The 54,102-nt window shown below is 69.0% G+C and carries 56 protein-coding genes (1 of these 56 only partly in view); 33 read left to right on the top strand and 23 right to left on the bottom strand.

Annotated features, from left to right (window positions below; all coding sequences use genetic code 11):
- Positions 1–237, top strand: the 3' portion of a protein-coding gene (gene pelF, locus MMF98_RS19620) for a GT4 family glycosyltransferase PelF (protein ID WP_243308810.1). It extends 1,311 nt beyond the left edge of the window; the window shows 237 of its 1,548 coding nt (coding positions 1,312–1,548); its start codon lies off the left edge, out of view; it ends in the stop codon at positions 235–237.
- Entirely contained in the window at positions 237–1,607 is a 1,371-nt protein-coding gene (gene pelG / locus MMF98_RS19615; protein WP_243308808.1) for an exopolysaccharide Pel transporter PelG, read from the top strand. The genes pelF and pelG overlap by 1 nt, the downstream gene beginning before the upstream one ends.
- 50 nt (positions 1,608–1,657) lie before the next feature.
- On the opposite strand, the gene MMF98_RS19610 is transcribed toward pelG, so the two are convergent.
- Positions 1,658–2,977: an AmpG family muropeptide MFS transporter gene (locus MMF98_RS19610; RefSeq protein ID WP_243308807.1), complete on the bottom strand. Its 1,320-nt coding sequence runs from the start codon at positions 2,975–2,977 to the stop codon at positions 1,658–1,660.
- Between the two features lie 31 nt (positions 2,978–3,008).
- On the opposite strand from MMF98_RS19610, the gene MMF98_RS19605 reads away from it, so the two are divergent.
- Positions 3,009–3,815, top strand: coding sequence for a M48 family metallopeptidase (locus tag MMF98_RS19605; RefSeq protein WP_243308806.1), 807 nt, complete (start codon positions 3,009–3,011; stop codon positions 3,813–3,815).
- 38 nt (positions 3,816–3,853) lie between these two features.
- Here the strand turns inward: MMF98_RS19605 and MMF98_RS19600 are convergent, their stop codons facing one another.
- The 3 genes from MMF98_RS19600 to MMF98_RS19590 all read right to left on the bottom strand — a co-directional run bounded on the left by MMF98_RS19600 (position 3,854) and on the right by MMF98_RS19590 (position 6,501).
- Positions 3,854–4,492 (bottom strand): MBL fold metallo-hydrolase, encoded by a 639-nt coding sequence (locus MMF98_RS19600; RefSeq protein ID WP_243308804.1) that lies wholly within the window; start codon positions 4,490–4,492, stop codon positions 3,854–3,856.
- 71 nt (positions 4,493–4,563) lie between these two features.
- Entirely contained in the window at positions 4,564–5,544 is a 981-nt protein-coding gene (locus MMF98_RS19595) for a tripartite tricarboxylate transporter substrate binding protein (RefSeq protein ID WP_243308802.1), read from the bottom strand.
- A gap of 30 nt (positions 5,545–5,574) precedes the next feature.
- Positions 5,575–6,501 (bottom strand): amidohydrolase family protein, encoded by a 927-nt coding sequence (locus MMF98_RS19590; protein WP_243308801.1) that lies wholly within the window; start codon positions 6,499–6,501, stop codon positions 5,575–5,577.
- Between the two features lie 139 nt (positions 6,502–6,640).
- Between MMF98_RS19590 and MMF98_RS19585 the strand changes: the two genes are divergently transcribed.
- The gene (locus MMF98_RS19585; RefSeq protein ID WP_243308799.1) at positions 6,641–7,108 is read left to right on the top strand and encodes a MarR family winged helix-turn-helix transcriptional regulator; all 468 of its coding nucleotides are present in this window, start codon (positions 6,641–6,643) and stop codon (positions 7,106–7,108) included.
- 33 nt (positions 7,109–7,141) lie between these two features.
- Here the strand turns inward: MMF98_RS19585 and MMF98_RS19580 are convergent, their stop codons facing one another.
- Entirely contained in the window at positions 7,142–7,933 is a 792-nt protein-coding gene (locus MMF98_RS19580; RefSeq protein ID WP_243308797.1) for an exodeoxyribonuclease III, read from the bottom strand.
- 10 nt (positions 7,934–7,943) lie between these two features.
- Between MMF98_RS19580 and pyrE the strand changes: the two genes are divergently transcribed.
- Together pyrE and MMF98_RS19570 are read left to right on the top strand one after the other, a co-directional pair.
- Entirely contained in the window at positions 7,944–8,648 is a 705-nt protein-coding gene (gene pyrE, locus MMF98_RS19575; RefSeq protein WP_243309673.1) for an orotate phosphoribosyltransferase, read from the top strand.
- Positions 8,649–8,656: 8 nt separating this feature from the next.
- Positions 8,657–9,331: a DUF4124 domain-containing protein gene (locus tag MMF98_RS19570; RefSeq protein WP_341481323.1), complete on the top strand. Its 675-nt coding sequence runs from the start codon at positions 8,657–8,659 to the stop codon at positions 9,329–9,331.
- Between the two features lie 70 nt (positions 9,332–9,401).
- Here MMF98_RS19570 and gatB read toward each other — a convergent pair whose 3' ends face one another.
- From gatB to gatC, 3 genes are read right to left on the bottom strand one after another with little or no spacing between them, the layout of a single operon-like run.
- On the bottom strand, positions 9,402–10,877 hold the full coding sequence (gene gatB, locus MMF98_RS19565) for an Asp-tRNA(Asn)/Glu-tRNA(Gln) amidotransferase subunit GatB (RefSeq protein WP_243308796.1): 1,476 nt from the start codon (positions 10,875–10,877) through the stop codon (positions 9,402–9,404).
- A 4-nt stretch (positions 10,878–10,881) separates the two neighbouring features.
- Positions 10,882–12,354 carry an Asp-tRNA(Asn)/Glu-tRNA(Gln) amidotransferase subunit GatA gene (gene gatA, locus MMF98_RS19560; protein ID WP_243308794.1) on the bottom strand — a complete coding sequence of 491 codons (1,473 nt, stop codon included), beginning with the start codon at positions 12,352–12,354 and terminating at the stop codon, positions 10,882–10,884.
- Positions 12,351–12,650 (bottom strand): Asp-tRNA(Asn)/Glu-tRNA(Gln) amidotransferase subunit GatC, encoded by a 300-nt coding sequence (gene gatC / locus MMF98_RS19555; protein WP_243308792.1) that lies wholly within the window; start codon positions 12,648–12,650, stop codon positions 12,351–12,353. The genes gatA and gatC overlap by 4 nt, the downstream gene beginning before the upstream one ends.
- Before the next feature lie 212 nt (positions 12,651–12,862).
- Between gatC and MMF98_RS19550 the strand changes: the two genes are divergently transcribed.
- The 4 genes from MMF98_RS19550 to mrdA all read left to right on the top strand — a co-directional run bounded on the left by MMF98_RS19550 (position 12,863) and on the right by mrdA (position 17,581).
- Positions 12,863–13,906, top strand: a complete 1,044-nt coding sequence (locus MMF98_RS19550; protein WP_243308784.1) for a rod shape-determining protein — start codon at positions 12,863–12,865, stop codon at positions 13,904–13,906.
- An 82-nt stretch (positions 13,907–13,988) separates the two neighbouring features.
- Positions 13,989–14,912 carry a rod shape-determining protein MreC gene (gene mreC / locus MMF98_RS19545; RefSeq protein ID WP_243308782.1) on the top strand — a complete coding sequence of 308 codons (924 nt, stop codon included), beginning with the start codon at positions 13,989–13,991 and terminating at the stop codon, positions 14,910–14,912.
- Between the two features lie 19 nt (positions 14,913–14,931).
- Positions 14,932–15,450 (top strand): rod shape-determining protein MreD, encoded by a 519-nt coding sequence (gene mreD / locus MMF98_RS19540; protein WP_243308780.1) that lies wholly within the window; start codon positions 14,932–14,934, stop codon positions 15,448–15,450.
- A gap of 70 nt (positions 15,451–15,520) precedes the next feature.
- Complete coding sequence (gene mrdA / locus MMF98_RS19535) at positions 15,521–17,581, top strand: penicillin-binding protein 2 (RefSeq protein WP_243308778.1); 2,061 nt, start codon at positions 15,521–15,523, stop codon at positions 17,579–17,581.
- Between the two features lie 110 nt (positions 17,582–17,691).
- Here the strand turns inward: mrdA and MMF98_RS19530 are convergent, their stop codons facing one another.
- The gene (locus MMF98_RS19530; RefSeq protein ID WP_243308776.1) at positions 17,692–18,450 is read right to left on the bottom strand and encodes a sulfite exporter TauE/SafE family protein; all 759 of its coding nucleotides are present in this window, start codon (positions 18,448–18,450) and stop codon (positions 17,692–17,694) included.
- A gap of 387 nt (positions 18,451–18,837) precedes the next feature.
- Between MMF98_RS19530 and MMF98_RS19525 the strand changes: the two genes are divergently transcribed.
- Complete coding sequence (locus tag MMF98_RS19525; RefSeq protein WP_423837655.1) at positions 18,838–20,268, top strand: ammonium transporter; 1,431 nt, start codon at positions 18,838–18,840, stop codon at positions 20,266–20,268.
- Between the two features lie 12 nt (positions 20,269–20,280).
- Entirely contained in the window at positions 20,281–20,709 is a 429-nt protein-coding gene (locus tag MMF98_RS19520) for a hypothetical protein (protein WP_243309702.1), read from the top strand.
- Positions 20,710–20,774: 65 nt separating this feature from the next.
- Here the strand turns inward: MMF98_RS19520 and MMF98_RS19515 are convergent, their stop codons facing one another.
- The 6 genes from MMF98_RS19515 to MMF98_RS19490 form a co-directional block, all read right to left on the bottom strand.
- Entirely contained in the window at positions 20,775–21,098 is a 324-nt protein-coding gene (locus MMF98_RS19515; protein WP_243308774.1) for a hypothetical protein, read from the bottom strand.
- 35 nt (positions 21,099–21,133) lie between these two features.
- The gene (locus MMF98_RS19510) at positions 21,134–21,766 is read right to left on the bottom strand and encodes a ricin-type beta-trefoil lectin domain protein (protein ID WP_243308773.1); all 633 of its coding nucleotides are present in this window, start codon (positions 21,764–21,766) and stop codon (positions 21,134–21,136) included.
- 79 nt (positions 21,767–21,845) lie between these two features.
- A complete protein-coding gene (locus MMF98_RS19505; protein WP_243308772.1) occupies positions 21,846–23,756 on the bottom strand; it encodes a sensor histidine kinase in 1,911 nt (636 codons plus the stop codon).
- A complete protein-coding gene (locus MMF98_RS19500) occupies positions 23,753–24,424 on the bottom strand; it encodes a response regulator (RefSeq protein ID WP_243308771.1) in 672 nt (223 codons plus the stop codon). Before MMF98_RS19500 ends, MMF98_RS19505 begins: the two co-directional genes overlap by 4 nt.
- Before the next feature lie 67 nt (positions 24,425–24,491).
- A complete protein-coding gene (locus MMF98_RS19495) occupies positions 24,492–26,189 on the bottom strand; it encodes a GMC family oxidoreductase (protein WP_243308770.1) in 1,698 nt (565 codons plus the stop codon).
- Positions 26,190–26,251: 62 nt separating this feature from the next.
- Positions 26,252–27,796 (bottom strand): CoA-acylating methylmalonate-semialdehyde dehydrogenase, encoded by a 1,545-nt coding sequence (locus MMF98_RS19490; protein ID WP_243308769.1) that lies wholly within the window; start codon positions 27,794–27,796, stop codon positions 26,252–26,254.
- Between the two features lie 118 nt (positions 27,797–27,914).
- On the opposite strand from MMF98_RS19490, the gene MMF98_RS19485 reads away from it, so the two are divergent.
- Positions 27,915–28,853 carry a LysR family transcriptional regulator gene (locus MMF98_RS19485; protein WP_243308768.1) on the top strand — a complete coding sequence of 313 codons (939 nt, stop codon included), beginning with the start codon at positions 27,915–27,917 and terminating at the stop codon, positions 28,851–28,853.
- 112 nt (positions 28,854–28,965) lie between these two features.
- Here MMF98_RS19485 and MMF98_RS19480 read toward each other — a convergent pair whose 3' ends face one another.
- Genes MMF98_RS19480 through MMF98_RS19470 form a run of 3 tightly spaced genes read right to left on the bottom strand, consistent with a single transcriptional unit; the run spans position 28,966 to position 32,835 of the window.
- Entirely contained in the window at positions 28,966–30,213 is a 1,248-nt protein-coding gene (locus tag MMF98_RS19480) for an MFS transporter (RefSeq protein WP_243308767.1), read from the bottom strand.
- A gap of 49 nt (positions 30,214–30,262) precedes the next feature.
- Positions 30,263–32,041, bottom strand: coding sequence for an acyclic terpene utilization AtuA family protein (locus tag MMF98_RS19475; RefSeq protein ID WP_243308766.1), 1,779 nt, complete (start codon positions 32,039–32,041; stop codon positions 30,263–30,265).
- A complete protein-coding gene (locus tag MMF98_RS19470; protein ID WP_243308765.1) occupies positions 32,041–32,835 on the bottom strand; it encodes an enoyl-CoA hydratase/isomerase family protein in 795 nt (264 codons plus the stop codon). The genes MMF98_RS19475 and MMF98_RS19470 overlap by 1 nt, the downstream gene beginning before the upstream one ends.
- Before the next feature lie 191 nt (positions 32,836–33,026).
- On the opposite strand from MMF98_RS19470, the gene MMF98_RS19465 reads away from it, so the two are divergent.
- The 5 genes from MMF98_RS19465 to MMF98_RS19445 all read left to right on the top strand — a co-directional run bounded on the left by MMF98_RS19465 (position 33,027) and on the right by MMF98_RS19445 (position 37,281).
- Positions 33,027–34,145 carry an MlaE family ABC transporter permease gene (locus tag MMF98_RS19465; protein WP_243308763.1) on the top strand — a complete coding sequence of 373 codons (1,119 nt, stop codon included), beginning with the start codon at positions 33,027–33,029 and terminating at the stop codon, positions 34,143–34,145.
- The gene (locus MMF98_RS19460; protein WP_243308761.1) at positions 34,142–35,020 is read left to right on the top strand and encodes an ABC transporter ATP-binding protein; all 879 of its coding nucleotides are present in this window, start codon (positions 34,142–34,144) and stop codon (positions 35,018–35,020) included. The genes MMF98_RS19465 and MMF98_RS19460 overlap by 4 nt, the downstream gene beginning before the upstream one ends.
- Positions 35,021–35,091: 71 nt before the next feature.
- Positions 35,092–36,048, top strand: coding sequence for an MlaD family protein (locus tag MMF98_RS19455; protein ID WP_243308758.1), 957 nt, complete (start codon positions 35,092–35,094; stop codon positions 36,046–36,048).
- Positions 36,045–36,722: an ABC-type transport auxiliary lipoprotein family protein gene (locus MMF98_RS19450; RefSeq protein ID WP_423837654.1), complete on the top strand. Its 678-nt coding sequence runs from the start codon at positions 36,045–36,047 to the stop codon at positions 36,720–36,722. Before MMF98_RS19455 ends, MMF98_RS19450 begins: the two co-directional genes overlap by 4 nt.
- A gap of 16 nt (positions 36,723–36,738) precedes the next feature.
- Positions 36,739–37,281, top strand: coding sequence for a cyclic nucleotide-binding domain-containing protein (locus tag MMF98_RS19445; RefSeq protein WP_243308757.1), 543 nt, complete (start codon positions 36,739–36,741; stop codon positions 37,279–37,281).
- Between the two features lie 48 nt (positions 37,282–37,329).
- Here the strand turns inward: MMF98_RS19445 and MMF98_RS19440 are convergent, their stop codons facing one another.
- Together MMF98_RS19440 and MMF98_RS19435 are read right to left on the bottom strand one after the other, a co-directional pair.
- The gene (locus MMF98_RS19440; protein WP_243308756.1) at positions 37,330–37,962 is read right to left on the bottom strand and encodes a MarC family protein; all 633 of its coding nucleotides are present in this window, start codon (positions 37,960–37,962) and stop codon (positions 37,330–37,332) included.
- Positions 37,962–38,735, bottom strand: a complete 774-nt coding sequence (locus tag MMF98_RS19435) for an SDR family oxidoreductase (protein ID WP_243308754.1) — start codon at positions 38,733–38,735, stop codon at positions 37,962–37,964. The genes MMF98_RS19440 and MMF98_RS19435 overlap by 1 nt, the downstream gene beginning before the upstream one ends.
- Before the next feature lie 77 nt (positions 38,736–38,812).
- Between MMF98_RS19435 and MMF98_RS19430 the strand changes: the two genes are divergently transcribed.
- From MMF98_RS19430 to MMF98_RS19415, 4 genes are read left to right on the top strand one after another with little or no spacing between them, the layout of a single operon-like run.
- Positions 38,813–39,415 carry a 2-hydroxychromene-2-carboxylate isomerase gene (locus MMF98_RS19430; protein ID WP_243308751.1) on the top strand — a complete coding sequence of 201 codons (603 nt, stop codon included), beginning with the start codon at positions 38,813–38,815 and terminating at the stop codon, positions 39,413–39,415.
- Positions 39,416–39,434: 19 nt separating this feature from the next.
- Positions 39,435–40,118, top strand: coding sequence for a dienelactone hydrolase family protein (locus MMF98_RS19425; RefSeq protein WP_243308750.1), 684 nt, complete (start codon positions 39,435–39,437; stop codon positions 40,116–40,118).
- Between the two features lie 3 nt (positions 40,119–40,121).
- Positions 40,122–41,093, top strand: coding sequence for an amidohydrolase family protein (locus MMF98_RS19420; RefSeq protein WP_423837653.1), 972 nt, complete (start codon positions 40,122–40,124; stop codon positions 41,091–41,093).
- 23 nt (positions 41,094–41,116) lie between these two features.
- The gene (locus MMF98_RS19415) at positions 41,117–41,770 is read left to right on the top strand and encodes a glutathione S-transferase family protein (RefSeq protein WP_243308744.1); all 654 of its coding nucleotides are present in this window, start codon (positions 41,117–41,119) and stop codon (positions 41,768–41,770) included.
- On the opposite strand, the gene MMF98_RS19410 is transcribed toward MMF98_RS19415, so the two are convergent.
- Entirely contained in the window at positions 41,767–42,657 is an 891-nt protein-coding gene (locus tag MMF98_RS19410) for a LysR family transcriptional regulator (protein ID WP_243308742.1), read from the bottom strand. The two genes, MMF98_RS19415 and MMF98_RS19410, sit on opposite strands and share 4 nt — an antisense overlap.
- 216 nt (positions 42,658–42,873) lie before the next feature.
- Between MMF98_RS19410 and MMF98_RS19405 the strand changes: the two genes are divergently transcribed.
- A complete protein-coding gene (locus MMF98_RS19405; RefSeq protein ID WP_279343763.1) occupies positions 42,874–43,164 on the top strand; it encodes a DUF4148 domain-containing protein in 291 nt (96 codons plus the stop codon).
- Positions 43,165–43,365: 201 nt separating this feature from the next.
- Positions 43,366–43,794, top strand: coding sequence for a PaaI family thioesterase (locus MMF98_RS19400; RefSeq protein ID WP_243308741.1), 429 nt, complete (start codon positions 43,366–43,368; stop codon positions 43,792–43,794).
- 22 nt (positions 43,795–43,816) lie between these two features.
- Here MMF98_RS19400 and MMF98_RS19395 read toward each other — a convergent pair whose 3' ends face one another.
- Together MMF98_RS19395 and hemB are read right to left on the bottom strand one after the other, a co-directional pair.
- Positions 43,817–44,926 carry a magnesium transporter CorA family protein gene (locus tag MMF98_RS19395; RefSeq protein WP_243308739.1) on the bottom strand — a complete coding sequence of 370 codons (1,110 nt, stop codon included), beginning with the start codon at positions 44,924–44,926 and terminating at the stop codon, positions 43,817–43,819.
- 80 nt (positions 44,927–45,006) lie between these two features.
- A complete protein-coding gene (hemB, locus tag MMF98_RS19390) occupies positions 45,007–46,011 on the bottom strand; it encodes a porphobilinogen synthase (RefSeq protein ID WP_243308737.1) in 1,005 nt (334 codons plus the stop codon).
- Positions 46,012–46,352: 341 nt separating this feature from the next.
- Between hemB and MMF98_RS19385 the strand changes: the two genes are divergently transcribed.
- The 9 genes from MMF98_RS19385 to MMF98_RS19345 all read left to right on the top strand — a co-directional run.
- A complete protein-coding gene (locus MMF98_RS19385) occupies positions 46,353–46,781 on the top strand; it encodes a CopD family protein (RefSeq protein ID WP_243308735.1) in 429 nt (142 codons plus the stop codon).
- An 18-nt stretch (positions 46,782–46,799) separates the two neighbouring features.
- Positions 46,800–47,921, top strand: a complete 1,122-nt coding sequence (locus MMF98_RS19380; protein ID WP_243308733.1) for a VanZ family protein — start codon at positions 46,800–46,802, stop codon at positions 47,919–47,921.
- Complete coding sequence (locus MMF98_RS19375; protein ID WP_243308731.1) at positions 47,918–48,256, top strand: (2Fe-2S) ferredoxin domain-containing protein; 339 nt, start codon at positions 47,918–47,920, stop codon at positions 48,254–48,256. The genes MMF98_RS19380 and MMF98_RS19375 overlap by 4 nt, the downstream gene beginning before the upstream one ends.
- 83 nt (positions 48,257–48,339) lie before the next feature.
- Positions 48,340–48,963 (top strand): alpha/beta hydrolase, encoded by a 624-nt coding sequence (locus MMF98_RS19370; RefSeq protein ID WP_243308729.1) that lies wholly within the window; start codon positions 48,340–48,342, stop codon positions 48,961–48,963.
- A 66-nt stretch (positions 48,964–49,029) separates the two neighbouring features.
- Entirely contained in the window at positions 49,030–50,187 is a 1,158-nt protein-coding gene (locus MMF98_RS19365; protein ID WP_243308727.1) for a D-alanyl-D-alanine carboxypeptidase family protein, read from the top strand.
- A 173-nt stretch (positions 50,188–50,360) separates the two neighbouring features.
- Entirely contained in the window at positions 50,361–50,738 is a 378-nt protein-coding gene (rpsL, locus tag MMF98_RS19360; RefSeq protein WP_066122869.1) for a 30S ribosomal protein S12, read from the top strand.
- Positions 50,739–50,884: 146 nt separating this feature from the next.
- Complete coding sequence (gene rpsG, locus MMF98_RS19355; RefSeq protein ID WP_005798541.1) at positions 50,885–51,358, top strand: 30S ribosomal protein S7; 474 nt, start codon at positions 50,885–50,887, stop codon at positions 51,356–51,358.
- A 78-nt stretch (positions 51,359–51,436) separates the two neighbouring features.
- Positions 51,437–53,539, top strand: a complete 2,103-nt coding sequence (gene fusA, locus MMF98_RS19350) for an elongation factor G (RefSeq protein WP_243308725.1) — start codon at positions 51,437–51,439, stop codon at positions 53,537–53,539.
- Positions 53,540–53,732: 193 nt separating this feature from the next.
- Positions 53,733–54,102 (top strand): GTP-binding protein (locus MMF98_RS19345; protein ID WP_243308722.1); only part of this gene is annotated, 370 nt, incomplete at its 3' end.

Genomic DNA, 54,102 nt, shown 5'->3' with positions numbered 1-54,102 from the left:
CTGGACGAGGAGGACCGCGCCCTCGGCGCCTCGGGCGCGGTGGTCGGCATTGCCGATCCGCAGGCGCTGGCCGAGGCCGTGCTGGCGCTGCTGACCGATGCCGACGCCTGGCACGCCGCGGCGCGCGCCGGCATCGCGCGCGTGGAGCGCTACTACACGCACCCGGTGATGTTCGCGCGCTACCGCGCCGTCTACGAGCGCGCGCTGGGCACGGCTCTGCCGCAGGAGCCGGGCTGATGGCCGGCATCGGTTTCGAGCTGCGCAAGCTGATCAACCGCGACAGCTATTTCTCGCTGGTGCGCGCCTATGCCTACGCCGGGCTGATCAGCTCCGGCCCCTGGGTGCTGTCCATCCTCGGGCTGGTGGCGATCGGGCTGCTGTCGATCAACGTCGTGGTGCCCAGCGTGCTGATCAGCCAGTTCCAGGTGTCGGTGACCTACCTGATCATGGCCTCGCTGATCTTCACCGGGCTGGTGCAGCTCGGCTTCACGCGCTGGGTGTCCGATCGGCTGTTCGCGCGCGAGAGCGAGAAGGTGGTGCCCAACTTCGCGGGCGTGCTGCTCGTGACCAACCTGGTGGGCGGCACGCTGGCGGTGATCCTGGTGTTCACCAGCTTTCGCGGCGAGAGCGTGATCTACCGCACGCTGATGGTGGCCGGCTTCGTGACCATGTGCGACATCTGGGTGGCGACGACCTTTATGAGCGGCCTCAAGTTCTACAAGGTCATCGTGGCGCTGTTCGCGGGCGGCTATTCGCTCTCGGTGCTGCTGGCCATGCTGCTGCGCGGCGCCGGCCTGGAGGGGCTGCTCGCGGGCTACGTGGTCGGCCAGTTCATGATGCTGTGCGGCATGGTGTTCATCGTGCTGCGCAGCTTTCCGACGCCGCGCCTGATCGCGTTCGACTGCTTCGCGCCCGGCGCCATGTACCCGAGCCTGGTGGCCGTGGGCCTGCTCTACAACTTCGCGATCTGGGCCGACAAGATCGTGTTCTGGCTCGCGCCCGACACCAGCAACAACGTGATCGGCCCGCTGCGCGCGAGCCTGATCTACGACATGCCGGTGTTCCTGGCCTACCTGGGCATCATCCCGGGCATGGCGGTGTTCCTGGTGCGCTTCGAGACCGATTTCGTCGAATGGTACGACAAGTTCTACAACGCGGTGCGCCAGGGCGGCTCGCTCGAGGAGATCGCGCGCATGCGCGACGAGATGGTGTTCGCGATCCGCCAGGGCTTGCTCGACATCGTGAAGATCCAGACGCTGTCGGTGCTGGTGATGGTGGTGTTCGCGCCCGCCATCTTCGAGAAGCTCCACATCAGCACGCTGTACCTGCCGCTGTTCTACGTGGACGCGGTGGCGGCCAGCCTGCAGGTGGCGCTGCTGGCGGTGATGAACGTGTTCTTCTACCTGGACAAGCGCCGCGAGGTGCTGGCCGTGGTGAGCCTGCTGGCCGTGCTCAACGTGGCGCTGTCGGCCGTCACGCTGCGCCTGGGCGCGGTGTTCTACGGCTATGGCTTCGCGCTGGCGCTGCTGGTCACGCTGGTGTTCGCGCTGCGGGTGCTCGAGCGCAAGATCGGGCGCCTGGAGTACGAGACCTTCATGTTGCAGTGATTCAGGTTGCTATGAAAAGCATAGCAATCAATGACCGCTGTACCTGGACCTCAGGCCTTTTTGACCCTTGAAGCAAGCCAGACCAGCAGCAGCACCGGCAAACCGAGCAGGGCGGTGGCGGTGAAGAAGTGGCTGTAGCCGAAGCTGTCCACGTACTTGCCCGAGAAGCCGGCCAGCCATTTCGGGAACAGCAGCATCATCGAGCTGAACAGCGCGTACTGCGTGGCCGAGTAGTTGACGTTGGTCAGGCCCGACAGGTAGGCGATGAAGGCGGCCGAGGCAATGCCGCTGGACAGGTTGTCGGCCGAGATCACGAACACCAGCGCGCCCACGTCGTGGCCGCGCGTGCCGAGCCAGGCGAACAGCAGGTTGCTGCCCGCGCTCAGCACGGCGCCCAGCATCAGCACGCGCATCACGCCCAGGCGCATCGACAGCGCTCCGCCGACGAAGGCGCCGGCCAGCGTCATGATCACGCCGTAGACCTTGGTGACGGTGGCCACCTCGGTCTTGGTGTAGCCCATGTCCACGTAGAACGGGTTGGCCATGATGCCCATCACCACGTCGCTGATGCGGTAGACCGCGATCAGCGCCAGGATCAGCGCGGCCTGCCAGCGGTAGCGGCGCAGGAAGTCGGCGAACGGCTCCACCAGCGCGCCGCGCAGCCACTCGCCGGCGCTCTTGGGCGGCGCCAGCTCGCGCCGCACTGGTTCGGGCGACAGCAGCACCGTCAGCACGCCCAGCAGCATCGAGCCGGCCATCACGAGGTAGGCGGCCTGCCAGGCGCCGTGCTGGTAGTCCCCGGCGTTGCTCACCTCGGCGCGCGCGGCCACCCACAGCACGCCGGCGCCGGCCCAGATCATGGCCAGCCGGTAGCCGGTCTGGTAGGTCGCGGCGAGGGCGGCCTGCCGGTCGGTGTTGGCCGATTCGATGCGAAAGGCGTCCAGCGCGATGTCCTGCGTGGCCGAGCCGAAGGCCACCACCAGCGCGCACCACACCACCGGCCCCAGCGCCTGCTGGGGGTCGTTCAGCGCCATACCGGCCAGGCCCGCCATGACGGCCAGCTGCGCCAGCAGCAGCCAGCTGCGGCGCTGGCCCAGCCAGCGCGTGAGCAGCGGCAGCGGCAGCCGGTCCACCAGCGGCGCCCAGCACCACTTGAAGCCGTAGGCCAGGCCGACCCAGCTCAGGTAGCCGATGGTGGTGCGGTCGATGCCGGCCTCGCGCAGCCGGAAGCTCAGCGTGCCCAGCACCAGCAGCAGCGGCAGCCCGGCCGAAAACCCCAGCAGCAGCATGCGCAGCGTGGGGGCTTCGAGATAGACCTTGAGCGTGTCGGCCCAGGAAGGCCGGCCCGCGTTCTGGGGGGATGCTTTCATGATTCAATCATACTGTCGAGAGGTGTGATGCATGCGTTTTGCTATCAGTTTCATAGTGAGTTGTGGCCTGCTGGCGGGGACCTCCAGCGGTTTTGCCCGCGAGGGCGTGGAGGTGGGCGGCAACTCGACCTTCAGCAAGCTGGTGCCGGCCGGCGACGTGGAGCGCTCGGCCGTCCAGCAGTATGCGCAGATGCTGCAGCAGGCCGCCGCGCAGAACGCGCTGGGCCGCGACGACCACCCGCAGGTGCAGCGCCTGCGCGCCATCGCGCGCCGGATCATCCCGTTCAGCTATGAATGGAACCCGCGCGCCCGCGACTGGAAGTGGGAGGTCAACCTGATCGGCTCCCGGCAGATCAACGCCTTCTGCATGCCGGGCGGCAAGATCGCGTTCTACAGCGGCATCCTCGACCAGCTCAAGCTCAGCGACGACGAGGTGGCCATGGTGATGGGCCACGAGATCGCGCATGCGCTGCGCGAGCACGCGCGCGAACGCATGGGCAAGAACGCCGCCACCAGCATCGGCGCCAGCGTGCTGAGCCAGGTGCTGGGCCTGGGCCAGACCGGGCAGGCGCTCACCAACTACGGCGCCCAGCTGCTGACGCTGCAGTTCAGCCGCCAGGACGAGTCCGAGGCCGACCTGGTGGGCATGGAGCTGGCCGCGCGCGCCGGCTACAACCCGCAGGCCGGCGTGACGCTGTGGCAGAAGATGGGCGCGGCCAGCGGGGGGGCGCCGCCGCAGTGGCTGTCCACGCACCCGTCGGGCAGCACGCGCATCGCCGACATCCAGAAGAACCTGCCCAAGGTGATGCCGCTGTACGAGCGGGCGCGCAAGGGCTGAGCCCGCGGGAGACCCCTTTTCCCCCGGCGGCGCGAGGGTCACGTCCCGCCGACGTAGGGGTTGGTTTTGCGCTCGCGCCCGAAGCTGCTTTCCGGGCCGTGGCCCGGGATGAACACCGTCTCGTCGCCCATCGGCCACAGGCGCTGCGTGATGCTGGCGATCAGCTGATCGTGGTTGCCCTGCGGGAAATCGGTGCGGCCGATGCTGCCCGCGAACAGCACGTCGCCGACGAAGGCGCGCTGCAGCTCGGGTGAAAAGAACACCACATGCCCCGGCGTGTGGCCTGGGCAATGGCGCACCTGCAGCGTGTGGCCGGCCAGCGCGACGGTGTCGCCGTCCTCCAGCCAGCGCGTGGGCGTGAAGGCCTCGGCCGGCGGAAAGCCGAACATCGCGCCCTGCTGCGGCAGCGCGTCGATCCAGAACTGGTCGCCGCGGTGCGGGCCGACGATGGGCAGGCCGAGCCGGCGTGCCAGCTCGGCGGTGCCGCCCGCGTGGTCGATGTGGGCGTGGGTGAGCCAGATCTGCTCGAGCGCGAGGCCGCGGCGCGCCACCTCGGCCAGCAGGCGGTCGAGGTCGCCGCCGGGGTCGATCACGGCGGTTTTGAGGGTCTCGCCGCACCAGACGAGCGAGCAGTTCTGCTGGAAGGGGGTGACGGGGAGGGTGTGGTACTGGAGCATGGAGCGGGCGGGAGCGGGATGACAACGGTGGCAACCGTCATCTTCTCACGCTTGAAACGCCTGCCCGCGGTTCACTGCACTTCGAGCTTCACGAGCTTGAACACCGAGCGCAGGCGGTCCACCTCGGACTGGTAGAACTGGGCCGCCTCGGGCAGCGACTGGGCGCCGTCGCGTGCGATGCCGCCGGTGTCGCGGATGAAGGCGCGGTACTCGGGGCCCTTGAGCACGGCGTCCAGCGCGCCGTGGAGTTTCTGCACGACCGGCTCGGGCGTGGCGCGCGGCACGAAGACGCCGGTCCACACCGTGTAGACGAAGTTCTTGAGCGCCGGGCCTTCGTTGAGCGAGGGCAGATCCTTGGCCTGCGGCACGCGCGCCGCGCTGGTGGTGCCCAGCGCGCGCACCTTGCCGGCCTCGATGAGGCCTGGCACGTTGCCGGCCAGCGGCACGAAGGCCACGTCCACCTGGTTGCCCATCAGGTCATTGAACGCCGGCGCCAGGCCCTTGTAGGGCACGTGCACCATGCGCGCGCCGGTCTGCTGCTTGAAGTGCTCGCTCACCAGGTGGAACAGCGTGCCGTTGCCCGGCGTGGCGTAGCTCAGCTCCTTGTTGGCGGGGTTGCGGGCGTAGGCCAGCAGCTCGTTGACGTCCTTGAACTTAAGCCCGGGGCGTGTGATGAGCGCCAGGTAGGTGTACGAGAGCTGCGATACCAGCCGCAAGTCCTCGGCCACATACTTGACCGAGGGCAGGGTGAGCGGCGGCAGGATGGGCTCGCTCACGGTGGCCATCAGCAGCGAGTGGCCGTCGGCCGGCAGGCCCAGCACGCGGGCCACGCCGATGGAGCCGCCGGCGCCGGCGTAGTTCTCCACGATCACGTTCTGGCCGAGCTGCCGTTGCAGCAGCGGCTGCGCGGCGCGTGCGTCGGCATCGGCCGGGCCGCCGGCCGTGAACGGCACGACCATCGAGATCAGCTTGCTCGGGTAGGTCTGCGCCGTGGCGGCCAGGCTGCACAGCGCGAGCGCGGCGACGGCCGCCTTGAGGGTCAGTTTCTGCATGGTGTGTCTCCTGGAGTGTTGTCGAGGGGCTCAGGCGGCGCTGCGGCGCTGGCGCGTCTGGTCGATGCGGTACAGGCGCGTGGCATTGCCGCCCAGGATCAGTTCGATCGCCTCCTGCGGCAGCGGCGGCATGCCGATCTCGCGCGCCACGTCGTTGATGCCCATGATGGTCTTGTGGAAGGTCCACATGAAGGGGTTCTCCGAGCCGTAGAGCAGGCGCTCCCACGAGTTGACGCAGCCGAAGTCGTGGATCAGCTGGTACACCTTGCGCGGGTGGTAGAAGCCCAGCGCGCTCAGGTCGGCGTGGAAGTTGGGGTTGCGCGCCACCACGCCCATGGCTTCTTCCGCATAGGGGTAGCCCATGTGGCAGATCACGACCTTGAGCTTGGGAAAGCGCTGGCCGACCTCGTCGAGCAGCCAGGGCTGCTGCATCTTCATGTCGGCCCCGCACACGGGGGTGAAGCCCATGTGGAAATGGATCGGCACGCCGAGTGCCGAGGCGGCCTCGTACAGCGGGTCGCAGGCCTTGTCGCGCGGGTCGAAGTGCGCATAGGTGGGATAGAGCTTGCAGCCGCGGAAGTCGAGGTCGCGCACGCAGCGCTCCAGCTCCTCGGCCGCGCCCCAGGGGTCGATGATGGGGTCGACGCTGCAGATGCCGATCAGGCGGCCGTTGGAGGCGCGCACCTGATCCGCCACGAAGGCGTTGGGCACGTTGTAGGGGCGCTGCTCGGGTGGCAGCACGCGGTTCCAGTTGCCGGCCAGCACGCAGCAGACGTCGATGCCCACGTCGTCCATGACCTCGACCAGCAGCGCGCCGTCGCGCCGCTCGGTGGCCACTTCGGCGCTGTGGTAGCGGAAGCCGCGCTCCGTCCAGTTCTTGCGCAACTGCTTGTAGATGTAGTCCGAGACGTGCACGCCGGGCTGGCCCAGGTGGATGTGGTTGTCGACGACGAACATGCTTGAAAAACTCCGGTGAAGCCGTGGATGCCCTGAAGTCTAGGAGCAATGTAATTTGATGTCAAACAATTTGATGTCGAACAAAAAGAGAATGGGCCGGAGCGGCTTCTGCCCGGCCGTTATGCACTAAGCTAGCGCCATGATCACCGCCAAGCCCTCGAAGAATTCCGCACTGTCGCTTGGCGAACTGCCCACCATGGTGGGCTTCCACCTGCGGCGCGCGCATTCGGCGGCGCTGCGCGAGCTGGACCAGAAGCTCGGGCGCATGCAGCTGACCACGGCGATGCACGGCGCGCTGGAGATCCTGAGCTGCAACGCCGCGGTGTCGCAGAGCGTGCTGGCGCAGGCCCTGGGGCTGACGCGGTCGTCGATGGTGCCCATCGTGGACAAGCTGGAAGACCGCGGCTACGTCGAGCGCGTGCGCCTGGAAGAGGACCGCCGGGCCGTGCTGGTGAAGCTCACGCCCGAAGGCCGCAAGCAGAACGCGCGCCTGCGCCGCATCGTGCGCGAACACGAGGAGCGGCTCAACGCCGCGCTGGCGGGCTGCGACATGGCGCAGCTGACGGCCGCGCTGGAGCGGCTGACGGCGCTCGGCCCCAGCGCCTAGCCTGGGGCCTCGTAGCCATGGGGTGGTTCAGACTCAGAGCTTGAGTTCGTACTCCACCGTGATCGGCGCGTGGTCCGAGAATTTCTCAGTCTTGTAGATGTGCTCGCTGCGCGCCAGCGCGGCCAGCGCCGGCGTGGCCAGGTGGTAGTCCAGGCGCCATCCCACGTTGTTGGCGTAGGCCTGGCCGCGGTTGCTCCACCAGGTGTAGGCGGTGTCGGTGGCGGTGGGCTGGAGCTGGCGGTACACGTCCACCATGCCGGTCTCATTGAGCAGCCGGGTCATCCAGGCGCGCTCCTCGGGCAGGAAGCCGCTGTTCTTCTGGTTGCTGCGCCAGTTCTTGAGGTCGATCTGCTGGTGCGCGATGTTGACGTCGCCGCACAGGATGAAGTCGCGCTTCTTCTTGAGCTTGGCAAGGTGCGGATCGAACTCGTCGAGGAAGCGGAACTTGGCCTGCTGCCGCTCCTCGCCCGACGAGCCGCTGGGAAAGTAGCAGCTGATGATGGAGCGCTTGGCGCCCGGCGTGTCGAAGCGCAGCTCGACGTAGCGGCCCTCGGCGTCGAACTCGCTGGAGCCGTAGCCGATGATCACGTCGCTGGGTTCGTGCCGGGTGTAGACCGCCACGCCCGAGTAGCCCTTCTTTTCGGCAAAATGGAAGTGCCCCTTGAGTCCGGCCAATTCCTCGAAGCGGCCGCTCACATCGGCGGCCTGGGCTTTGACTTCTTGCACGCAAATACAATCCGGCTTGGTTTTGGCAATCCAGGCTTCAACCCCCTTGGTGGCGGCAGAGCGGATCCCGTTGAGGTTGAGGCTGGTTAATTTGAACAAGGAACTCTCCATGTCGGTTGGTGTTGCGGGCGCGTCGGATCAGGATCGGCTGGCCCAGGATTTTGTGCAATTCTCGGTCGATTCGGGCGTGCTGCGTTTTGGCGAGTTCAAGACCAAGGCCGGGCGCATGAGTCCGTACTTCTTCAATTCCGGCCTGTTCGACGATGGTGTCAAGCTCGGGCGGCTGGCCGAATTCTATGCACGCCGCCTGCTGGGCAGCGGCATCGAGTTCGACATGATCTTCGGCCCGGCCTACAAGGGCATTCCGCTGGGCGCGGCGGTGGCCGTCGAGCTGGCCCGCCTCGGGCGCAACGTGCCCTTTGCCTACAACCGCAAGGAGGCCAAGGACCATGGCGAAGGCGGCTCGCTGGTGGGGGCGCCGCTTCAGGGCCGGGTGCTGATCGTGGACGACGTGATGTCGGCCGGCACGGCGGCGCGCGAGTCGATCGCCCTGATCAAGGCGGCCGGCGCCGTGCCGCATGCGGTGGCGCTGGCGCTGGACCGGCAGGAAAAGGCCACCGAGAACGGTGTGGACGTAAACCACAGTGCTGTGCAATATGTCCGCAATCAACTCGGACTGCAGGTTTGCGCCATTGCGAGGCTGGAGGATTTACTCCAGTATCTGGCGACTCATGACAGCGGTGGCCTCGGCGCCCACCATGAACGGGTGCTGGCCTACCGCCAGCGTTACGGTGTCGACGAGGGCGCCGAATAAGGAGCAACGTGGCAGTACGCGCGTGGATGGCGACGGCAGGGCTGGCAATCGGCCCATTGCTGGCCGGCGGGTGGGGCCTGGCCCATGCGCAGGCCATCTATAGCTGCGTTGACGGCAAGGGCCGCAAGATCACGGCCGACCGCCCGATCGCCGAATGCGTGGACCGCGAGCAGAAAGAGCTCAATCCCAGCGGCACCGTGCGCCGCAGCGTCGGCCCGACGCTGACCGCGCAGGAGCGCGCCCAGCAGGAAGAAAAAGACAAGAAGCTGGCCGAGGAGCGGGCCCGCCAGGCCGAGGAAAAGCGGCGCGACCGCGCCCTGCTGATCCGCTACCCGAGCAAGGCGGTGCACGACAAGGAGCGCGCCGAGGCGCTGCACCAGGTCGATCAGGTCATCCAGGCCGCGAACAAGCGCATCGGCGAGCTGGTGCAGCAGCGCCAGTCCATCGACACCGAGTTCGAGTTCTACAAGAAAGACCCCGGCAAGGCGCCGGCCTCGCTCAAGCGCCAGGTCGACGAGAACGACCACAGCATGGCGGTGCAGAAGCGCTTCATCGCCGACCAGCAGAGCGAGAAGCAGCGCGTGAACGCGCGCTTCGACGAGGAGCTGGTCAAGCTGCGCCAGCTCTGGGCGCTGCAGGGCGCGCCCGCGGCCGCCGCGGCGCCCGCTTCCGAGAAAAAATAGCCAAACAGGCCCGATGTCCAGGTCGGGCGGTCATCGGTTGCTATGAAAATCAGAGCGACCGGCGCGCCCGTCAACCCAGTTTCTTTTTCAGCAACTCGTTCACCTGGGCGGGGTTGCCCTTGCCCTTGGTGGCTTTCATGGCCTGACCCACCAGCGCGTTGAACGCCTTGTCCTTGCCGGCCTTGTACTGGGCCACGTTGTCGGCATTGGCGGCGATCACGGCGTCGATGATCTTCTCCAGTTCGCCGGAGTCGTTCATCTGCCCCAGGTCCTTGTCGCGGATCAGCCGCTCGATCTGGGCCGGCGCATCACTGGCCTGGCCGGCGCGTTCCTGTTCGTTACTCCAGATTTCCTTGAACAGCGCCTTGGCGCCCGCACCGTTGATCCGGCCCTGGTGGAGCGCGGCAATGATGGCGGCCAGTTGCAGCGAATCGACGAGGGCGTGGCCGATTTCCAGGCCGGCCGCATTGAGGCTGGCGCTCAGTTCGCCGAGGATCCAGTTCGCCGACAGCTTGGCCTGCCCGCTGGCCCGGGCGCAGGCTTCGAAATACTTCGCCATCTCCTGGCTCTGCGTCAGCGTGGTGGCGTCATAGTCGGACAGCCCGTAGTCGCTTGCGAAGCGCTGCGCCATCACGCGCGGCAGCTCGGGCATCCCGGCCTTCACGCGCGCCACCCACTCGGACGCAATCACCAGCGGCGGCAGATCAGGATCGGGAAAGTAGCGGTAATCGGCAGCGTCTTCCTTGGTGCGCATGGCGCGGGTCTCGCCAGTGTCGGGGTCGAACAGCACGGTGGCCTGCTCGATCGCATGGCCATCCTCGATCTGCTCGATCTGCCAGCGCACCTCGTAATCGATGGCCTGCTGCATGAACTTGAAGCTGTTCAGGTTCTTGATCTCGCGCCGCGTGCCCAGCTCGCCGCCGGGCTTGCGCACCGAGACGTTGGCGTCGCAGCGGAAGCTGCCTTCCTGCATGTTGCCGTCGCAGATGCCGATCCAGGTGACGATCTTGTGCAGCTCCTTGGCGTAGGCCACGGCCTCGTCGGAGGAGCGCATGTCGGGCTCGGTCACGATCTCCAAGAGCGGCGTGCCGGCGCGGTTCAGGTCGATGCCGCTCTGGCCGATGAAGTCTTCGTGCAGCGACTTGCCCGCGTCTTCCTCGAGGTGGGCACGCACCAGGCGCACGCTCTTCTTCTCGTCGCCGAGGTAGAACTCGACCGAGCCGCCCTGCACCACGGGAATCTCGAACTGGCTGATCTGGTAGCCCTTGGGCAGGTCGGGGTAGAAGTAGTTCTTGCGCGCGAAGATGCTGCGCGGCGCGATGTGCGCGCCGATGGCCAGGCCGAACTGGATCGCGCGCTCGACGGCGCCCCGGTTCATCACCGGCAGCGTGCCGGGCAGCGCGAGGTCCACCGCGCAGGCCTGCGTGTTGGGCTCGGCGCCGAAGGCGGTGGAGGCGCGGCTGAAGATCTTGCTGTGCGTGGAGAGCTGCGTGTGCGTCTCGAAGCCGATCACGACTTCATAGCCCTGGATGAGTTTGGCGGTCATGGTCTCACACACCTTCCGGTTGGCGAAGGTGGAAATCGGTGGCCTGCTGCAGGCGGTGCGCGGCGTTCAGCAGCTTTGCTTCGGCAAAGTAGTTGCCGATGAGCTGCAGGCCCACCGGCATGGCGCCTTCGCCGAAGCCCGCGGGCACGCTCATGCCGGGCAGGCCGGCCAGCGAGGCGGGCAGGGTGAAGATGTCGGCCAGGTAGTCGGCCAGCGGGTCGTTGCCATGTTCGCCGAGTTTCCAGGCCACGCTGGGCGCCACCGGGCCGGCGATCAGGTCGCATTGTTTGAAGGCCTGCTGGAAGTCGTCGGCGATCATGCGGCGGATCTTCTGCGCCTGCAGGTAGTAGGCGTCGTAGTAGCCGTGCGAGAGCACGTAGGCGCCGATCATGATGCGGCGCTTGACCTCGTCGCCGAAGCCTTCGGCGCGCGTCTTCTTGTACATGTCGAGCAGGTCGGTGTAGTCCCTGGCGCGGTGCCCGAACTTCACGCCGTCGAAGCGGCTCAGGTTGGAGCTGGCCTCGGCCGGCGCGATGATGTAGTACACGGGAATCGACAGCTCGGTGCGCGGCAGCGAGATCTCCACGAGCCTGGCGCCGAGCTTCTCGTACTCCTTGAGCGCGGCGTCCACCGCGGCGCGCACGCCCGGGGCGAGGCCCTCGCCGAAGAACTCCTTCGGGATGCCGATGCGCAGGCCGTCGAGTGAGTCGTTCAGCGAGCGCGTGAAGTCCTCGGCCGGCACATCGAGCGAGGTCGAGTCGCGGTCGGGATCGGGGCCGCACAGAGCCGACAGCAGCAGCGCGCAGTCTTCGGCGCTGCGCGCCATCGGGCCGGCCTGGTCGAGGCTGGAGGCGAAGGCGATCATGCCGTAGCGCGAGGCGCGGCCGTAGGTCGGCTTGATGCCGGTGATGCCGCAGAAGCTCGCGGGCTGGCGGATCGAGCCGCCGGTGTCGGTGCCGGTGGCCGCGGGCGCGAGGCGCGCCGCCACGGCCACGGCGCTGCCGCCCGAGGAGCCGCCGGGAATGCGCGTCGGGTCCCACGGGTTGCGCACCGGCTTGAAGGCCGAGTTCTCGTTGGCCGAGCCCATCGCGAACTCGTCGCAGTTGAGCTTTCCGAGCGTGACCATGCCGGCCTCCGCCAGCTTGCGCACCACCGTGCTGTCGAACGGCGAGCGGTAGCCCTCCAGCATCTTCGAGCCGGCGGTGGTGGGAAAGTCGGTGGTGACGAAGATGTCCTTGTGCGCCAGCGGCACGCCCTCGAGCGCGCCGGCCGTGCCCGCGGCGATGCGCGCATCGGCCGCACGCGCCTGCGCCAGCGTGGCGTCTTCGTTCGTCGCGAGAAAGGCGCCCAGCGCCTCGTGCGTCTTCATGCGCGCGAGAAAGTGCTGCGCCGTCTCGACGGCGGAGACCTCGCGCCCGCGCAGCTTCGCGGCGAGCTGCGCCACGCCCAGTTCATGCAGTGCCCGGCCGGTGCTCATTCGATCACCTTCGGCACGAGGAACAGGCCGCGTTCGACCGCGGGCGCGCTTCGCTGGTTGGCTTCGCGCTGGTCGGGCTCGCTTGCCACATCGTCCCGCAGGCGCAGCGCGATGTCCTGGATGGCGGCCACCGGATGCGCCAGCGGCTCGATGCCGGTGGTATCCACAGCGCGCATCTGCTCCACGATGTCGAAGAAGCCGTTGATTTGCGTGAGCATGCGCTCGCTTTCGCTGGGGCTCAGCTCCAGCCGCGCCAGATGGGCGATGCGCCCGATATCGGAAGAAGTCAGTGACATGACGGGTGATGAGTCGAAACCGGGTGTAACCAGCGCCTTTTAGAGTGCTGCCCGACAAGTTATTCACAGGGGATGGGGTATTATCCCGCCTTTGACGCAACGGCTGCAAAACAGCCGGTATTTGCACCAAAAATGACGATTTCGCCCCCCTGCTGACCCATTTCACATGGCGACGGCCCGCCGAAGCGCAGGCCGTGCCCGAGAGGACTGTAATGTTTGGAGCATTCCGTCGGTACTTCTCCACCGACCTTGCCATCGACCTTGGTACTGCCAACACCCTGATTTTCGTCCGCGACAAAGGCATCGTTCTCGATGAGCCTTCGGTCGTCGCCATCCGCCACGAAGGCGGCCCCCAGGGCAAGAAAACCATCCAGGCCGTCGGCCACGAGGCCAAGGCCATGCTCGGCAAGGTGCCGGGCAACATCGAGGCGATCCGCCCGATGAAGGACGGCGTGATCGCCGACTTCACCGTCACCGAGCAGATGCTCAAGCAATTCATCAAGATGGTGCATCCGCGCGGCGTGCTCAAGCCCAGCCCGCGCATCATCATCTGCGTGCCCTGCGGCTCGACCCAGGTCGAGCGCCGCGCGATCCGCGAATCCGCCCTGGGCGCGGGCGCTTCCGAGGTCTACCTGATCGAGGAGCCGATGGCCGCCGCGATCGGCGCCGGCCTGCCGGTGAGCGAGGCCAGCGGCTCGATGGTGGTGGACATCGGCGGCGGCACCACCGAGGTCGGCGTGATCTCGCTCGGCGGCATGGTCTACAAGGGCAGCGTGCGGGTGGGCGGCGACCGCTTCGACGACGCCATCATCAACTACATCCGCCGCAACTACGGCATGCTGATCGGCGAGCCCACGGCCGAGGCCATCAAGAAGAACATCGGCTCCGCCTTTCCCGGCTCCGAGGTCAAGGAGATGGAAGTCAAGGGCCGCAACCTCAGCGAGGGTGTGCCGCGCTCCTTCACGATCTCCAGCAACGAGATCCTCGAGGCGCTGACCGACCCGCTCAACAACATCGTCTCGGCCGTCAAGAACGCGCTGGAGCAGACCCCGCCCGAGCTCGGTGCCGACATCGCCGAACGCGGCATGATGCTCACCGGCGGCGGTGCGCTGCTGCGCGACCTCGACCGCCTGCTGGCCGAGGAAACTGGCCTGCCGGTGCTGGTGGCCGAGGACCCGCTAACCTGCGTGGTGCGCGGCTGCGGCATTGCACTCGAGCGCATGGAGCGCATGGGCAGCATCTTTACCTCGGAGTGACGTGAAGCCAGTCCACCGGCCGCGGCCCCGCCACTTCGTGGCGATGCCCGGCCCGGCCGCCGGTTGACTGGAGAGGACCACCATGCCATTGGGCACCCTGGACCGCACGCCCCCGCCCTTCTTCAAGCAGGGCCCGTCGGCCCTGTCCAAACTGATGTTCTTCAGCGCGCTGGCGCTGCTGCTGATGGTGGCCGATGCGCGCTTTCGCGTCACGCAGCCGCTGCGCGCGGCGGTGGCCACCGTGCTCTATCCGATTCAATGGCTGGCCCTGCGCCCGGTGCAACTCGCGCGCCAGGGCGGCAGCTATTTCGAGGCGCTGCAAAGCGCCCAGGGCGAGGAACAGGCGGCGCGCCGCAAGCTGGCCCTGCAGTCGCAGCGCGCCAACCAGGTCGAGCAGCTGGCGCAGGAGAACGAGCGCCTGCGCAAGCTGCTGGCCCTGCGCGAGCAGGTGACCACGCCGGCCCAGGCCGCCGAGGTGCTGTACGACGCGGCCGACCCCTACACCCGCAAGGTGATCATCGACAAGGGGCTGGCCCAGGGCATCGAGGCCGGCTCGCCGGTGCTCGACGAGTCCGGCGTGCTGGGGCAGGTCACGCGCGTGCATCCGCTGGTCAGCGAGGTCACGCTGGTGATCGACCGCGACCAGGCCATCCCCGTGCTGAACACCCGCACCGGCGCGCGCAGCGTGGCCTACGGCGACCCGACCGGCCTGGCCGGCGGCGGGCTGGAGCTGCGCTTCATGGCCGGCAATGCCGACGTGCAGTCGGGCGACCTGCTCACCACCAGCGGCGTGGACGGCGTCTACCCGCCGGGCCTGCCGGTGGCCAAGGTGGACAAGGTGGAGCGCCGCGCCGACTCGGCCTTTGCCCGCATCCACTGCGTGCCGCAGGCGCTGGTGCAGGGCGCGCGCTACGTCATGGTGCTGAGCCCGGTGTCGGCGCAGATTCCCGAGCGCCCGCCGGGCGATGCCGCGCGCGAAACGGCGCGCAAGGGCCCGCGCAAATGAACCGCACCGGAGGCACGCCATGATCATGCGACCGGGCCAGCAGCTGCTGCTGCCGGCCAACCCGGTGTTCATCTGGGGCAGCCTGGTGATGGCCCTGCTGGTCAACCTGGTGCCGCTCGGGCGGGTGGCCTGGATGCCCGACGTGCTGGCGCTGGTGCTGGTGTTCTGGAGCGTGCACCAGCCGCTGCGCGTGGGCATCGGCGCCGCCTTCGTGTTCGGCCTGTGCATGGACGTGCACCAGGCCGCGCTGCTGGGCCAGCATGCCTGGGCCTACACCGCGCTGAGCTTCTTCGCCATCACCATCCACCGCCGCCTGCTGTGGTTCAGCGTGCCCTCGCAGGCGCTGCAGGTGCTGCCGCTGTTCGTCGCGGCCCATGCGATCGAGCTGACCATCCGCATGATCGGCGGCGGCGTGTTTCCCGGCCTGAGCCTGCTGCTGGCGCCGCTGTTCGAGGCCCTGCTGTGGCCGGTGGTGAGCGTGCTGCTGCTGGCGCCGCAGCGCCGGGCGCCCGATCCCGACGAGAACAGACCGCTATGAACGCCCGCACGGCCGCAGCGCAGGGCCGCTTCAAGCAAGGCCAGCGCCCTCGGGGAGCGTGGGGGCTCCAATGACCGAGCTGCCCAACGTCGAAGCCGACCTGTCCCGCTTCCGGCGCCGGGTGCTGGTGGCCAGCGCCGTGGTGCTGCTGGCGTTCCTGCTGCTGGTGCTGCGGCTGGCCTACCTGCAGGTCATCCGCCACGAGGACCTCGACGAGCAGGCCGAGAGCAACCGCACCGCGGTGGTGCCGATCGTGCCCAACCGCGGGCTGATCCTGGACCGCAACGGCGTGGTGCTGGCCACCAACTACTCGGCCTACACGCTGGAGATCACGCCGTCCAAGGCCGGCAACCTCGAGCAGACGCTGGATGCGCTGGCGCAGGTGGTGGACATCCAGCCGCGCGACCGGCGCCGCTTCAAGAAGCTGCTGGAGGAGTCCAAGAGCTTCGAGTCGCTGCCCGTGCGCACGCGGCTGAGCGACGAGGAGGTGGCGCGCTTCGCGGCGCAGCGCTACCGCTTTCCGGGCGTGGACATCAAGGCCCGGCTGTTCCGCAACTACCCCTACGGCGAGCTGGCGAGCCACGTGATCGGCTACATCGGCCGCATCAACCAGGCCGAGAAGGAGCGCATCGAGGACTCCGAGGACGACAGCAACTACCGCGGCACCGACTACATCGGCAAGCTCGGCGTCGAGCAGAGCTACGAGCGGCAACTGCACGGCATCACCGGCGTGGAAGAAGTCGAAACCTCGGCCGGCGGGCGGGCCGTGCGCAAGCTCGCCAGCAACCCGGCCACGCCGGGCAACACCGTGATGCTGTCGCTCGACATCAAGCTGCAGAAGCTGGTGGAGGACATGTTCGGCGAGCGCCGCGGCGCCCTGGTCGCGCTCGATCCGCGCAACGGCGAGGTGCTGGCCTTCGTGAGCAAGCCCACCTTCGACCCCAACCTGTTCGTCGAGGGCATCGACGTGGAGAACTGGCAGGCGCTCAACGAGTCGCTCGACAAGCCGCTGCTCAACCGGGCCCTGCGCGGCACCTACCCGCCGGGCTCCACCTACAAGCCGTTCATGGCCATGGCCGCGCTGCAGACCGGCAAGCGCTCGCCCAGCGCCATCATCCAGGACAACGCCTCCTGGACCTTCGGCGGCCACACCTTCCGCAGCCACGGCGACATCGCGCTCGGGCCGGTCGACATGTACCGCGCCATCGTCAAGTCGAGCAACGTGTACTTCTACTCGCTGGCCAACGACATGGGCGTGGACACCATGCACGACTTCATGAAGCCGCTGGGCTTCGGCCAGATCACCGGCATCGACATCAACGGCGAGGTGCGCGGCGTGCTGCCCAGCACCGAGTGGAAGCGCAATGCCTACAAGCGCCCCGAGCAGAAGAAGTGGTACGCGGGCGAAACCATCTCGCTGGGCATCGGCCAGGGCTACAACACCTTCACCATGCTGCAGATGGCGCAGGCCACGGCCATCCTGGCCAACAACGGCGTCAAGCACAAGCCGCACCTGGTGCTGGCGACGCAGGACGCGGTGACGCGCACGCGCGAGCCGGTGGTGCAGCCCGCGCCCGAAGACCTGGGCTTCAAGCCCGAGAACGTGGCCGTGGTGCGCCGCGCCCTGGTGGGCGTGACGCAGGAGGGCACCTCGGCGCGCGTGTTCGCGGGCGCCGGCTACCTGAGCGCGGGCAAGACCGGCACCGCGCAGGCCGTGACCATCGGCCAGAAGGACAAGTACAACAAGGCCAAGCTCGAGGAGCACCAGCGCGACCACGCCGTCTACATGGCGTTCGCGCCGGCCGACGAGCCGAAGATCGCGCTGGCCGTGATCGTGGAGAACGCCGGCTGGGGCGCCGAGGTGGCCGCGCCGCTGGCGCGCCGCGTGTTCGACTACTGGCTGCTCGGCCAGTACCCGAGCGAGCAGGACCTGGCGGCGGTGCAGAAGGGCCAGGCCTCCGCGCCCCTCGGCAAGCCGCGGGCGGCGGCGGACGTGGCCTGGCCGCCGGCCGGCGGCGTGGGCGCCCTGGCTGCCGCCGTGCCTGCGGCATCGGCCGCGGCGCCCGTGGCGGCTGGCGCGCCGCCCGCCCCGGGGCCGCTGACCGTGGCCGCGGGCCGGGCCGAGCGCTAGGGTCTGTTGCCCCGAAAACGCCTTTGCGCCGGCTCAGGCGGCTGTTTCATGGTGAAAACGGCTGGATGTCCTTGTCCTGCGGTCATCGGGCGCTATTAAAACCGTAGCAATCAGCGCAGGAAGGCGTCGTAGCCGGTCTTCAGGATCAGCGCGCTGACCACCAGGATGAACACGCTGCGCACGAAGCCCGTGCCGTGCTTGAGCGCCATGTGCGTGCCCAGCAGGCTGCCGACCACGTTGGCGATGGCCAGCGTCAGCGCGAAATGCCACCACACATGGCCCTTGAGCGCGAACAGGATCAGCGCGGCCAGGTTGGTGGCGGTGTTGAGCAGCTTGGCCGAGGCCGAGGCGTTGAGGAAGTCGTAGCCCAGCCAGCGCACGAACAGGAACACGAAGAAGCTGCCGGTGCCGGGGCCGAAGAAGCCGTCGTAGAAGCCCAGCACCAGGCCGATCACGCTGGCCGCCAGCGTCTCGGCGCGGCCCGACAGGCGCGGCGCATGGGTGTGGCCGAGCTGCTTCTTGGCCAGCGTGTAGGCCAGCACCGCGATCAGGATGAAGGGCAGCAGCCGGCGCAGGAATTCCGGCGAGATCACGGTCACGGCCCAGGCGCCGGCAAACGAGCCGGCAAAGCCCGCGGCGGCGGCCGGCAGCAGGGCGGCCCAGCGCATCTGCACGCGCCGGTGGTACTGCCAGGTGGCGATGGCCGTGCCCCAGACCGAGGCGCTCTTGTTGACGCCGAACAGGGTGGCAGGGTGGGTGGTGGGGAAGGTGGCGAACAGGGCGGGCACCAGAATCAGGCCGCCGCCGCCCACGATCGAGTCCACAAAACCGGCCAGCAGCGAGGCCAGCGACACGACAAACAATTCCATGACTCGATTGTCGCATCCGTGCGTACTCTCAAATCAATAGCATGGAATGACCGTGCGATGCGGACCTTGGCGGGTTTGGTTCCAGAAAAAGAAAAAGGCGCCGGCTGGGCCGGCGCCTTGTGAATCAGCATCTCGCGGGATGCCTGCAAATGTATTCTGGTAACTTGTGGGTGTCTCCTCGGTCCCTCGCCCTCACGGGCAGCGTGGCCCGGTTGCGAGTGGTAACACTTTACCGGATGCACTTTCCCAGTGCATTGGGGATTTCCCGGCCAGGCCTTCGCGCCATGGCGGGCGATCCGGTGCCGCAGGAAGGGGCGCAAAACGCCGCCGCGCTTTGGCATGACTTATGCAGAGCAGCTTGCAGTTGGGCACAAAACGGGAACCATCATGAGGGCAGTCGGACGGCGGATCATCCTGATCATCGGGCTCTGGGCGGGGTGCGGGGCCATGGCCTGGGCCCAGGCGCCCGCGGCTCCTCCAAACCCGCCGGCCGCCACGGCCAGCGCACCGGCCGAAGCGCCCGCAGCGCAGGTGGCGCCGGCCGTTGCCGTGCCCGCCCCGGCGCCTGCCGCCGCCCCGACGCGCCCCTCGCTGGTGCCGCAGGACAGCCTGAACGCGGCCGACACCGCCTGGATGATGACCTCCACGGCGCTGGTGCTGCTGATGACGCTGCCGGGCATCGCGCTGTTCTATGCCGGCATGGTGCGCAAGAAGAACGTGCTCAACACCATGGCCTGCGTGGTGGCCATCGCGGCGCTGGTCAGCCTGCTGTGGTTCGCCGTAGGCTACTCGTGGGCCTTCACCCCGGGCAGCGGCTGGCTCGGCGGCAGCGAACGGCTGTGGTTCAGCGGCCTGGACTACATGAAGGAGGCGGGCAAGGTGGCGGTCAGCCACGTCGCGCCCAACGTGCCCGAGTCGGTCTACGCGATGTTCCAGCTCAGCTTCGCCATCATCACCGCGGCGCTGGTGGTGGGCTCGTTCGTGGAGCGCATGCGCTTCTCGGCCATGCTCTGGTTCATCGGCATGTGGACGCTGTTCGTCTACGCGCCGGTGGCGCACTGGGTCTGGGAGCCGGGCGGCTGGCTGGCCAAACTGGGCGCGCTCGACTTCGCGGGCGGCTCGGTGGTGCACATCAACGCCGGTGTCTCGGGCCTGGTCTGCGCCTACTTCCTAGGCGCGCGGCGCGGCTACGGGCGCGAGCCGTTCGAGCCCTTCAACCTCGGCCTCACCATGGCCGGCGCCGGCCTGCTGTGGGTCGGCTGGTTCGGCTTCAACGCGGGCTCGGCCGTGGCGTCCGACGGCCGCGCCGGCCTGGCGATGGCCGTCACGCACATCGCCGCGGCGGCCGGCGCCATCTCGTGGATGCTGGGCGAGTGGGTGCTGCGCCGCCGCCCCTCGCTGCTCGGCCTGTGCTCGGGCCTGGTGGCGGGGCTGGTGGCCATCACGCCGGCCTCGGGCTTCGTCTCGCCCCGCTCGGCGCTGGTCATCGGCCTGGTGGCGGGCGCTGCCTGTTACTGGGGCGCCACCGGCCTGAAGCGCCTGCTGCATGCCGACGATTCGCTCGACGTGTTCGGCGTGCACGGCATCGGCGGCATCGTGGGCTGCCTGCTGACCGGCGTGTTCGCGAGCAAGACGATCTCAGGCGCGGAGGGCAGCCTCTTCGTGCAGGCCGTCAGCGCAGGCGCGGTGATGGCCTACAGCCTGATCATGACCTCCCTGCTGCTGTGGGTCACGATCCTGATCGTGGGCCTGCGGGTCGATGAGCAGACGGAGTTGAACGGCCTGGACATCGGCCAACACCGGGAACGCATTTCCTGACGGGAGAGCCTCATGCTGGACAGTGAAAAACTCGCGATCGCTGCCCACCTGCATGTCCTGCTGCGGCGCAAGACCGGGCGCGTGACCGACACCGAATGGATGGCCGCGAACACCGACTACGCGGCCGAGATCGTGCGCTTCGCGCGCGCCAAGGCGCTCGAAGAAGGCCACCCGGACCTGGCCGAATGGGCGCTGCGGCTGGAGCAGGCCATGGCCGAAGCCTCGAGGGCGCCTGCGCGCCCGCTGGCCCAGGCCGTGCGCGAGAGGCTGCAGCAGCACGCCGCGCCAGCCCCGGCGCCCGCGGCGGCCGGCGAAGGCGGCAGCGGCTTCGGGCCTTCTTCCTATGGCGAATCGGGGTTCGCCGAATCGACGCTCGAACCCGGCAAGCCGCGCAGCCCGCGCGACCCGAACGCGCCGCGCTACGTCGGCGGCATCCGCTGAGGCGGGCGCCGGCGGCCGCGTCCCAGCGCAGGCCCTGCGGCCGATCCGTTGGCGGGGATGGCGCGTCAGCGTTTGGGCACGCTTGCCGGGTCGCAGACCGGCAGGTTGTTGAGGACCATGATCCGGCAGCCGTTCTGGCCCGTCTTTCGGGCCTGGCCGCTGTTCGCCGGGGCAGGCTTGCGAGGCAGGACGTTCTTCGCCAGCGCGTACTGCTCGGAGCTGAAATTGTCGAAATGGATGCGGTACTGGCCGGCGTGGTCGCCGGAGCCCACCTCCACCACGGTGCCGTCGTAGTAGTCGGCGCTCACCCAGACGCGCACCTTGTCGCCGACCTGCCAGGCGGCTTGCGCGGTGGCGGCTGCCGCGGCCGCCAGCAGGATGCCGGTCACGGCAACGATTCGAAGCCTACTGCCCATGGGCTTCGTCAATTGCCGCCGCCTTGCGCGACGATATTGCCGCCCCCCTGGGCGACCACGTTGCCACCGCCCTGGGCCACGATGTTGCCGCCGCCCTGAGCCACGATCCTGCCGGTCGACAGGCTGATGACGTCGCCGGGCCGCGCGCTCTGGGCCGTGCTCAGGAAGGTGCTGCGCACGGCCGTGTTGCCGATGCGGTTGGCGGTGGCCTGCGCGGACTCGATCACGTGCGAGCCCCATTGCTGGTTGATGGCGCCGCTGCACTGCCAGGCCAGCACCCGCACGCCGGCGCCGTTGCGGTTGCCCTCCACGTCGGCGCACCAGCCGGCCTGGTTGTTCAGGCGGCGGTTGCTCAGGGCCCAGATCTGCGACTTGTCGCCGCCGCGGCAGCCTTCCCAGGTCAGCGGCTGGTTGCCGGTCTTGCCCGTCAGGCACTGGCCGTTGACCTGGATCTGGCCGTAGCCCGAAAACCCCTGGATCGGCGCCTGGCCGGCCCAGTTGGCGGTGACGGCGATGCCGCCGCTGGCGTGCAGCAGGTAGCCGCTGGACGACGAGAGGTAGGCGACGTTGGCCGCCGAGGCGGCGGCGCCGGCCAGCGCGAGGCCGGCGGCGCACAGGATGCGGATCAGGAGATGGCTCATCGAAAGGCTCCTCGGAAGGTTCGTGGGCCATGCCGGCGGCATGGAGGCGGGCCCCGGCCGATCGGGGCCGGGGAGGGGTTCAGCTTAGGCGCGCGTGCGCCACCCCGGCATCCTGCGTTTGGAGTATTTCAAGGGGCACGCGCAGCACGACCCGGGTGCCGGGCGCGGCGCTGAGCACCTCCAATTCCCCGCCGAGCTGGCGGGCGCGTAGGCGCATGTTGGCGAGTCCGCGCTGCGCGTGGGGCCGCGCCGGGTCCGGGGCCTGGTCGGCCTGCGGGCCCAGGCCGCGGCCGTCGTCGCTCACCTCGACGGCCAGCGCGCCGCCGGCCACCTCGAGCCGCAGCCGCAGCCGGCGGGCCTGCGCGTGCCGCAGGGCATTGGCCAGCGCTTCCTGCACGATGCGCATGATCTGCAGCACCTGGCCGGTGGAGGCGGCCACCGGCGTTTCGTCCACCTCCCAGGCCAGCGCGACGCCGGCTTCGCGCAGCCGCGGCTCGAGCCGGTAGCGCAGGTTGGCCAGCGCGAGCTGCAGCGAATGTTCGCTGGGCTCGAGCGAGTCGATCACCAGCCGCAGGTCCTCAATGCAGCCGCGCAGCAGCGCGCCGACACCGGCCGGGTCGAGCTGGCCGCGCTCCACCGCGTCGAGCGTGGTCATGAGCTGCGAGCCCACGCCGTCGTGCATGTCGCGCATCAGGCGGTCGCGCTCCTCGGCAATGGCCGCGCTGCGCTCGAGCGTGCGCAGGCGCTCGTGGGTCAGCTCGAGCTCCCGCGTGCGTTCGCACACGCGCTGCTCGAGCTCGGTGTTGAGCCGGCGCACCTCGTCGAAGGTGTGGAAGTAGTTCTCCGCCACCGCGTAGACCAGCGCGCACAGCAGGATGGGTGCGCCGAAGGCCATGCGCGCGGCAGGGCCGAACGGCAGCAGCTCGGCCGAGACGGCGAGGTCGGTCAGCCCCAGCAGCAGCGTCAGCAGCTCCGCGACCAGGATCAGCCAGGCGCCCGTGCGCGCGCGGCCCTGCGGGGTGCGCAGGAACTGCAGCAGCACCGCGATCGACCAGGCGCCGAGCGCCGCGCAGGCCAGGTACCAGGGGATGCGCAGCAGGCTCAGCAGGCGCAGGTCGAGCAGCGCGAACAGCGGCGGCGCCGCCAGGAAGACCGCGGCGACGAGGCGCTCGGCGCGCACGGGGCGCCGGCCCGCGAAGCGCAGCATGAACAGCCACAGCAGCAGCACCACGACGCCGAGGCTGCCCAGGATGAAGGCCTCCAGCAGGCCCGAGGGAATGCCCTGCGGCGTGGCGGTGTAGTGGAAATTGCGGATCGACCACAGGATGGCCAGTCCGGCGAAGTAGCCGTACATCGATTCCCGCGGGCGGCGCAGCCACAGGATCAGCACCAGCACGCCGGTGAAGAGCAGCGCCATGTTGACCGAGCGCGACAGGGTGACGCGCATGAAGTAGTCGTGGCTGTAGAGGTCTTCGACCCCCTGCCGCGGCCCGAGCGTCACCGGGCCGAGGCCGCCGCGCAGGTTGGGCGCCACGCGCAGGCGCAGCAGCAGCTCGTTGTCGCCGGCGTGGAGCACCTGCGGCGGGAGGGGAGCGAAATGCGGCTTGCCCCCGGCGCGCTGGATCTCGCCGCTCATGCCGCCGCTGGTGCCGACGTCGATGCCGTTGAGGTAGAGCTGGTAGCTCGTGGACACGCTGGGCAGGTAGGCGCCCCAGGCGTCGGCGGGCGCGCTGGCCAGCCGGAAACGGAGCCGGTACCAGCCATAGCCGTGCAGGCCGGGGTTGGTGCGCTGCCAGTTGTCGGGCAATGCGCGCTCGACCCAGTCGGCCGCATCCTCGGCGGGAGGCGCGGGGGCGTCGGTCTTCACGAACTGCGCCTGCCGGATCGTCAGCGTGCCCGCTGCTTCCCCGCGCGGCTGCAGGCTCCAGGCCAGCAGCGCCAGCCCGAGCGCGACGACGGCCCAGACGAGCCAGCGCGCCAGCCTGCTCACAGCTTCAGCAGCCCGCGTTGCTGGGCCAGGAACACCGCATGCTGGCGCGAACGGGCCTCGAGCTTGCGGTAGATGTTCTGCACGTGGCTCTTGACCGTCAGCGGCGAGATGTGCAGCGCGTCACCGATCTCGGCGATGCTGCGGCCGCGCGCGATGGCCTCCAGGATCGCGGTCTCGCGGCGCGACAGCGGCGACGGGCCCGCCTCGGCGGCCGGGAGCGGGGCCGGCCCCGGCGTCCGTTGCAGCCGCGTGAGCAGGTAGCGCGCCAGCGAGGGGCTGATCGGCGACTCGCCCGCGCGCAGCGCATGGAGGCTGGCATTGAAGTCGGAGGGCAGGCTGTCCTTGAGCAGGTAGCCGGTGGCGCCGGCCTCGATCGCCTCGACCAGGTTGCGCTCGCCGCCGAACACCGAGACCACCATGATGGCGGTGTGCGGCGATTGCTGGCGGATCTGGCGGATCACCGCGAAGCCGCTGGCGTCCGGCAGGTCGAGGTCGATCAGCGCGACGTCCGGCGCCAGCGCGCCCGCGTGGCGCATGGCCTCGGCGGCCGTGGCGTACTCGGCCAGCAGTTGCAGCGACGGGTCCTGGGAGAGGTTCTCCCGGTAGCGCCGCGCGTGCAGCGGGTTGTCCTCGACCAGGACGACGGTGGTGCGGATGCGTGTCATCATGCCAGTGCGCCAAGCGGCAAAAATAACACGGCCGGAAACGCCGGCCCTGCTCCGGACGGAGTATTTTTCAGGCCGCTTCGCTGATCCAGCGCGCCGCCTTCTCGGCGATCATCAGCGTCGGCGAATTGGTGTTGCCGCTGGTGATGGTGGGCATCACGCCGGCATCGACCACGCGCAGGCCCGCCACGCCGCGCACCCGCAGGCGCGAGTCGACCACGGCCATCGGGTCGTCGCTGCGCCCCATCCTGGTGGTGCCCACCGGGTGGAAGATGGTGGTGGCGATGTCGCCCGCGAGCCGGGCCAGCTCCTCGTCGCTCTGGAACTGCGTGCCGGGCTTCCACTCCTGCGGCCGGTACTTCGCCAGCGCCGGCTGGGCCACGATGCGGCGCGTCACGCGCAGCGAATCGGCGGCGACCTGGCGGTCGGCGTCGGTCTGCAGGTAGTTGGGCGCGATCAGCGGCGCGTCCTCGAACCGGTTGCTGCGCACCTGCACCGTGCCCCGGCTCGTGGGGTTGAGGTTGCACACGCTGGCGGTGAAGGCGTTGAAGCCGTGCAGCGGCTCGCCGAACGCATCCAGGCTCAGCGGCTGCACGTGGTACTCGAGGTTGGGGTGGGGCTGGGCGGCGTCGCTGCGCGTGAACGCGCCGAGCTGGGAGGGCGCCATGCTCATCGGCCCGCTGCGCCGCAGCGCGTATTCGAGCCCGATGCGGGCCTTGCCCAGCAGCGAGTTCGCCATGGTGTTGAGCGTGCGGGCGCCTTCGACCTTGAACACCGCGCGGATCTGCAGGTGGTCCTGCAGGTTGGCGCCCACGCCCGGCAGGTCGCTCACCACCGGGATGCCATTTTTCTGCAGCAGCGCCGCCGGGCCGATGCCCGAGAGCTGCAGCAGCTGCGGCGAGCCGATGCTGCCGGCGCTCAGGACGACTTCCCGGCGCGCATGGGCCACCACCATCTCCTGGCCCGCCCAGGCCTGCACGCCGATGCAGCGGCGGCTGCCGTCGGGTTGCGTCTCGATCACCAGCCCGGCCACCTGGGCCGAGGTCCACATCTCGAAATTGGGCCGCCCGTAGCAGACCGGCCGCAGGAAGCCCTTGGCCGTGTTCCAGCGCAGGCCGTTGTGCTGGTTGACCTCGAAGTAGCCCACGCCCTCGTTGCTGCCGCGGTTGAAGTCGTCGGTGGCCGGAATGCCCGCCTGCTGCGCGGCCTGCGCGAACGCATCGAGGATGTCCCAGCGCAGGCGCTGCTTCTCGATGCGCCACTCGCCGCCGGCGTTGCGGTGGCGCAGCACCTGGTCGTAGGGGCTGGTGCCGCCGGCCAGCAGCTCGGACTTCGTGCCCTTGGCGCCGTGCAGCGCGTCGGCGCCCTTGTAGTGGTCCTCGTGCAGCTTGAAGTACGGCAGGGCGTTGGCCCAGGTCCAGGCGTCGTCGCCGGTGAGCTGCGCCCACTGGTCGTAGTCGCGCGCTTGGCCGCGCATGTAGATCATGCCGTTGATGCTGGAACTGCCGCCCAGCGTCTTGCCGCGCGGGTAGCGCAGCGCGCGGCCGTTCAGGCCGGCATCGGGCTCGGTGCTGTAGAGCCAGTCGGTGCGCGGGTTGCCGATGCAGTACAGGTAGCCGACCGGGATGTGGATCCAGTGGTAGTCGTCCTTGCGGCCGGCCTCGATCAGCAGCACCCGCTTGGAAGCGTCGGCGCTCAGGCGGTTGGCCAGCAGGCAGCCGGCCGTGCCGCCTCCCACAATGATGTAGTCGAACGTGGTGTCGCTCATGGGCGCCTTGTCTCTTGCTGATTGTTATGGGGAGCGGCCACCGCGGGCCGTCAGGCGCAATCCTACTTGGCCGTGGGCATGACGAACTCCGCGCCTTTCCCGATGCTTTCAGGCCAGCGCTGCATGATGGATTTTTGCTTGGTGTAGAAGCGCACGCCTTCCTCGCCGTAGGCATGCATGTCGCCGAACAGGCTCTTCTTCCAGCCGCCGAAGCCGTGCCAGGCCATGGGCACGGGGATCGGCACGTTGATGCCGACCATGCCGACCTGGATGCGGCGCGAGAACTCGCGCGCCACGTTGCCGTCGCGCGTGAAGCAGGAGACGCCGTTGCCGAACTCGTGGGCGTTGATCAGGTCCACCGCCTGCTTCAGGTCGTGCGCGCGCACGCAGCCCAGCACCGGGCCGAAGATCTCTTCCTTGTAGATGCGCATCTCGGGCGTGACGCCGTCGAACAGGGTGCCGCCCATCCAGAAGCCCTGGTCGCAGCCTTCGCCGGCCTGCGCGCCCTGGAAGCCGCGGCCGTCCACCAGCAGCTTGGCGCCCTCCTGCTGGCCCAGGGCGATGTAGCCGGTGATGCGGTCGTGCGCGGCGCGCGTGACGATCGGGCCCATCTCGGCGTCCAGGTTGGCGCCGTTGAGCACCTTGAGCGCCTTCGTGCGCTCGATCAGCTTGGGGATGACCTTGTCCGCCGCATCGCCTACCAGCACCGCCACGCTGATGGCCATGCAGCGCTCGCCGGCCGAGCCGTAGGCCGAGCCGATGAGGGCGTCCACGGTCTGGTCGATGTCGGCGTCGGGCATCACCACCATGTGGTTCTTGGCGCCGCCCAGCGCCTGCACGCGCTTGCCGTGGCGCGCGCCGGTCTCGTAGATGTAGTTGGCGATCGGCGTGGAGCCGACGAAGCTCACGGCCTTCACGTCCGGGTGTTCCAGCAGCGCGTCCACCGCGGCTTTGTCGCCCTGCACCACGTTGAACACGCCGTCGGGCAGGCCGGCCTGCTTGAGCAGCGCCGCCATCAGCAGCGAGGCGCTCGGGTCGATCGGGCTGGGCTTGAGCACGAAGGTGTTGCCCGCGGCGATGGCCACCGGGAACATCCACATCGGCACCATCACCGGGAAGTTGAACGGCGTGATGCCGGCCACCACGCCCAGCGGCTGGCGCAGCGTCCAGTTGTCGATGCCGGTGGAGACCTGGTCGGTGAAGTCGCCCTTGAGCAGTTGCGGGATGCCGCAGGCGAACTCCACGATGTCGATGCCGCGCGTGACCTCGCCCTGCGCATCGGTGAACACCTTGCCGTGCTCGGCCGTGATGGCGTGCGCGAGTTCGTCGCGGTGCTGGTTGAGCAGCTCCAGGAACTTGAACATCACGCGCGCCCGGCGGATCGGCGGCGTGTCGGCCCAGGCCGGGAAGGCGGCCTGGGCGGCGGCCACGGCGGCCGCGACCTCGGCCGTGTTGGCCAGCGCCACCTGGCCGGTCACGGCGCCGGTGGCGGGGTTGAAGACGTCGGCGCGCCGGCCGCTCTGGCCGGGCGTGGCGCGGCCGCCGATCCAGTGCTCGATGGCGGTGGTGGCCGGGGTGGAGGGTTGGCGCAGGTCGGGGGCGTTCATCGGGGTCCTTCGGTTGGCGGAGAGATACCCGGAAGTCTATGCCCGCCCGGGGGCTTTGAACATAGCGATTTTCTGACTATATTGTTCATTGAATTGAACAATCAATCGAGCTATCCGAATGAGCCACCCCGCCACGCCCGTCCTCGCCGACCTGCACCTGCTCACGGTGCTGGCCCAGACGCGCAGCTACACCCAGGCGGCGCGGCGCCTGGGCATCTCCAAGGCTTCGGTCAGCATGCGCATCGGCGAGCTCGAGCGCGCCGCCGGCGTGCCGCTGGTGCGCCGCACCACGCGCTCGGTCGGCCTGACCGAGGCCGGCCAGCAACTGGTGGACGACACCCAGCCCTCGTTCGCGCACATCGAGCAGAGCTTTGCCAGCGTGCGCGACCTCGCCGGCTCGCCGCGCGGCCTGGTGCGCGTGACGGCGCCGGTGGCGCTGGGCCGCCAGCACATCGCGCCCACGCTGGCCGCCTTTCTGCGGCGCCAGCCCGAGATCCGCGTCGAGCTGGATCTGACCGACCGCTTCGTCAACCTGGTGCAGGAAGGCTTCGACCTCGCGGTGCGCCATGCGCATGCGCCGCCCGACACCCACGTGGCCTGGGTGCTGTGCGAATCCCGCTCGGTGCTGGTGGCCAGCCCCGAGTACCTGCGGCGGCGCGGCGCGCCCTCGCATCCGTCGCAGCTCGCATCGCACGACTGCCTGCTGTACCTGCGCGACACGGCGGGCCAGAACTGGTCGTTCGAGCGCGAGGCGGGGCGCAAGGCCGAGCGCGTGATCGTCGCCGTCAACGGGCCGCTGAAGGCCAACAACAGCGAGGTGCTGCGCGAGGCGGTGCTGGGCGGGCTGGGGCTGGGCCTGCTGCCGGACTTCAGCGCGGCCGGCCATCTGCGCCCGCGCAGCCTGGTGCCGGTGCTGCCCGGCTGGCGCCCGCAGGGCTTCTTCGGCGACCGGCTCTACGCCATCCGCCCCTGGGCGCCCCAGGTGCCGCGCGCGGTGCAGTGCTTCGTGGACCACCTGCGCGAGACGCTGGCCGGCGGCTTCGAGATGCCGGGCTGACGGCGCAGGGCGGCCTGTTGCCTCAAATCCTGATGAAAATGGCCGGAGGTCCAGGTGAGGTGGTCATTTATTGCTATCAAAACAGGAGCAACCCGCCGGCTCTGAACCTACCCTAGCGCGCGGGCCGCGCCGCGCTGGCCGGGGCCGGCAGAGCGGCGAAGGCCAGCGCGCCCATTGCGAGCAGGGCGGCGATGGCGAACAGCACCGCCGTGTAGGGCTCGATGCCATGCGCCAGGGCATAGGTGGCCACCAGGCCCGTGAGCCACTGCACCAGCGCGATGCCCAGGAACATGGCCATGGTGAACACCGCCAGCGCACGGCCGGTCAGGGCCGCCGGGTAAGCCGCGCGCACGTCGGCGTACTGCAGCACGATGTAGCCCGACAGAAAGCCGCTCAGCAGGACGCCGGCCACGGCCAGGTGGGCGCCCGGGCTCAGCGCCAGGGCGGCGAACGCGGCTGCCATCAGCAGGGTGAAGCCGATGATCCAGTGCCGCTGAGCGCGGCCCTGCGTCCTGAGCCGCCCGAACAGCGGCGGGCCGAGCAGGCTCACGACCGAGACCGCCAGCGCCACGTTGCCGCTTTGCACCAGGGTGTAGCCGTAGCGCTCGATCAGCAGCGGCCCGAGCCAGAGGCCGCGCAGCGCGATGAACGACGAGTAGGTGACGGCGCCCAGCACCATGATGCCCCAGGTGTGCGGCACGGCGAACAGGGCGCCGAAGGCGCGCAGCGCCTCGGGCAGCGACTCGCGCGGGGGCGGCTCGGCCGCCGCGGGCGCGGGGGTGTCGCGCACCAGCGCGAACACCACCAGCCAGGCCAGCGCCGAGCCCACGCCCAGCACGGCGAAGCCGGCGCGCCACGAGGACACCTCGATCAGCCAGGCCAGCGGCGTGCCGGTCAGCAGCAAGCCGATGCCGCCCAGGCTCATGATCAGGCCCGACACCGCGGCGAAGCGCGCGGCCGGAAAGTTGCGCGCGATGAACACCGTGCAGACCAGGAAGGCCGGCGCGCAGCCGATGCCGATCAGCACCTGGCCGGCCAGCAGCAGCGGGTAGCTGCTCGCCAGCGCCGACAGCGCCGAGCCGGCGATGGCGAGCGGAAACGCAATCAGCACCGTGCGGCGGATGCCGTGCAGGTCGATGCCCACGCCCATGAACAGCTGCATGGCGCCGAACGCGAAGTGAAAGGCGCCGGCGAACAGGCCGAGCTGCTGGTTCGACAGGCCCAGCTCGGCCTGCAGCGGCTTGGCCATCATGGCGGCCACGGTGCGAAACGCCTGGCTCAGCGTGAAGGCGCAGCACAGCGCGAGCAGCATGACCCAGAGGGTGCGGCGGGCCATCGGCCCGGAATCGGAAAGCGTCATGGGCCGTGAGTGTGCCCGGTTCCGGCCTGCCGTGCCCCGGCCTGCCGCGTCACGCCTCCCAGCCGTCGGGCACCTGCACCGGCATCGTGAGCAGGATCTGCGCCATGCCCTTGCCCAGCGGGTCGTTGCGCAGGCTCGCCATGCCGCCGCCGTCCAGCGCCTGGGTGCACAGGAAGTTCATGGCGTGGATGCCCGGCACCTCGTAGCGCGTGACCGTGCCGCGCACCAGGTGCGCCAGCCAGGCGGCCACGCGCGCCTCGGTGAGCTGGGCGCGCAGCAGCGGCAGCCACTCGGGGCGGCGCGCGATCACGCCGATGTTGGAGCTGTCGCCCTTGTCGCCGCTGCGGGCCCAGGCCAGCGCGATCAGCGGCAGCTCGCGCGTGGGGCCGGCGGGCGGCTCGGCCGGCCGGGCGGGCTCGGCCCCGGGCGCCGGCACGGGCGCCTGGCCCGTGGGCACCGCCACGTCGAGCACCTGCCCGTCGAGCACCACCTGCGGCGCCAGCCGCGCCTTGTCGAGCAGGAAGGCGAACTGCTTGATCGCGGGCGAGGGGCTGGGCCGGCCCGCCGCGCCCGTGGTGCCGGGCGACCAGCTGGTGCCGGCCGGCGCGATCTCGCGCGCGAAGATCTCCAGCGCGGCCTTCTGCGGATGCATCACGGCCAGGTGCAGCACGGCCTCACGCACGCCGGCCGTGCGGGCGTGCGGGCCGAAGTTGCCGGCCTCGCTGCCCAGCACCTCGATGTTCGTGCGGCTGTAGTCGGCCAGGCCCGCCTGCGCGAACAGGCCGCGCGTGCGTTCGAGGATGGCTTCGCCGGTGCGCCGCGCCTTGCGCGCGGCGTCGAGGCCCACGATGGTGAGCTGCGCGTTGCAGCGAAAGCCGTCGAGCCAGGTGGCCGAAACCTTGCAGGCCGGCCCGGGCGCCAGGCCGCGCGCGCCGCGCACGGCCACGCGCTGCTCGCCCACCGGCGCCAGCGTGACCTGCGTGAAGTCGCAGGTCACGTCGGGCAGCAGGTAGCGGCGCGGATCGCCGATCTCGTAGAGCATCTGCTCGCTGATCACCGCCGTGCTGACCAGCCCGCCCGTGCCCGGCGGCTTGGTGGCGACGAAGTGGCCGTCAGCATGGCATTCGAGCACCGGGTAGCCGATGTTCGCCCAGTCGGGCACGGCCTCCCAGTCGGTGTGCAGGCCGCCGGTGGCCTGGCAGCCGCACTCGATGATGTGGCCGGCCAGGCTGCCCTGGGCCAGCCGGTCGTAGTCGTCGGCGGCCCAGCCGAACTCGTGCATCAGCGCGCCCAGCGTCACCGCGCTGTCCACGCAGCGGCCGGTGATGACGATCTGCGCGCCGGCGTCGAGCGCGCGCTTCACGGGCAGGGCGCCGAGGTAGGCGTTGGCTGTGAGCACCCGGGGCGGCAGCGGCGCGCCGCTTTGCAGCTCGCGCACATCGCCTTGCACGCGCAGGGTCTCCAGCAGCGGCATCACGTCGTCGCCCTGCACCACGGCGATCTTCACCGCCACGCCCTGCTCGGCGGCCAGGGCGGCAATGGCCTCGGCGCAGGCCTGCGGATTGACGCCGCCGGCATTGCTGATGACGCGGATGTTCTGCGCCGCCACGTCCTTCAGGATGGTCTTCATCGTGACCGTGACGAAGTCGGTGGCGTAGCCCAGCGCCGGGTTCTTGCCGCGCGCGGCGGCCAGGATCGACATGGTGAGCTCGGCCAGGTAGTCGAACACCAGGTAGTCGAGCTGGCCCAGGGCCACGAGCTGCGGCGCGCCCACGCTGCTGTCGCCCCAGAAGCCCGAGGCGCCGCCGATGCGGACGATCTTCTCCATCACTGCCCCTTCCATTCAGGTGGGCGCTTTTCCTGGAAGGCCTTCTGGCCCTCCTTCGCGTCCTCGGTCAGCGTGAACAGCGCGATCTGGCTTTCGGTGAAGCTCATGCTTTCCTCGAACGGCATGGCCTCGATCTTCTTCATGGTGTACAGGCCGCGCCGGATCGCGGCCGGCGACTTGTCGAGCAGGCGCGCCAGCAGCCAATCGAGCTTCGCGTCCACGTCGTCGTCCACGTAGTTGACCAGCCCATAGTCCAGCGCCTCGGCCGACGTCAGCGGCTCGCCGGTCAGGCACAGCTCGGCGAGCTTGCGCCGCGGGATCAGGTGCTGCAGCACGCTCAGCACCTGCGCCGGGAACACGCCGACCTTGACCTCGGGCAGGCCGAACACCGCATGGCGCGCCGCCACCGCCATGTCGCACATCGCCAGCAGCCCCATGCCGCCGGCCATGCAGGCGCCGTTGACGCGCGCCACCAGCGGCACGTGGCTGGCCCGGGCCACGCGCAGCAGCCGCGCGAGGTGGCCGATGGGCTCGGAGTAGTCGGTGGTGAAGGCGTTGGCCGACTGCAGGTCGGCCCCTGCGCAGAAGGCCTTCGCGCCCGCGCCGGTGATGACGATGGCGCGCACGCCGCGGTCGGCCTGCGCGGCCTCGATCGCCTGCGCCATGCCGGCCAGCACGGCGTGGCTCATGGCGTTGCGGCGCGCCTCGCGCTCGATGGTGAGCCACAGCACGGGGCCGCGCGGTTCGACGCGCAGTTCGGAGGCAGTGTCAGGGGCGGTTGCGATGGCGCTCATGCGGTCTCCAGCAGGTCGGGAACGGGTTTCGAGCTTATACCGGCCCGCGCCGCGCGGTGTGTCGCCTGTGCCACACCGCGCCACCCCTGAACGAGGGGGTGGCGGCAGCCGTTACAGCGCAAGGCCGGCCCAGGCGGTAGGATGGGCGGTTTCATCCCCTCGCCCGCCACGCCGCACACCTGTTGTCGCCCATGGAGGAATCGAACCCCCGCGTCACGCACCAGACCATGCCCGATGGGCCGTGGACCGTGCTGCTGGGCCGCTGGACGGCCGCCCAGCTCACGCGGCCCGAGGCCTGGCGGGCGGTGCTGCGCGACCTGAAGGCGGCCGCGGGGCCTGGCGGCTGGGATCTGCGCGCGGTGCAGCGCCTGGACCACATCGGCGCCCAGGTGCTCTGGAACCACTGGGGCCGCCGCTGGCCGCAGCAATTGCAGACCCTGCCGACGCAGCGCGCGGTGCTGGAACAGGTGGCGAAGTTCTCGCTCGAGCTGCCGGCGCCGGCCCGGCCCACGCCGCGCCAGCATTTCCTGGCCCTGGGCGCGCAGGTGTGGCGCGTGCTGCACCACGGGCGCGACCTGATCCGGCTGATCGGCCAGCTGCTGCTCGACCTGCTGCGGCTGGTGCGCGCGCCGCACGAAGGCCCGTGGCGCGACGTGTCGGGCCACCTGTACCACATCGGCGCCACGGCGCTGCCGATCACCGCGCTGGTGGGCTTCCTGATCGGGGTGGTGCTGGCCTACCTCACCTCGCAGCAGCTGCGCCAGTTCGGCGCCGACGCCTTCATCGTGGACATCCTGGGCATCTCGCTGATCCGCGAGCTCGGGCCGGTGCTGGCCGCCATCCTGATCGCGGGGCGCTCGGGCTCGGCCATCACTGCGCAGATCGGCGTGATGCGCGTGACCGAGGAGCTCGACGCCATGCGCGTGATGGGCATTCCCCACGGCTACCGCCTGGTGATGCCGCGTGCCATGGCGCTGGCGGTGGTGATGCCGCTGATCAGCGTGTGGACCACCGTGGCCGCGCTGGCCGGCGGCATGCTGGCGGCCTACCTGGTGCTGGACGTGACGCCCACCTATTTCATGACCGCGCTGCCCAAGGCGGTGCAGGTGGCCAACCTCACGCTGGCGCTGGGCAAGTCGGCGGTGTTCGGCCTGCTGATCGCGCTCACCGGCTGCTACTACGGCCTGCGCGTGAAACCCAACACCGAGAGCCTGGGGCAGGGCACCACCGCCTCGGTGGTGACCTCCATCACCGTGGTGATCCTGGTCGATGCGCTGTTCGCGGTGGTGTTCAAGGACGTGGGGATATGAGCGCCGCCCGGCCGCCCGAAGGTTTGTCTACGGCCGCCGCCCGGCCGTCCTCCATCCAGGGAGACAGCTCCAGCTTCGCCCAGGCCGGCGATGCCCCGGTGGTCGAGATCAGCAAGCTGTGGACGGTGTTCCGTTCGCCCGAGCGCGAGACCGTGATCCACCAGGATCTGGACCTCAGCATCTCGCGCGGCGAGGTGTTGTCGCTGGTGGGCGGCTCGGGCACCGGCAAGACCGTGCTGCTGCGCCAGATCCTGGGCCTGGAGCGGGCCGCGCGCGGCCAGGTCACGGTGCTGGGCCGGCCCGCCGCGCGCCTGGGCGAGCGCGGCGCGGCCAGCCGCGTGGGCATGCTGTTCCAGCACGGCGCGCTGTTCTCGGCCTTCACCGTGCTGGAGAACGTGGCCTTTCCGCTGCGCGAGCTCAAGACGCTGCCCGGCGCGCTGATCCGCGATGCCGCGATGGTCAAGCTGCAGATGGTGGGGCTTGGCCCCGAGCACGCGCGCAAGATGCCGTCCGACCTGTCGGGCGGCATGATCAAGCGCGTGGCGCTGGCGCGCGCGCTGATCATGGACCCGCCGCTGCTGCTGCTGGACGAGCCCACGGCCGGGCTCGACCCCGAGAGCTCCGACGGCTTCTGCACCCTGCTGCGCTCGCTGCACCGCGAGCTCGGCCTCACGGTGGTGATGGTCACGCACGACCTGGACACGCTGTTCGAGCTCAGCACGCGCATCGCCGTGCTGGCCGACCGCAAGGTGATCGCGAGCGGCCGGCCCAAGGACGTGATCGCCTTTCCGCATCCGTTCATCCGCGACTTCTTCCTCGGCGAGCGCGGGCAGCGCGCGATGGAGCTGTTGCGCGAATACCCGTTCGCGGTATAGAAAGGACCCCATGAACCCCCCAGCCCACATTCGCTCGCGCGCGCTTCGCGCCGCGCGCCGGGAGGCCTGAGATGGAAAACAAGGCCCATGCCCTGGCCGCCGGCATCTTCGTGCTGGCGGTGACGGCCCTGCTGGTGGCGCTGGCCGTCTGGCTCACGCGCGACACCGGCGTGCAGCACGCCTACGAGCTGACCACCCGCGACACCGTCACCGGCCTGCAGCCGCAGGCGACGGTGCGCTTTCGCGGCATCGCGGTAGGCAAGGTGACGGCCATCGGCTTCGACCCCAAGGTCACCGGCAACGTGCTGGTGCGCCTGGCCGTGGACGACGGCACGCCCATCACCCGCTCCACCTTCGCCACGCTGAGCTACCAGGGCGTGACCGGCCTGGCCTTCGTGCAGCTCGACGACAGCGGCGAGTCGAAGGAGCTGCTGGCGTCCAGCGACAGCGACCCGGCGCGCATTCCGCTGCGGCCGGGCCTGCTCAACAAGCTCACCGACCAGGGCGCGGCCATCCTCGCGCAGGTCGAGGAAACCACGAAGCGGCTCAACCAGCTGCTGGCCAGCGAGAACCAGCAGCGCATCACGGGCGCGCTCGACAGCATCGGCCAGGCTGCGGGCAGCGTCAACCGGCTGGTCGGCACGCTGGACGCCACCGTCACGCAGCGGCTCGATCCCGCGCTGGCGGCCGTGCCGGCGCTGGCGGCCGATGCTGGCAAGACCCTGCGCTCGCTGCAGGCCACCTCCGACGACTTCGGCCGGACCGCGCGGCGGCTCAACGAGAAGGACGGCCCGATCGACCGGCTGGCCGAGGGCTCGCAGGCGCTGTCGCATGCCGCCGGCTCGGTCAACCTGTCCACCTTGCCGCGCGTGAACCGCGTGACCGAGGACGCCTCGCACGCCGTGCGCCAGCTCAGCCGCACCGTCAACAACATCAACGACAACCCGCAATCGCTGATCTTCGGCAATGGCCAGGTGCCGCCCGGCCCGGGCGAGGCCGGGTTTGCCGCGCCGGGAGCAAGCCCATGACCTTTCCTCTGTCTGCTATGAATTTCGTAGCTGTCCGCGGCCGCCTGACAAGGACCTTTGCCGTATTTCTTTCGATATCCGCGCTGCTGGCGGGCTGCGCGCTGCCCGACAAGCCGGCGCGGCCCGTGATGTACGACTTCGGCCCCGGCGCCCAGAGCGCCGCGGCGGCCACGCGCCAGGCGCCGCTGGCCACGCTGGCGCTGGCCGAGATCGAGGCCAGCGGCCCGCTCGACAGCTCGGCCGTGCTCTACCGCCTGGCCTATGCCGACGCGCAGCAGCTTCGCCCCTATGCGCAGGCGCGCTGGAGCATGCCGCCGCCGCAGCTATTGCGCCAGCGCCTGCGCGAGAGCCTCGGGCAGCGCCGCGTGGTGCTCAACATCGACGAGCTGGCCTCGCTCGGCCGCAGCGAGGGCGTGCATCCGCTGACCCTGCGCATCGAGCTCGAGGAGTTCAGCCAGATCTTCGAGTCGCCCGAGCGCAGCGCGGGCCTGGTGCGGCTGCGCGCCACGCTGGTGGACAGCCTGCCCACGGGCGACCGGCTGCTGGCCCAGCGCAGCGTGGTCGCGCAGCGCCCGGCGCCCACGCCCGACGCGCCCGGCGGCGTGCGCGCGCTGACCGCCGCCGCCGACGCGGCGGTGGAGGAGATCACCCAATGGCTGCAGCAGGTGCGGTGAAGCGCGGGGCCTCCCGATGAGCGGGGCCGCCACCGAGGAGAAACTGCGCGAGCAATTGCGCGCGGCGGGGCTGGAGATCGGCGGCTTTTGCGAGCGCATCGCCGAGCGCGGGCCGCAGCTGTTGCACAACGCGGCGCTGCTGGAGGACTTCACGCCCGAGGAGGTCGGCATCCTGGGCGGCGCCATGCTGCTGGTGCGGGCCCACCCCGGGCAGGCGCTGATCACCGAGGGCCAGGTCGGCGACTGGATGCTGCTGCTGCTCAGCGGCACGGTGGACGTGACCAAGCGCAGCCCGGGCGGCGAGGTGTCGCGCCTGGCCGTGATCCGCCAGGGCACCTCCTTCGGCGAGATGTCCATGCTCGATGGCGAGCTGCGCTACGCCACCTGCGTCGCCATCGACGAGGTCGAGGCCGGCGTGATCGGCCGCCACGCCATCGCCTGGCTGATCCGCGAGCACCCGGCCGTGGGCGCCAAGCTGCTGGTCAAGATCACCCAGCTGATGGCCCAGCGCCTGCGCAACACCAGCAACCAGCTGATCCGGATGCTGGAAAAACAATAGCAACCAAAGACCGCCCGACAAGGACCTTGGCCGCTTTTTGGCCGGAAATCAGTGTCCCAGTGCCGGAAACAGCTTCAGCAGCCCGTCGCTCATCACTTCCACCGCCAGCGCGGCCAGGATCAGGCCCATTAGCCGCGTCATCACGTTGATGCCGGTCTTGCCCAGCACGCGCGCGATCGGCCCGGCCAGCGAGAAGCACAGCGCGGCGGCCAACCCGATCACGACGCCGTAGCCGACCAGCGTGGCGAGCTGGAAGAAGCTCTTGGCCTTGTCGGCATAGATCACCACCGTGGACATGGTGGCCGGCCCGGTCAGCAGCGGGATGGCCAGCGGCACCACGGCGACGCTGGCGCCCACCGCGGCCTTCTCGGCCGCGTCCTGCATCTCGTCGGCGTTCGACTTGGTCTGCGGCGTCTGGGCCTGCAGCATGCTCAGCGAGGAGGTCAGCAGCAGCATGCCGCCGCCGACCTGGAAGCTGGCCAGCGAGATGTTGAAGAACGCCAGGATCTGCAGCCCCAGCAGCGCGCTAGCCGCGATCACCGAGAACGCGCTGAACGAGGTGATCAGGATGGTGCGCCGGCGCTGGGCGCGCGTGAAGCCCTGGGTGTAGTGGATGAAGAAGGGCACGCAGGCCAGCGGATTGACGATGGCCAGCAGGGTGAGCAGGGGCTTGAAGTCCATCAGCGGCCTCCCGCCACGTCCAGCAGCGCGCCGGTGGTGTAGCCGGCCTCCGGGCCCAGCAGCCAGAGGATGGCCCGCGCCACCTCCTCGGCCGTGCCGGCGCGCTGCATCGGCACCTGGGGCGCGAGTTCGCGCGCGCGGTCGGGCAGGCCGCCCGAGGCATGGATCTCGGTGTCGACGATGCCGGGGCGCACCGCGTTGACACGGATGCCCTCGGCCGCCACCTCCTTGGCCAGGCCCAGCGTGAAGGTGTCGATCGCGCCCTTGCTGGCCGCGTAGTCCACGTACTGGCCCGGCGAGCCCAGGCGCGCGGCCGCGCTGCTCAGGTTCACGATGGCGCCGCCCTGGCCCCAGCCGGGGCCCAGGGGGTGCGCGCCGCCATGGCGCGTGCTCATGCGCCGCACCGCCTCGCGCGCGCACAGCATCGAGCCGATCACGTTGATGTCGAACATGCGCTTGAGGCGCTGCGCCGACAGGCCGTCCACGCGCGCCGGCAGGTCCACCACGCCGGCGTTGTTGACCAGCGCGGCCAGCGGGCCGAGCCGCGCATCGACGGCCTCGAACATCGCCAGGATCTGGTCCTCGTGCGCCACGTCGGCCTGCACCGCCAGGGCCGTGCCGCCGCCGGCGCGGATGCGCTGCACCAGCGCGTCGGCCGCCGCCGCATGGACGCTGTAGTTGACGGCCACCGCATAGCCCTGCTGCGCGGCCAGCCAGGCGGTGGCGGCGCCGATGCCGCGGCTCGCGCCGGTGATGAGAAGCACCTTGTCCAAGACCCGCCTCCTGCAGGAAGTCGCCTGCTCAGTTAAAAACGCTGTCTGCCGTGGATTAAATCACCGAGGAGACCGTCTTGAGCCGCACCATCGACTATTACTTCGCGCCCCAGAGCCCGTGGACCTATCTCGGCCATGCGCGCCTGATGGCCATCGCGCGCGCCGCCGGCGCCGCGGTGCGGGTGCTGCCGGTGGACCTGGGCCAGGTGTTCCCGGTCTCCGGCGGCCTGCCGCTGGGCAAGCGCGCACCGCAGCGCCAGGCCTACCGGCTGCTGGAGCTGCGGCGCTTCAGCGAGCACCTGGGCCTGCCGCTGCACCCCCAGCCGCGCTATTTCCCGGTGGCCGGCGACGACGCGGCCCGCCTGATCATCGCGGTGGACCAGCACGACGGCGGCGAGGCCGCCCTGCGGCTGGGCGGCGCGGTGTTCGCCGCCGTGTGGGCGCAGGAGCGTAACATCGCGGACGCCCAGGTGCTGGCCGAGCTGCTGGCCGAATGCGGGCTCGACGCCGCGCGGCTCGAGCAGTCCCGCCGCCCGGCGGTGCAGGAGCGCTACGCGGCCAACACCCAGGTGGCGATCGAGGCCGGCGTGTTCGGCGCGCCCAGCTACGTGGTGGACGGCGAGATTTTCTGGGGCCAGGACCGGCTCGATTTCCTGGAGCGCAAGCTCCGATCAACCTGATGCAAGAAGGAACATGACCATGGGCAAATTCATCGATCTCAAGGCCGCCGACGGTTTCGTCTTCCCGGCCTACGTGGCGCAGCCGGCGGGCAGCCCCAAGGGCGCGGTCGTGGTGCTGCAGGAAATCTTCGGCGTCAATTCGCACATCCGCTCGGTGGCCGACGGCTACGCGGCCGACGGCTACCTGGCCATCGCGCCTTCGACCTTCCACCGCGTCAAGCCCGGTGTCGACCTGGGCTACACGCCCGACGACATCCAGGCCGGCATCGCGCTCAAGGCCGCGGTGCAGGCCCTGCCCGCGCCCGGCGTGCTGCAGGACATCCAGGCCGCGATCCAGCACGGCGCCAGCGCCGGCAAGGTCGGCATCGTGGGCTACTGCTTCGGCGGCCTGCTGACCTGGCAGTCGGCCAGCGCCCTGTCGGGCCTGAGCGCGGCGGTGGCCTACTACGGCGGCGGCGTGACCGCACCGGCGGAAATCGCGCGCCAGGCCCGGTGCCCGGTGCTGGCGCACTTCGGCGAGGTCGATCAGTCGATCCCGCTGGACGGCGTGGAGGCCTTCCGCCAGGCCCACCCCGAGGTGGAGCTGTACATCTATCCGGCCAACCACGGCTTCAACTGCGACCAGCGCGGCGCCTACGACGCGGCCGCGGCCAAACTGGCGCGCGAGCGCACGCTGGCCTTCTTCGGCCGGCATCTGGGCTGAACCATGCGCGACCGGGTTTTGCGCTGTTTTCGGGCGAAGGTCCAGGTGCCGTGGACGTTGGCTGCTCTGTTTTTGATAGCGGCTGCGGGCCCGGCCGCAGCCACCGGCTACACCGGCCCGCTGTTCGATGCCCATCTGCACTACAACGTGGAGGCGCAGTCGCCGCATCCGCTGGCCGACGTGCTGGCGCGCCTGCAGCGCAACGGCGTCAAGGCCGTCGTGGCCAACTCGCGCCCGAACGACGGCACCCGGCTGCTGGCCTCGGCCCGGGCGCAGACCCGGGCGGCCGGCGTGACGGTGGTGCCCTTCATCCGCCTCTACCGCAACCGCGAGGACTACAGCAACTGGTTCCGCGACGAGTCGATCTACCAGATGGTGCTGGCCGAGTTCGCGCGCGGCACCGACAACGGGCCGTACCGCGGCATCGGCGAGTTCCACCTGTACGACAGCGCCAACGCCAACGGCCCGGTGGCGAAGAAGCTGATGCAGTTCGCGCAGAAGAACAATTTGGCCGTGCTGGCCCATGTGGACGACGCGGCCGTCGAGCTGCTGATGGCGCATGCGCCCGGCGTGAAGCTGATCTGGGCCCACACCGGCATCGGCGGCACGCCCGTGGCGCGCGTCAACGCGCTGTTCGCCAGGTACCCCACGCTGATGGGCGAGCTGTCGTACCGGCCGGGCCTCACCTGCGAGGGCGGCACGGCCGACGCCGGGCCGGCCCAAGGCGGCCGAGCCCCCTCGGGGGGCAGCGACCCGCGGGAGCGTGGGGGCCCTCATTTGTGCCCCGAATGGCGCGAGCTGCTGCTGCGCTACCCGGAGCGCTTCATGATCGGCTCCGACACCTGGGTCAACCAGCGCTGGCAGGCCTACGACGATCTCATGAAGGGCTACCGAGCCTGGCTCGGCGGGTTGCCGGCCGAGCCGGCGCGCAGGATCGCCTGGGACAATGCGGCCTCGCTGTTCGACGTGCGCTAGGCGCCGATTCCAGATTCAAGGCCATGCTCCAGCTCTACTACTACCCCAGCACCGCCGCCATGGTGCCGCACATCGTGCTTGAGGAACTGGGCGCGCCCTACCAGCGCGTGCTGGTCGACCGCGAGCAGGACGCGCACAAGGCGCCGGCCTACCTGCGGCTCAATCCCAACGGGCTGATCCCGGTGCTGGCGGATGGCGAGCTGGTCCTGTACGAAACGGCCGCGATCTGCCTGCACCTGTGCGACACGCATCCGCAGGCCGCACTGGCGCCCGCGCTGGGCACGCCGGCGCGCGCGCATTTCTACAAATGGCTGATGTGGCTCACCAACACGCTGCAGGCCACGCTGATCCTGTACTGCTATCCCGAGCGCTACGTCGCGCCCGGCAACGCGGTGGGTGCGGCCGAGGTCAAGCTGCTGGCGGAACACCGCAGCGCGGCGCTGCTCGACCAGCTCGACGCCGAACTCGCGCGCCACGGCGGGCCGTGGCTGCTGGGCGAGCACTACAGCGCGCTCGACGCCTATGTGTTCACGCTGTGCCGCTGGACGCGGCATTTCGGCGTGACGCCGCCCGCCCGCACCCGGACGCAGCTCGGGCCCTACCTGCAGCGCATGCTGGCGCGCCCGGCCGTGCAGCGCGTGCTGGCCGCCGAGCGGATCGAGCCGCCGCTGGTCTAGGCGCCTTCGCGCCAGTGCTCCTCCAGGAAGGCCAGCAGCGCCTTGAGCGCGGCGCTGTTGTGGCGGCGCTGGGTGTAGGCGGCGTACAGCCAGATGTCGCGCGGTGTGAAGCCGTCCAGCACGGCCTGCAGCGCGCCGCTGTCCAGGTGCGACTGCACCATGAGCCGCGGCAGGCAGACCACGCCCAGCCCCTGCAGCGCCACGCCCACCAGCGGCGCGGCGTCCGACGCCTCCATGCGGCTGCGCAGCGGCACGCTGAAGGGCTGGCCATCGACCTCGAAGCGCCACTCGGGGCTGCCGCCCGCCAGCGAGTAGGTCAGGGCGTCGTGGCTGGCCAGGTCGCCGGGGTGGCTCGGGCGGCCGTGCTGCGCCCAGTAGCCGGGGGTGGCGCAGATCGCGAAGTCCACCTGCCGCAGCTTGCGCACGATCAGGTTGGCGTCGGTGATGCGGCCCACGCGCAGCGCGATGTCGATGCCCTCGTCCACCATGTCGACGACGTGGTTGTCCAGGTCCAGGCTGAGGCTGACCTCGGGGTAGGTGGTCATGAACCGCGCCAGCAGCGCGGGCAGCTCGGTGTGGCCCAGCCCGTGCGGCGCGGTCAGCCGCACCCGGCCGCTGGGGCGGCGCGCATGCTGGCGCAGCTCGGCGGTGGTGTGCTCGATCATGTCCACCAGCGGCGTGCTGCGCTCCAGCAGCAGGCTGCCGGCATCGGTCAGGCTCACGGTGCGGGTGGAGCGGTTGAGCAGCCGCACGCCCAGCCGGGCCTCCAGCTCGGCCACATATTTGCTTACGCTGGCCTTGGACAGGGCCAGGGCGCGGGCGGCCATGGAAAAACTGCCGCGCGAGGCGACTTCGCGAAAGGTCCGTATCAGCTCAAGAGTGTCCATCGGTCGCCGTTCATTGTTTCCAGGGCCGAAACAGGCTGGTTCGATTCCGGCCTGTTTAAAGAGGCCACTTCATGCGCATCTGGCTTTCACAGGTGATGCAGGTCTGCATGGCCTGGGTGAAAGGAGCTTCGGCATGGCTGCCAGACAGAGTCCGGCGGTGCCGCCCGGGTTCCTTCCGCATGTAGAGACTGGTTTGATATTTGAAAGGGAACCATCATGAAATCATCCAAATACTTTGCTGTCGCCGCTTTGGCTGGCCTGGCGGCCATGGGCGCCCATGCCGCCGGCAATGACGACCCGTCGCAGCACGTGCTGAAGTTCGATTCCAGCCGCGCCCGCGCCGAAGTGCAGGCCGAGGCGGTCCAGAAGGCCCGCAACCCCAACTTCGAGCCGGCCGGCTCCCGCGTGCTGGCCCGGGTGCAGTCCAAGGAAGACCGCAGCACCGTGCGCGCCAGCGCCGCCCAGGCCCTGCGCGTGGGCCAGATCGCCCAGGGCGAAGCGGGCTGAAGCCGCGCGCGGCCCGACAGGGGCGGCGCAGACCGGCCGGGCGCTTTCGGGCGGCCCGGCTTTTTTTCTTTGCCGATCCATGAGTCGGCTAGCGCAGGCACGGCGGCCATCAAACCAGCGCCAGAGCGCGTGGTTCCCCGAGGGCCGCGCTGGCTGAGAAGGCCGGTAACATGGCAGACCCCACATCGAGGTGACGAATCCATGGACATTGCTGCTCCCGTGACGCTGGAAGAATGGAATGCGGCCGGTGCCGACTACTTGCCGGGTCTTCTCGGCATGGGCTTTGCCAAGGTGGAGCCCGATGAAGTCGTGGCGACGCTGGAAGTGCGCCGCGCCCTGGGCGCCTGGAATGGCTACCTGCATGCGGGAACGATCGTCTCGCTCGCGGATACATGCTGCGGCTACGGCACCGTGCGAAGCCTGCCATCGGGTGCCAGCGGGTTCACCACCGTGGAACTCAAGAGCAACATGCTCGGAACGGCCCGCGATGGCATGGTGATCTGCACCGCTCGGCCAATCCACAAGGGACGCACCACTCAGGTCTGGGATGCTGAGGTCCGCCGCGGGGGCGACAACGCCCTGATCGCCAGTTTTCGCAACACGCAATTGATCCTTTGGCCCAAGGGGTAGTCGTTCGGCCCGGCGCCGCGCCCTAGCGCCCGGTGCGCGCCAGGTAGCGCTTGCGCCAGAACACCAGGCCGGTGCCGGCGGCGACGGCCACCATCAGGGCCACGGTCCACCAGAACGCCGCCTGGTGGTGGACCAGCGGCATGAATTCGAAGTTCATGCCGAAGAAGCCGGTGATCAGGTTCAGCGGCAGGAAGATGGCGGTGAGGGCCGTGAGCGTGCGCATGATGTCGTTGGTGCGGTTGCTCTGCACCGAGAAATGCATCTGCACCGCGGTCTCGGCGCTCTGCTCGAGGCGGCGCACGTGGTGCACCACGCGCTCGATGTGCTCGAGCACGTCGCGGCTGCGCACCTTGAGCAGCTCGCGTTCGCGCTGGCCGGCGGGGGTGTCGGGGGTGGCCCAGGTCTCCAGCGCGTCGATCCAGTCCTGCACGGCGGCGCGCTGGTCCTCGCAGATCTCGTCGAGGTGGTGCAGCGAGAGCCGGGCGTCCAGCATCGAGCTCCAGTTGTTGAAGCGGGTGCGCGGGTTCAGCAGCTCGGTCTGCCAGTGGTCGAGCTGGCGCGTGAGTTCGCGCCGCAGTTCCAGGTAGCCGTCCACCATCTGGTTGACGATGCGCAGCATCAGGTCGGCCGGGTTGGCGGGCAGGCGGGTGCCGGCGGCGCGCGCCTCGGCCGAGGTGGCGTTCAGCAGCCGGGCGGCGTAGGCGTCGCGCACGGCGCAGTCGCTGGGGTGCACGGTCAGCAGCACGCGGTCGAACACGGCGAAGCCCACGGGGCTGGTGTCCAGGCGCTTGAGCACGGGCGGGCCGCTGCGGCGCACCGGCGGGGGCGGCGGCTCGCCGGGGTGGTCGGGGTCGGTGTCGCGCGGGCCCGCGGCGAGGCGGCGGAACACCAGGATGTCGTACTGCGAGGTGTAGTCGTAGTGCGAGGGCAACTGGTGGTTGAGCAGGTCGGAGACGTGCAGGTCCACCAGCTGCGTGCCGCACAGCGTCTGCAGCGTGGCCTGGATTTGCGGCTGGGAGGCCTCGAGTTCGCGCCGGGCGCAGGCGATCCAGATGAAGCCGCTGGCGGGCAGCTGGGCGGGCAGGGCGTCGGTTTCGACGACGCTGTGGCTACCGATAGTGAAGATCCGCATGAAATCCCTCTGAAGCCGGGGCTGCGGCCCGAATTATGAGTCAAGCCGCCGCGGCGTCCGGAGGCCGCGGACGCTGCCCACTATTTATTTTGTAGCAGCTTCGCCACATGCACGGCGAAGTAGGTCAGTACGCCGTCAGCCCCGGCGCGTTTGAAGGCCAGCAGGCTTTCCAGCGCCACGGCGTCATGGTCGAGCCAGCCGTTCTGCGCGGCGGCCTTGAGCATCGCGTACTCGCCGCTGACCTGGTAGGCGAAGGTGGGCACGCGGAACTCGTCCTTCACGCGGCGCACGATGTCCAGGTAGGGCATGCCGGGCTTGACCATCACCATGTCGGCGCCCTCGGCGATGTCCATCGCCACCTCGCGCAGCGCCTCGTCGGTGTTGCCCGGGTCCATCTGGTAGACCTTCTTGTTGCTCTTGCCCAGGTTCGAGGCCGAGCCCACCGCGTCGCGGAACGGGCCGTAGAAGGCGCTCGCGTACTTGGCGCTGTAGGCCATGATGCGGGTGTGGACCTGCCCGCGCTCTTCCAGCGCACGGCGAACCGCGCCGATGCGGCCGTCCATCATGTCGCTGGGCGCCACGATGTCCACGCCGGCCTCGGCCTGGGTCAGCGCCTGGCGCACCAGGAGTTCGACGGTTTCGTCGTTGAGGATGTAGCCGGTGTCGTCGAGCAGGCCGTCCTGGCCGTGGCTGGTGTAGGGGTCGAGCGCGACGTCGGTCATCACGCCGAGGCCGGGGAAGCGCTGCTTGAGTTCGCGCACCACGCGCGGCACCAGGCCGTCCGGGTTCAGGGCTTCGCTGCCGCTCGGGTCCTTCAAGGCGGGGTCGATCACCGGGAACAGCGCCATCACGGGGATGCCGAGCGCCACGCACTGCTCGGCCACCGGCAGCAGCAGGTCCAGGCTCAGGCGCTCCACGCCCGGCATCGAGGCCACGCTCTGGCGCTGCTGCCGGCCCTCGAGCACGAACACAGGGTAGATCAGGTCATGGACCGTGAGGGCGTGCTCGCGCACCAGGTTGCGGGTGAAGTCGTCGCGGCGCAGCCGGCGCGGACGGCCCAGCGGGAAAGGGGCGTGGAGGCTCATGCCCAAAATTGTGCCGCATCCTGAAAAGCGCAGCGCCGCACGCGGACGAACTTCGTAGAACCACGTACGGATGATCTATATGAATAGTCGCCAATGTGACAGGTAAAGCAGGGGTTGGCCGCTTGAAACGGATGGCCTACTTTGCTAAATTACGTCCGGGCGGTTCGCCGCCTCCCGCTTTTCCTCCCTGAGCGGGTGCCTTAATGTGTGACAGCAAAAAGGCTTCCTACCCCAGCCTTGTGCTGGGGTTTTTTTTGCCTGCCGGGCCCATCCCCGGGGCAAAAGGCGCCGCCACGCAGCGGGCCGGCGTGGGGCTTTTTGACCTCACGTAAACTGCCCGCATGCTCTGGGTCAAATCGCTCCACATCGTCTTTGTCGCCAGCTGGTTCGCCGGACTGTTCTACCTGCCGCGCCTGTTCGTGAACCTGGCCCAGGTGCCGCCGGAGTCGGTGGCCGAGCGGGCGCGGCTGCTGCTGATGGCGCGCAAGCTGTTTCGCTTCACCACGCTGCTGGCGGTGCCGGCCGTTGCCCTGGGCGCCTGGCTCTGGCTGGGCTACGGCATCGGGCGCGGCCCGGGCAATGGCTGGATGCACGCCAAGCTCGCGGTGGTGGTGCTGGTGATCGGCTACCACCACGGCTGCGGCGTGCTGCTGCGCAAGTTCGTGGCGGGCGACAACCTGCGCGGCCATGTCTGGTACCGCTGGTTCAACGAAATCCCGGTGCTGCTGCTGCTGGCGGCCGTGATTTTGGTGGTGGTCAAGCCGTTCTAGCTGATATAGAGAAACGGCATGACGGCGCAGAAGACCTCAGCCTGGCCGTTGTCGCTGGTCTATGTGGCGCTGGTGGTCTATGCCAGCCTGTACCCGTTTTCCGACTGGCGCAACCAGGGCATCGTGCCCTGGGCGTTCTTGACGGCCCCGCTGCCCAAGTACTGGACCGGCTTCGACGTGGCGATCAACGTGGCGGGCTACGGCCCGCTGGGCTTCCTGCTGGCGCTGAGCGCGCTGCGCGGGGGCAGCCGGTGGCGCAGCGCCTGGGCGGTCACGCTGGCCACGCTGGCGGCCGCCCTGCTGTCGCTGTCCATGGAGATGCTGCAGAGCTACCTGCCCACCCGGGTGGCGTCGAACGTGGATTTCGGGCTGAACACCCTGGGTGCCTGGCTCGGCGCAGCGACGGCCTGGTCGCTGGAGAAGCTCGGGGCGATCGACCACTGGAGCCGTTTCCGGGAGCGCTGGTTCGTGGCCGACGCGCATGGCGCGCTGGTGCTGCTGGCGCTGTGGCCGGTGGCGCTGCTGTTCCCGGCGCCGGTACCGCTGGGGCTGGGCCAGGTGCTGGAGCGGCTCGAGGCCGCGGTGGCCGAGGCCCTGGCCGACACCCCGTTCCTGGCCTGGCTGCCGATGCGCGAGGTGGAGCTGCAGCCGCTGATTCCCGGCGCCGAGCTGCTGTGCGTGATGCTGGGCGCGCTGATTCCCTGCCTGCTGGGCTTTTGCGTCATGCGCTCGGCCCGCCGCCGCGCCGCCTTCCTGGTCGTGATGATGGCGGCCGGCATCGGCGTGTCGGCGCTGTCGGCGGCGCTGAGCTGGGGGCCGTCCCACGCCTGGGCCTGGCTCAGCCTCCCGGTGCGCGTGGGGCTGGTGGCGGGGCTGGTGCTGGCCGTGCTGCTGATGCCGCTGCCCCGGCGCGGCTGCGCGGCGCTGCTGCTGCTGGCGCTCACCGTGCACCTGGGGCTGCTGAACCAGGCGCCGACCAGTGCCTATTTCGCGCAGACGCTGCAGACCTGGGAGCAGGGCCGCTTCATCCGCTTCCATGGCCTGGTGCAGTGGCTGGGCTGGCTGTGGCCTTATGTGACGCTGGTGTATGTGCTGGTGCGGCTCTCGCGCGCGGAGCCCAAACCTAAAATGCCGTCATGAGCGAAACCAAGTCCTACTACGGGCGGCACATCTTCTTCTGCCTGAACGACCGCAAGAACGGCGAAGATTCGTGCGCCCACCACAATGCCCAGGACGGCTTCGACCGCTGCAAGGCGCAGGTCAAGGCCGCCGGCTTGGCCGGGCCGGGCAAGGTGCGTGTCAACAAGGCCGGCTGCCTGGACCGCTGCGCCGCCGGGCCGGTGGCCGTGGTCTACCCGGAGGCCGTCTGGTACACCTATGTGGACGCCAACGACATCGACGAGATCGTCGAGTCGCACCTCAAGAACGGCCAGGTGGTGGAGCGCCTGCTCACGCCGCCGCACCTGGGGCGCTGAGCCTTCTGGATGCCGGATTTCAATGAATATCGGCCCGATGTCCGCGTCCCGTGGCCATTTATTGCTATTGATTTGGTAGCAGATTGAACGCCCAGACCCAATCCCTTCGGCTCACCGGCGCCGCCGGCCTGATCGAGGCCGTGCGCGACGAGCCGGCGGCGACCCCGCGCGGCACGGTGGTGATCGCGCATCCGCATCCGCTGTTCGGCGGCACCCTGGACAACAAGGTGGTGCAGACGCTGGCGCGCGCCTTCGTTCAATGCGGCTGGAGCGCGGTGCGCTTCAACTTCCGCGGCGTCGGCGCCAGCCAGGGCGTGCACGACGAGGGGCGCGGCGAGGCGCAGGACCTGCTGGCCGTGATCCAGCAGGTGGCGCCCGCCGGGCCGCTGGCGCTGGCCGGCTTCTCCTTCGGCTCCTTTGTCGCGAGCCACGCCGTGCAGGCGCTGTGGGACTCGCGCAGCCTCGAAAAGATCGTGTTCGTGGGCACGGCCGCGGCGCGCTTCGGGGTCGCTGTGCTGCCCGAGGCGGCCCATGAGCGCACGCTGGTGGTCCATGGCGAGCAGGACGACACCGTGCCGCTGGCCGCCGTGCTTGACTGGGCGCGGCCGCAGTCACTTCCTGTCACAGTCATCCCCGGGGGCGGCCACTTCTTTCACGGACAATTGCCGCTTCTGAAAAATCTGGTGGTGCGTCACCTGAACTCCTGAAACTTTCCGGGCCGGCCGTGTTCGCACGGTGGCCATCCCGGCCGCAACCTCCTTTTTCCTCGATCCATGAAACGTTTCCTGATGGCGCTGTGCGCGCCGCTGCTCGCCTCCCTGTGCTTCTCGGCCGCCGCCCAGGCGCCGCAACCGCCCGAAGTCGCGGCCCGCACCTACCTGGTGCTGGACGTGACGGCCAACCAGATCCTGGCGCAGAAGGACATCGACAGCCCGGTGGAGCAGGCCTCGCTGACCAAGCTGATGACCGCCTACCTGGTGTTCGACGCGCTGCGGGCCAAGAAGATCAGCCTGACGCAGACCTTCCCCGTCAGCGTGCGGGCCTGGAAGATGCCGGGCTCGCGCATGTTCATCGACCCCAAGATGCAGGTGCCGGTGGAAGACCTGATCAAGGGCATGATCGTGCAGTCGGGCAACGACGCCACCATGGCCCTGGCCGAGGGCGTGGGCGGCACGGCCGAGCATTTCGTGCAGATGATGAACGAGCAGGCCAAGGCGCTGGGCATGAAGTCCACGACCTACCGCAACCCGGAGGGCCTGACGGAGCCAGGCCACCTCACCACGGCGCGCGACCTGAGCATCCTGGCGACCAGCCTGATGCGCGACTTCCCCGAGTATTCGCACTATGACGCGATCAAGAAATACCACTACCCCGGCACACCGGCCAGCAACGACACCAACCGCAACGGCCTGCTGTTCCGCGATCCGACCGTGGACGGGCTCAAGACCGGCCACACCGACGCCGCCGGCTACTGCCTGATCGCCACGGCCAAGCGCGACTTCCCCAACGTGGGCAGCCGCCGCATTCTGACCATCGTGCTGGGCACGGCCAGCGACAACGCCCGCATCAACGAGTCGCAGAAGCTGCTGAACTGGGGCTATACGGCCTATGAGGGCATCAAGCTGTTCGATGCCGGCCAGCCGGTGGTCGCGCCCAATGTCTGGAAAGGCAAGGACAGCGTGCTGAAGCTGGGCCGTCCGCAACCCATCGTGGTGGCCGTGCCCTCCGGCAGCGCCACCCGGATCAAGACCCAGGTGGTGCGCCCCGACCCGCTGGTGGCGCCGTTCACCAAGGGCCAGCTGGTGGGCACGCTCAAGGTCAGCCTCGACGAGCAGCCGCTGGCCGAGGTGCCGCTGCTGGCGCTCGACGCCGTGGAGCAGGCCGGCGTGCTCGGCCGGGCCTGGGATGCGATCCGCCTGTGGATCAAGTAGCCCGGGGCGCTGGCCGGCAAACGGCTGTTGCATGCGAGTGAGCGGTTGCTGACATTTGCCGTCGCAAGAATTTGCGGGGAAACCCTCGAACTGCTACACTAGAAGGCTTTTCGGAAATTCCGAAGGGATTCACGTTTTCGTTTTTGTTTTCAAACGTTTAGGGACGTTTTTCAATGCCAACCATCAATCAACTGGTGCGTCAGGGGCGCGAGGTCGAAACGACCAAGTCCAAAAGCCCTGCGATGCAGAACTCGCCGCAGCGCCGCGGCGTGTGCACCCGCGTGTACACCACGACGCCGAAGAAGCCGAACTCGGCCCTTCGTAAAGTTGCCAAGGTCCGCCTGACCAATGGCTTCGAAGTCATTTCCTACATCGGCGGTGAAGGCCACAACCTGCAGGAACACAGCGTGGTGCTGGTTCGCGGCGGTCGTGTCAAGGACTTGCCCGGTGTGCGTTACCACATCGTCCGCGGTTCGCTGGACCTGCAAGGCGTGAAAGATCGCAAGCAGTCGCGTTCCAAGTACGGTGCCAAGCGCCCCAAGAAGGCTTAATCAGGCTTTCATAAATCGGTGCTTGAATCGCCCTGGCAGGCGGATTCGAGCGAAGTGACCCGCTGTTGGGTCGAGTAAGTGAGAGTTTTTCAAATGGCTCTCGCGGTGCCCGAGAAGGCGCCAACTGAAGCAAATGAGGTGAAAAAATGCCACGTCGTCGCGAAGTCCCTAAACGTGAAATCCTGCCGGACCCCAAGTTCGGCAATGTCGAGCTGTCCAAATTCATGAACGTGATCATGGAAGGCGGCAAGAAGGCTGTTGCAGAGCGCATCATCTATGGCGCCCTGGAACTGATCGAGAAAAAGCATCCTGACAAGGATCCGCTGGAAGCCTTCACCGTGGCCATCAACAACGTGAAGCCGATGGTCGAAGTGAAGTCCCGCCGCGTCGGCGGCGCCAACTACCAGGTGCCTGTCGAAGTGCGCCCAGTCCGCCGCCTGGCCCTGTCCATGCGCTGGATCAAGGAAGCCGCCCGCAAGCGGGGCGAGAAATCCATGGCTCAGCGCCTGGCCAATGAACTGCTGGAAGCCACGGAAGGCCGTGGCGGTGCCATGAAGAAGCGTGATGAAGTTCACCGCATGGCCGAAGCGAACAAGGCGTTCAGCCACTTCCGCTTCTAACACCAGCCCCTACCAGATCAGCCAAGCCCGCCACACCTTCCATGTGGGCGGGCTTGCCGCAATTAACGGAGAAATTTCATGTCCCGCAAGACCCCCATCGAGCGCTACCGCAACATCGGTATCTCGGCGCACATTGACGCTGGCAAGACCACGACCACTGAGCGCATTCTTTTCTATACCGGCGTGACCCACAAGCTGGGCGAGGTGCACGATGGCGCGGCCACCACCGACTGGATGGAGCAGGAGCAGGAGCGTGGCATCACGATCACGTCCGCTGCCGTGACCTGCTTCTGGAAGGGCATGGACCACTCCTACCCCGAGCACCGCATCAACATCATCGACACCCCCGGCCACGTGGACTTCACCATCGAGGTGGAGCGCTCCATGCGCGTGCTGGACGGCGCCTGCATGGTCTATTGCGCCGTGGGCGGCGTGCAGCCCCAGTCGGAAACCGTCTGGCGCCAGGCCAACAAGTACCGCGTGCCGCGCCTGGCCTTCGTCAACAAGATGGACCGCACCGGCGCCAACTTCTTCAAGGTCGTCGACCAGATGAAGCTGCGCCTGAAGGCCAACCCCGTGCCCGTCGTGATCCCGATCGGCGCCGAAGAGCACTTCAAGGGCGTGGTCGACCTGCGCAAGATGAAGGCCATCATCTGGGACGAAGCCTCCCAGGGCATGAAGTTCACCTTCGAGGACATCCCGGCCGACCTGCTGGAAACCGCCAACGAATGGCGCGAGAAGATGGTCGAGGCTGCCGCCGAATCGTCCGAAGAGCTGATGAACAAGTACCTGGAAAACGGTGACCTCAGCGAAGACGAGATCACCGCCGGCCTGCGCGTTCGCACCATCGCCGGTGAGATCCAGCCCATGCTGTGCGGCACCGCCTTCAAGAACAAGGGCGTGCAGCGCATGCTGGACGCCGTGATCGAACTCATGCCCTCGCCGCTGGACATCCCGCCCGTGGCCGGCACCGACGAAGACGAAGCGGAAACCACCCGCAAGGCCGACGACAACGAGAAGTTCTCGGCGCTGGCGTTCAAGCTCATGACCGACCCGTTCGTCGGCCAGCTGACCTTTGTGCGCGTCTACTCGGGCGTGCTGAGCAAGGGCGACACGGTCTACAACCCGGTCAAGGGCAAGAAGGAGCGCATCGGCCGTATCGTGCAGATGCATGCCAACGAACGCCAGGAGATCGAGGAAATCCGCGCCGGCGACATCGCAGCCTGCGTGGGCCTGAAGGACGTGACCACGGGCGAAACCCTGTGCGATCCCTCCGCCATCGTGACGCTGGAGCGCATGGTGTTCCCCGAGCCCGTGATTGCGCAGGCCGTGGAACCCAAGACCAAGGCCGACCAGGAAAAGATGGGCATCGCCCTGCAGCGCCTGGCCGCCGAAGATCCGTCGTTCCGCGTCAAGACCGATGAAGAATCGGGCCAGACGATCATTTCCGGCATGGGCGAGCTCCACCTGGAAATCATCGTGGACCGCATGAAGCGCGAATTCGGCGTAGAAGCCAACGTGGGCAAGCCCCAGGTGGCCTACCGCGAAACCATCCGCAAGACGGTGGAAGACGCCGAAGGCAAGTTCGTGCGCCAGTCGGGCGGCAAGGGCCAGTACGGCCACGTGGTGCTCAAGATCGAGCCGAACGAGCCGGGCAAGGGCATCGAGTTCGTCGACGCGATCAAGGGCGGCGTGGTGCCGCGCGAATTCATCCCGGCCGTGGAAAAGGGCATCAACGAAGCCGTCACGCAAGGCGTGCTGGCCGGCTACCCGGTGGTCGACGTCAAGGTCACGCTGCATTTCGGCTCGTACCACGATGTGGACTCGAACGAACTCGCGTTCAAGATGGCCGCCATCTTCGGCTTCAAGGAAGGTTGCAAGAAGGCCGGTCCGGTCATTCTCGAGCCCATGATGGCCGTGGAAGTCGAAACGCCTGAAGACTACGCCGGCAACGTGATGGGTGACCTGTCGTCCCGCCGCGGCATGGTGCAGGGCATGGACGACATGGTGGGTGGCGGCAAGGCCATCAAGGCCGAAGTGCCGTTGTCGGAAATGTTCGGCTACTCCACCACGCTGCGCTCGGCCACGCAAGGCCGTGCAACGTACACGATGGAGTTCAAGCACTACAGCGAAGCACCGCGCAACGTGGCCGAGGCCATCGTGGCCGCTCGCGCGAAGTAAGGCCCACCCCCGAAGCGGCTGTGCCGCTTCCCCCTCAAGGGGGCGGCACCAGTGGCCCGGCGAAGCCGGTTCCACGGTGTCGCTGGAATGAGAGTTTGTCTTCGGCGCCACATCTGTGGTCGGCCCGCTGCCCGTGGCGAGGCCTCTGCCGGAGACGTTAAACAGACACGGGAATGCTCTTTGGAGAAAAGAAATGGCAAAAGGAAAATTTGAGCGTACCAAGCCGCACGTGAACGTGGGCACGATTGGACACGTGGACCATGGCAAGACGACCCTGACGGCGGCGATTGCCACTGTGCTGGCGGCCAAGTTCGGCGGCGAAGCCAAGGCCTACGACCAGATCGACGCGGCCCCGGAAGAAAAAGCCCGCGGCATCACCATCAACACCGCCCACGTGGAATACGAAACGGCGAATCGCCACTACGCCCACGTGGACTGCCCCGGCCACGCCGACTATGTGAAGAACATGATCACCGGCGCAGCCCAGATGGACGGCGCCATCCTGGTGTGCTCGGCCGCTGACGGCCCCATGCCCCAGACCCGCGAGCACATCCTGCTGGCCC

The organism is Variovorax terrae (assembly GCF_022809125.1).
GTDB classification, from domain to species: Bacteria; Pseudomonadota; Gammaproteobacteria; order Burkholderiales; family Burkholderiaceae_C; genus Variovorax_A; species Variovorax_A terrae.
The sequence above is the reverse complement of the archived record's forward strand: the minus strand, read 5'-3'. Positions and strand labels throughout refer to the sequence as shown.

What these genes read in the sequence shown, in the direction of transcription:
- pelG (WP_243308808.1), top strand. Translation starts at nt 237, where the DNA reads ATGGCCGGCATCGGTTTCGAGCTGCGCAAGCTGATCAACCGCGACAGC.
- MMF98_RS19610 (WP_243308807.1), bottom strand. Translation starts at nt 2,977, where the DNA reads ATGAAAGCATCCCCCCAGAACGCGGGCCGGCCTTCCTGGGCCGACACG.
- MMF98_RS19605 (WP_243308806.1), top strand. Translation starts at nt 3,009, where the DNA reads ATGCGTTTTGCTATCAGTTTCATAGTGAGTTGTGGCCTGCTGGCGGGG.
- MMF98_RS19600 (WP_243308804.1), bottom strand. Translation starts at nt 4,492, where the DNA reads ATGCTCCAGTACCACACCCTCCCCGTCACCCCCTTCCAGCAGAACTGC.
- MMF98_RS19595 (WP_243308802.1), bottom strand. Translation starts at nt 5,544, where the DNA reads ATGCAGAAACTGACCCTCAAGGCGGCCGTCGCCGCGCTCGCGCTGTGC.
- MMF98_RS19590 (WP_243308801.1), bottom strand. Translation starts at nt 6,501, where the DNA reads ATGTTCGTCGTCGACAACCACATCCACCTGGGCCAGCCCGGCGTGCAC.
- MMF98_RS19585 (WP_243308799.1), top strand. Translation starts at nt 6,641, where the DNA reads ATGATCACCGCCAAGCCCTCGAAGAATTCCGCACTGTCGCTTGGCGAA.
- pyrE (WP_243309673.1), top strand. Translation starts at nt 7,944, where the DNA reads ATGTCGGTTGGTGTTGCGGGCGCGTCGGATCAGGATCGGCTGGCCCAG.
- gatB (WP_243308796.1), bottom strand. Translation starts at nt 10,877, where the DNA reads ATGACCGCCAAACTCATCCAGGGCTATGAAGTCGTGATCGGCTTCGAG.
- gatA (WP_243308794.1), bottom strand. Translation starts at nt 12,354, where the DNA reads ATGAGCACCGGCCGGGCACTGCATGAACTGGGCGTGGCGCAGCTCGCC.
- gatC (WP_243308792.1), bottom strand. Translation starts at nt 12,650, where the DNA reads ATGTCACTGACTTCTTCCGATATCGGGCGCATCGCCCATCTGGCGCGG.
- MMF98_RS19550 (WP_243308784.1), top strand. Translation starts at nt 12,863, where the DNA reads ATGTTTGGAGCATTCCGTCGGTACTTCTCCACCGACCTTGCCATCGAC.
- mreC (WP_243308782.1), top strand. Translation starts at nt 13,989, where the DNA reads ATGCCATTGGGCACCCTGGACCGCACGCCCCCGCCCTTCTTCAAGCAG.
- mreD (WP_243308780.1), top strand. Translation starts at nt 14,932, where the DNA reads ATGATCATGCGACCGGGCCAGCAGCTGCTGCTGCCGGCCAACCCGGTG.
- mrdA (WP_243308778.1), top strand. Translation starts at nt 15,521, where the DNA reads ATGACCGAGCTGCCCAACGTCGAAGCCGACCTGTCCCGCTTCCGGCGC.
- MMF98_RS19530 (WP_243308776.1), bottom strand. Translation starts at nt 18,450, where the DNA reads ATGGAATTGTTTGTCGTGTCGCTGGCCTCGCTGCTGGCCGGTTTTGTG.
- MMF98_RS19525 (WP_423837655.1), top strand. Translation starts at nt 18,838, where the DNA reads ATGAGGGCAGTCGGACGGCGGATCATCCTGATCATCGGGCTCTGGGCG.
- MMF98_RS19520 (WP_243309702.1), top strand. Translation starts at nt 20,281, where the DNA reads ATGCTGGACAGTGAAAAACTCGCGATCGCTGCCCACCTGCATGTCCTG.
- MMF98_RS19510 (WP_243308773.1), bottom strand. Translation starts at nt 21,766, where the DNA reads ATGAGCCATCTCCTGATCCGCATCCTGTGCGCCGCCGGCCTCGCGCTG.
- MMF98_RS19500 (WP_243308771.1), bottom strand. Translation starts at nt 24,424, where the DNA reads ATGATGACACGCATCCGCACCACCGTCGTCCTGGTCGAGGACAACCCG.
- MMF98_RS19495 (WP_243308770.1), bottom strand. Translation starts at nt 26,189, where the DNA reads ATGAGCGACACCACGTTCGACTACATCATTGTGGGAGGCGGCACGGCC.
- MMF98_RS19490 (WP_243308769.1), bottom strand. Translation starts at nt 27,796, where the DNA reads ATGAACGCCCCCGACCTGCGCCAACCCTCCACCCCGGCCACCACCGCC.
- MMF98_RS19485 (WP_243308768.1), top strand. Translation starts at nt 27,915, where the DNA reads ATGAGCCACCCCGCCACGCCCGTCCTCGCCGACCTGCACCTGCTCACG.
- MMF98_RS19480 (WP_243308767.1), bottom strand. Translation starts at nt 30,213, where the DNA reads ATGACGCTTTCCGATTCCGGGCCGATGGCCCGCCGCACCCTCTGGGTC.
- MMF98_RS19475 (WP_243308766.1), bottom strand. Translation starts at nt 32,041, where the DNA reads ATGGAGAAGATCGTCCGCATCGGCGGCGCCTCGGGCTTCTGGGGCGAC.
- MMF98_RS19470 (WP_243308765.1), bottom strand. Translation starts at nt 32,835, where the DNA reads ATGAGCGCCATCGCAACCGCCCCTGACACTGCCTCCGAACTGCGCGTC.
- MMF98_RS19465 (WP_243308763.1), top strand. Translation starts at nt 33,027, where the DNA reads ATGGAGGAATCGAACCCCCGCGTCACGCACCAGACCATGCCCGATGGG.
- MMF98_RS19460 (WP_243308761.1), top strand. Translation starts at nt 34,142, where the DNA reads ATGAGCGCCGCCCGGCCGCCCGAAGGTTTGTCTACGGCCGCCGCCCGG.
- MMF98_RS19455 (WP_243308758.1), top strand. Translation starts at nt 35,092, where the DNA reads ATGGAAAACAAGGCCCATGCCCTGGCCGCCGGCATCTTCGTGCTGGCG.
- MMF98_RS19450 (WP_423837654.1), top strand. Translation starts at nt 36,045, where the DNA reads ATGACCTTTCCTCTGTCTGCTATGAATTTCGTAGCTGTCCGCGGCCGC.
- MMF98_RS19445 (WP_243308757.1), top strand. Translation starts at nt 36,739, where the DNA reads ATGAGCGGGGCCGCCACCGAGGAGAAACTGCGCGAGCAATTGCGCGCG.
- MMF98_RS19440 (WP_243308756.1), bottom strand. Translation starts at nt 37,962, where the DNA reads ATGGACTTCAAGCCCCTGCTCACCCTGCTGGCCATCGTCAATCCGCTG.
- MMF98_RS19425 (WP_243308750.1), top strand. Translation starts at nt 39,435, where the DNA reads ATGGGCAAATTCATCGATCTCAAGGCCGCCGACGGTTTCGTCTTCCCG.
- MMF98_RS19420 (WP_423837653.1), top strand. Translation starts at nt 40,122, where the DNA reads ATGCGCGACCGGGTTTTGCGCTGTTTTCGGGCGAAGGTCCAGGTGCCG.
- MMF98_RS19415 (WP_243308744.1), top strand. Translation starts at nt 41,117, where the DNA reads ATGCTCCAGCTCTACTACTACCCCAGCACCGCCGCCATGGTGCCGCAC.
- MMF98_RS19410 (WP_243308742.1), bottom strand. Translation starts at nt 42,657, where the DNA reads ATGGACACTCTTGAGCTGATACGGACCTTTCGCGAAGTCGCCTCGCGC.
- MMF98_RS19405 (WP_279343763.1), top strand. Translation starts at nt 42,874, where the DNA reads ATGAAATCATCCAAATACTTTGCTGTCGCCGCTTTGGCTGGCCTGGCG.
- MMF98_RS19400 (WP_243308741.1), top strand. Translation starts at nt 43,366, where the DNA reads ATGGACATTGCTGCTCCCGTGACGCTGGAAGAATGGAATGCGGCCGGT.
- MMF98_RS19395 (WP_243308739.1), bottom strand. Translation starts at nt 44,926, where the DNA reads ATGCGGATCTTCACTATCGGTAGCCACAGCGTCGTCGAAACCGACGCC.
- hemB (WP_243308737.1), bottom strand. Translation starts at nt 46,011, where the DNA reads ATGAGCCTCCACGCCCCTTTCCCGCTGGGCCGTCCGCGCCGGCTGCGC.
- MMF98_RS19385 (WP_243308735.1), top strand. Translation starts at nt 46,353, where the DNA reads ATGCTCTGGGTCAAATCGCTCCACATCGTCTTTGTCGCCAGCTGGTTC.
- MMF98_RS19380 (WP_243308733.1), top strand. Translation starts at nt 46,800, where the DNA reads ATGACGGCGCAGAAGACCTCAGCCTGGCCGTTGTCGCTGGTCTATGTG.
- MMF98_RS19375 (WP_243308731.1), top strand. Translation starts at nt 47,918, where the DNA reads ATGAGCGAAACCAAGTCCTACTACGGGCGGCACATCTTCTTCTGCCTG.
- MMF98_RS19365 (WP_243308727.1), top strand. Translation starts at nt 49,030, where the DNA reads ATGAAACGTTTCCTGATGGCGCTGTGCGCGCCGCTGCTCGCCTCCCTG.
- rpsL (WP_066122869.1), top strand. Translation starts at nt 50,361, where the DNA reads ATGCCAACCATCAATCAACTGGTGCGTCAGGGGCGCGAGGTCGAAACG.
- rpsG (WP_005798541.1), top strand. Translation starts at nt 50,885, where the DNA reads ATGCCACGTCGTCGCGAAGTCCCTAAACGTGAAATCCTGCCGGACCCC.
- fusA (WP_243308725.1), top strand. Translation starts at nt 51,437, where the DNA reads ATGTCCCGCAAGACCCCCATCGAGCGCTACCGCAACATCGGTATCTCG.